The 56,255-nt window shown below is 63.6% G+C and carries 57 protein-coding genes (1 of these 57 running past the window's edge); 46 read left to right on the forward strand and 11 right to left on the reverse strand.

Features of this window, described 5'->3' with window-relative positions; all coding sequences use genetic code 11:
* The 28 genes from RFM68_RS29645 to rplQ form a co-directional block, all read left to right on the forward strand.
* A partial coding sequence (locus tag RFM68_RS29645; RefSeq protein WP_502572769.1) for an EF-Tu C-terminal domain-related protein occupies positions 1 to 127 on the forward strand: 127 nt, incomplete at its 5' end.
* Between the two features lie 69 nt (positions 128 to 196).
* A complete protein-coding gene (gene rpsJ, locus RFM68_RS29650; RefSeq protein WP_006205468.1) occupies positions 197 to 505 on the forward strand; it encodes a 30S ribosomal protein S10 in 309 nt (102 codons plus the stop codon).
* Positions 506 to 566: 61 nt separating this feature from the next.
* Positions 567 to 1,283: a 50S ribosomal protein L3 gene (gene rplC / locus RFM68_RS29655; protein WP_320236536.1), complete on the forward strand. Its 717-nt coding sequence runs from the start codon at positions 567 to 569 to the stop codon at positions 1,281 to 1,283.
* Positions 1,283 to 1,903 (forward strand): 50S ribosomal protein L4, encoded by a 621-nt coding sequence (gene rplD, locus RFM68_RS29660; RefSeq protein ID WP_320236537.1) that lies wholly within the window; start codon positions 1,283 to 1,285, stop codon positions 1,901 to 1,903. Before rplC ends, rplD begins: the two co-directional genes overlap by 1 nt.
* Positions 1,900 to 2,193 (forward strand): 50S ribosomal protein L23, encoded by a 294-nt coding sequence (locus RFM68_RS29665; protein ID WP_126054435.1) that lies wholly within the window; start codon positions 1,900 to 1,902, stop codon positions 2,191 to 2,193. The genes rplD and RFM68_RS29665 overlap by 4 nt, the downstream gene beginning before the upstream one ends.
* 22 nt (positions 2,194 to 2,215) lie before the next feature.
* Positions 2,216 to 3,049 carry a 50S ribosomal protein L2 gene (gene rplB, locus RFM68_RS29670; RefSeq protein ID WP_320236538.1) on the forward strand — a complete coding sequence of 278 codons (834 nt, stop codon included), beginning with the start codon at positions 2,216 to 2,218 and terminating at the stop codon, positions 3,047 to 3,049.
* 16 nt (positions 3,050 to 3,065) lie between these two features.
* On the forward strand, positions 3,066 to 3,344 hold the full coding sequence (gene rpsS, locus RFM68_RS29675) for a 30S ribosomal protein S19 (RefSeq protein WP_006205463.1): 279 nt from the start codon (positions 3,066 to 3,068) through the stop codon (positions 3,342 to 3,344).
* Between the two features lie 2 nt (positions 3,345 to 3,346).
* The gene (gene rplV / locus RFM68_RS29680) at positions 3,347 to 3,736 is read left to right on the forward strand and encodes a 50S ribosomal protein L22 (protein WP_010909277.1); all 390 of its coding nucleotides are present in this window, start codon (positions 3,347 to 3,349) and stop codon (positions 3,734 to 3,736) included.
* Positions 3,736 to 4,461: a 30S ribosomal protein S3 gene (rpsC, locus tag RFM68_RS29685; RefSeq protein WP_320236539.1), complete on the forward strand. Its 726-nt coding sequence runs from the start codon at positions 3,736 to 3,738 to the stop codon at positions 4,459 to 4,461. The genes rplV and rpsC overlap by 1 nt, the downstream gene beginning before the upstream one ends.
* 27 nt (positions 4,462 to 4,488) lie before the next feature.
* On the forward strand, positions 4,489 to 4,902 hold the full coding sequence (gene rplP / locus RFM68_RS29690; protein ID WP_027170364.1) for a 50S ribosomal protein L16: 414 nt from the start codon (positions 4,489 to 4,491) through the stop codon (positions 4,900 to 4,902).
* Positions 4,903 to 4,914: 12 nt separating this feature from the next.
* A complete protein-coding gene (gene rpmC, locus RFM68_RS29695; protein WP_140701052.1) occupies positions 4,915 to 5,115 on the forward strand; it encodes a 50S ribosomal protein L29 in 201 nt (66 codons plus the stop codon).
* Positions 5,116 to 5,119: 4 nt separating this feature from the next.
* Positions 5,120 to 5,359 (forward strand): 30S ribosomal protein S17, encoded by a 240-nt coding sequence (rpsQ, locus tag RFM68_RS29700; RefSeq protein WP_027170362.1) that lies wholly within the window; start codon positions 5,120 to 5,122, stop codon positions 5,357 to 5,359.
* A gap of 72 nt (positions 5,360 to 5,431) precedes the next feature.
* Complete coding sequence (gene rplN, locus RFM68_RS29705) at positions 5,432 to 5,800, forward strand: 50S ribosomal protein L14 (protein ID WP_006205457.1); 369 nt, start codon at positions 5,432 to 5,434, stop codon at positions 5,798 to 5,800.
* A gap of 12 nt (positions 5,801 to 5,812) precedes the next feature.
* Complete coding sequence (gene rplX / locus RFM68_RS29710; RefSeq protein WP_042642195.1) at positions 5,813 to 6,127, forward strand: 50S ribosomal protein L24; 315 nt, start codon at positions 5,813 to 5,815, stop codon at positions 6,125 to 6,127.
* Positions 6,120 to 6,698 (forward strand): 50S ribosomal protein L5, encoded by a 579-nt coding sequence (gene rplE / locus RFM68_RS29715; protein ID WP_036260373.1) that lies wholly within the window; start codon positions 6,120 to 6,122, stop codon positions 6,696 to 6,698. Before rplX ends, rplE begins: the two co-directional genes overlap by 8 nt.
* A gap of 26 nt (positions 6,699 to 6,724) precedes the next feature.
* Positions 6,725 to 7,030, forward strand: a complete 306-nt coding sequence (gene rpsN, locus RFM68_RS29720; protein WP_320236540.1) for a 30S ribosomal protein S14 — start codon at positions 6,725 to 6,727, stop codon at positions 7,028 to 7,030.
* Positions 7,031 to 7,042: 12 nt separating this feature from the next.
* Complete coding sequence (gene rpsH / locus RFM68_RS29725; RefSeq protein WP_320236541.1) at positions 7,043 to 7,441, forward strand: 30S ribosomal protein S8; 399 nt, start codon at positions 7,043 to 7,045, stop codon at positions 7,439 to 7,441.
* 90 nt (positions 7,442 to 7,531) lie between these two features.
* Positions 7,532 to 8,065, forward strand: coding sequence for a 50S ribosomal protein L6 (rplF, locus tag RFM68_RS29730; RefSeq protein WP_320236542.1), 534 nt, complete (start codon positions 7,532 to 7,534; stop codon positions 8,063 to 8,065).
* Between the two features lie 139 nt (positions 8,066 to 8,204).
* Positions 8,205 to 8,567: a 50S ribosomal protein L18 gene (gene rplR, locus RFM68_RS29735; RefSeq protein ID WP_027170356.1), complete on the forward strand. Its 363-nt coding sequence runs from the start codon at positions 8,205 to 8,207 to the stop codon at positions 8,565 to 8,567.
* 76 nt (positions 8,568 to 8,643) lie between these two features.
* Positions 8,644 to 9,207 carry a 30S ribosomal protein S5 gene (rpsE, locus tag RFM68_RS29740; protein WP_006333394.1) on the forward strand — a complete coding sequence of 188 codons (564 nt, stop codon included), beginning with the start codon at positions 8,644 to 8,646 and terminating at the stop codon, positions 9,205 to 9,207.
* Between the two features lie 25 nt (positions 9,208 to 9,232).
* A complete protein-coding gene (gene rpmD, locus RFM68_RS29745) occupies positions 9,233 to 9,430 on the forward strand; it encodes a 50S ribosomal protein L30 (RefSeq protein WP_027170355.1) in 198 nt (65 codons plus the stop codon).
* A gap of 22 nt (positions 9,431 to 9,452) precedes the next feature.
* Positions 9,453 to 9,926 (forward strand): 50S ribosomal protein L15, encoded by a 474-nt coding sequence (rplO, locus tag RFM68_RS29750; protein WP_320236543.1) that lies wholly within the window; start codon positions 9,453 to 9,455, stop codon positions 9,924 to 9,926.
* A 191-nt stretch (positions 9,927 to 10,117) separates the two neighbouring features.
* The gene (gene secY / locus RFM68_RS29755; protein ID WP_320236544.1) at positions 10,118 to 11,458 is read left to right on the forward strand and encodes a preprotein translocase subunit SecY; all 1,341 of its coding nucleotides are present in this window, start codon (positions 10,118 to 10,120) and stop codon (positions 11,456 to 11,458) included.
* On the forward strand, positions 11,455 to 12,045 hold the full coding sequence (locus tag RFM68_RS29760; RefSeq protein ID WP_320236545.1) for an adenylate kinase: 591 nt from the start codon (positions 11,455 to 11,457) through the stop codon (positions 12,043 to 12,045). The genes secY and RFM68_RS29760 overlap by 4 nt, the downstream gene beginning before the upstream one ends.
* 209 nt (positions 12,046 to 12,254) lie before the next feature.
* A complete protein-coding gene (gene rpsM / locus RFM68_RS29765) occupies positions 12,255 to 12,623 on the forward strand; it encodes a 30S ribosomal protein S13 (RefSeq protein WP_027170351.1) in 369 nt (122 codons plus the stop codon).
* Between the two features lie 126 nt (positions 12,624 to 12,749).
* Entirely contained in the window at positions 12,750 to 13,139 is a 390-nt protein-coding gene (gene rpsK, locus RFM68_RS29770; protein WP_006205444.1) for a 30S ribosomal protein S11, read from the forward strand.
* Between the two features lie 98 nt (positions 13,140 to 13,237).
* Complete coding sequence (locus tag RFM68_RS29775) at positions 13,238 to 14,248, forward strand: DNA-directed RNA polymerase subunit alpha (RefSeq protein ID WP_320236546.1); 1,011 nt, start codon at positions 13,238 to 13,240, stop codon at positions 14,246 to 14,248.
* Positions 14,249 to 14,352: 104 nt separating this feature from the next.
* Positions 14,353 to 14,784 carry a 50S ribosomal protein L17 gene (rplQ, locus tag RFM68_RS29780; protein ID WP_320236547.1) on the forward strand — a complete coding sequence of 144 codons (432 nt, stop codon included), beginning with the start codon at positions 14,353 to 14,355 and terminating at the stop codon, positions 14,782 to 14,784.
* Between the two features lie 69 nt (positions 14,785 to 14,853).
* Here rplQ and RFM68_RS29785 read toward each other — a convergent pair whose 3' ends face one another.
* Positions 14,854 to 15,480 carry a hypothetical protein gene (locus tag RFM68_RS29785; RefSeq protein ID WP_320236548.1) on the reverse strand — a complete coding sequence of 209 codons (627 nt, stop codon included), beginning with the start codon at positions 15,478 to 15,480 and terminating at the stop codon, positions 14,854 to 14,856.
* Positions 15,481 to 15,615: 135 nt separating this feature from the next.
* Between RFM68_RS29785 and RFM68_RS29790 the strand changes: the two genes are divergently transcribed.
* From RFM68_RS29790 to RFM68_RS29820, 7 genes are all read left to right on the forward strand, one after another.
* On the forward strand, positions 15,616 to 17,109 hold the full coding sequence (locus RFM68_RS29790; RefSeq protein ID WP_320236549.1) for a DegQ family serine endoprotease: 1,494 nt from the start codon (positions 15,616 to 15,618) through the stop codon (positions 17,107 to 17,109).
* A gap of 150 nt (positions 17,110 to 17,259) precedes the next feature.
* Entirely contained in the window at positions 17,260 to 18,570 is a 1,311-nt protein-coding gene (locus RFM68_RS29795; protein WP_320236550.1) for a replication-associated recombination protein A, read from the forward strand.
* Positions 18,571 to 18,815: 245 nt separating this feature from the next.
* Positions 18,816 to 19,640 (forward strand): aspartyl/asparaginyl beta-hydroxylase domain-containing protein, encoded by an 825-nt coding sequence (locus RFM68_RS29800; protein ID WP_320236551.1) that lies wholly within the window; start codon positions 18,816 to 18,818, stop codon positions 19,638 to 19,640.
* A 253-nt stretch (positions 19,641 to 19,893) separates the two neighbouring features.
* The gene (locus RFM68_RS29805; protein WP_320236552.1) at positions 19,894 to 20,874 is read left to right on the forward strand and encodes an RluA family pseudouridine synthase; all 981 of its coding nucleotides are present in this window, start codon (positions 19,894 to 19,896) and stop codon (positions 20,872 to 20,874) included.
* A gap of 44 nt (positions 20,875 to 20,918) precedes the next feature.
* Positions 20,919 to 21,794: a DMT family transporter gene (locus tag RFM68_RS29810; protein ID WP_430694975.1), complete on the forward strand. Its 876-nt coding sequence runs from the start codon at positions 20,919 to 20,921 to the stop codon at positions 21,792 to 21,794.
* Positions 21,795 to 21,804: 10 nt separating this feature from the next.
* Positions 21,805 to 22,596, forward strand: a complete 792-nt coding sequence (locus RFM68_RS29815; protein WP_320236554.1) for an ATP12 family chaperone protein — start codon at positions 21,805 to 21,807, stop codon at positions 22,594 to 22,596.
* 186 nt (positions 22,597 to 22,782) lie between these two features.
* Positions 22,783 to 24,672, forward strand: a complete 1,890-nt coding sequence (locus tag RFM68_RS29820) for an MFS transporter (protein WP_320236555.1) — start codon at positions 22,783 to 22,785, stop codon at positions 24,670 to 24,672.
* 78 nt (positions 24,673 to 24,750) lie between these two features.
* Here the strand turns inward: RFM68_RS29820 and RFM68_RS29825 are convergent, their stop codons facing one another.
* The gene (locus RFM68_RS29825; RefSeq protein ID WP_320236556.1) at positions 24,751 to 24,945 is read right to left on the reverse strand and encodes a DUF2735 domain-containing protein; all 195 of its coding nucleotides are present in this window, start codon (positions 24,943 to 24,945) and stop codon (positions 24,751 to 24,753) included.
* A 313-nt stretch (positions 24,946 to 25,258) separates the two neighbouring features.
* Between RFM68_RS29825 and RFM68_RS29830 the strand changes: the two genes are divergently transcribed.
* Positions 25,259 to 26,299 carry a glutamine synthetase beta-grasp domain-containing protein gene (locus RFM68_RS29830; RefSeq protein WP_320236557.1) on the forward strand — a complete coding sequence of 347 codons (1,041 nt, stop codon included), beginning with the start codon at positions 25,259 to 25,261 and terminating at the stop codon, positions 26,297 to 26,299.
* Positions 26,300 to 26,482: 183 nt separating this feature from the next.
* Here RFM68_RS29830 and RFM68_RS29835 read toward each other — a convergent pair whose 3' ends face one another.
* Together RFM68_RS29835 and RFM68_RS29840 are read right to left on the reverse strand one after the other, a co-directional pair.
* On the reverse strand, positions 26,483 to 27,673 hold the full coding sequence (locus tag RFM68_RS29835; RefSeq protein WP_320236558.1) for an aq_1923 C-terminal domain: 1,191 nt from the start codon (positions 27,671 to 27,673) through the stop codon (positions 26,483 to 26,485).
* Positions 27,670 to 28,044, reverse strand: coding sequence for a hypothetical protein (locus RFM68_RS29840; protein ID WP_320236559.1), 375 nt, complete (start codon positions 28,042 to 28,044; stop codon positions 27,670 to 27,672). The genes RFM68_RS29835 and RFM68_RS29840 overlap by 4 nt, the downstream gene beginning before the upstream one ends.
* A 42-nt stretch (positions 28,045 to 28,086) precedes the next feature.
* Between RFM68_RS29840 and parC the strand changes: the two genes are divergently transcribed.
* Positions 28,087 to 30,342 carry a DNA topoisomerase IV subunit A gene (gene parC / locus RFM68_RS29845; RefSeq protein WP_320236560.1) on the forward strand — a complete coding sequence of 752 codons (2,256 nt, stop codon included), beginning with the start codon at positions 28,087 to 28,089 and terminating at the stop codon, positions 30,340 to 30,342.
* A 43-nt stretch (positions 30,343 to 30,385) separates the two neighbouring features.
* Here the strand turns inward: parC and hutC are convergent, their stop codons facing one another.
* Both hutC and RFM68_RS29855 read right to left on the reverse strand, forming a co-directional pair.
* Positions 30,386 to 31,132: a histidine utilization transcriptional repressor HutC gene (gene hutC / locus RFM68_RS29850; protein WP_320236561.1), complete on the reverse strand. Its 747-nt coding sequence runs from the start codon at positions 31,130 to 31,132 to the stop codon at positions 30,386 to 30,388.
* 13 nt (positions 31,133 to 31,145) lie between these two features.
* Positions 31,146 to 32,501, reverse strand: a complete 1,356-nt coding sequence (locus tag RFM68_RS29855) for a formimidoylglutamate deiminase (RefSeq protein ID WP_320236562.1) — start codon at positions 32,499 to 32,501, stop codon at positions 31,146 to 31,148.
* Between the two features lie 97 nt (positions 32,502 to 32,598).
* Here RFM68_RS29855 and hutI point away from each other — a divergent pair, with 97 nt between their 5' ends.
* The 8 genes from hutI to RFM68_RS29895 all read left to right on the forward strand — a co-directional run bounded on the left by hutI (position 32,599) and on the right by RFM68_RS29895 (position 50,717).
* Positions 32,599 to 33,828, forward strand: a complete 1,230-nt coding sequence (gene hutI / locus RFM68_RS29860) for an imidazolonepropionase (RefSeq protein WP_320236563.1) — start codon at positions 32,599 to 32,601, stop codon at positions 33,826 to 33,828.
* Entirely contained in the window at positions 33,825 to 35,360 is a 1,536-nt protein-coding gene (hutH, locus tag RFM68_RS29865; protein WP_320236564.1) for a histidine ammonia-lyase, read from the forward strand. Before hutI ends, hutH begins: the two co-directional genes overlap by 4 nt.
* Positions 35,361 to 35,580: 220 nt before the next feature.
* Positions 35,581 to 36,399, forward strand: coding sequence for an N-formylglutamate deformylase (gene hutG, locus RFM68_RS29870; protein ID WP_320236565.1), 819 nt, complete (start codon positions 35,581 to 35,583; stop codon positions 36,397 to 36,399).
* Between the two features lie 28 nt (positions 36,400 to 36,427).
* Positions 36,428 to 38,098 (forward strand): urocanate hydratase, encoded by a 1,671-nt coding sequence (gene hutU, locus RFM68_RS29875; RefSeq protein ID WP_502572770.1) that lies wholly within the window; start codon positions 36,428 to 36,430, stop codon positions 38,096 to 38,098.
* Positions 38,099 to 38,102: 4 nt separating this feature from the next.
* The gene (locus RFM68_RS29880; protein ID WP_320236567.1) at positions 38,103 to 38,690 is read left to right on the forward strand and encodes a HutD/Ves family protein; all 588 of its coding nucleotides are present in this window, start codon (positions 38,103 to 38,105) and stop codon (positions 38,688 to 38,690) included.
* Between the two features lie 270 nt (positions 38,691 to 38,960).
* Positions 38,961 to 47,540: a glycoside hydrolase family 94 protein gene (locus RFM68_RS29885; protein WP_320236568.1), complete on the forward strand. Its 8,580-nt coding sequence runs from the start codon at positions 38,961 to 38,963 to the stop codon at positions 47,538 to 47,540.
* A 376-nt stretch (positions 47,541 to 47,916) separates the two neighbouring features.
* Positions 47,917 to 49,686: a glucan ABC transporter ATP-binding protein/ permease gene (locus RFM68_RS29890; protein WP_320236569.1), complete on the forward strand. Its 1,770-nt coding sequence runs from the start codon at positions 47,917 to 47,919 to the stop codon at positions 49,684 to 49,686.
* 227 nt (positions 49,687 to 49,913) lie between these two features.
* On the forward strand, positions 49,914 to 50,717 hold the full coding sequence (locus RFM68_RS29895; RefSeq protein ID WP_320236570.1) for a heme ABC transporter permease: 804 nt from the start codon (positions 49,914 to 49,916) through the stop codon (positions 50,715 to 50,717).
* Between the two features lie 110 nt (positions 50,718 to 50,827).
* Here RFM68_RS29895 and RFM68_RS29900 read toward each other — a convergent pair whose 3' ends face one another.
* Entirely contained in the window at positions 50,828 to 51,886 is a 1,059-nt protein-coding gene (locus RFM68_RS29900; RefSeq protein ID WP_320236571.1) for a D-TA family PLP-dependent enzyme, read from the reverse strand.
* 194 nt (positions 51,887 to 52,080) lie between these two features.
* Here RFM68_RS29900 and RFM68_RS29905 point away from each other — a divergent pair, with 194 nt between their 5' ends.
* Positions 52,081 to 52,767 carry a D-lyxose/D-mannose family sugar isomerase gene (locus RFM68_RS29905; protein ID WP_320236572.1) on the forward strand — a complete coding sequence of 229 codons (687 nt, stop codon included), beginning with the start codon at positions 52,081 to 52,083 and terminating at the stop codon, positions 52,765 to 52,767.
* An 18-nt stretch (positions 52,768 to 52,785) separates the two neighbouring features.
* On the opposite strand, the gene RFM68_RS29910 is transcribed toward RFM68_RS29905, so the two are convergent.
* The 4 genes in view from RFM68_RS29910 to RFM68_RS29925 are tightly spaced (at most 19 nt apart) and all read right to left on the reverse strand, a layout consistent with a single transcriptional unit that may run on beyond the window.
* Positions 52,786 to 53,061, reverse strand: a complete 276-nt coding sequence (locus RFM68_RS29910) for a hypothetical protein (RefSeq protein WP_320236573.1) — start codon at positions 53,059 to 53,061, stop codon at positions 52,786 to 52,788.
* 19 nt (positions 53,062 to 53,080) lie between these two features.
* Positions 53,081 to 53,959, reverse strand: a complete 879-nt coding sequence (locus tag RFM68_RS29915; protein ID WP_320236574.1) for an RDD family protein — start codon at positions 53,957 to 53,959, stop codon at positions 53,081 to 53,083.
* Positions 53,946 to 54,962, reverse strand: coding sequence for a stage II sporulation protein M (locus tag RFM68_RS29920; RefSeq protein WP_320236575.1), 1,017 nt, complete (start codon positions 54,960 to 54,962; stop codon positions 53,946 to 53,948). The genes RFM68_RS29915 and RFM68_RS29920 overlap by 14 nt, the downstream gene beginning before the upstream one ends.
* A protein-coding gene (locus tag RFM68_RS29925; protein ID WP_320236576.1) for a DUF58 domain-containing protein crosses the window boundary here: on the reverse strand, positions 54,959 to 56,255 show its 3' portion. The gene runs 8 nt beyond the window's last position; only the last 1,297 of its 1,305 coding nucleotides appear in the window; its start codon lies beyond the right edge, outside the window; the stop codon is at positions 54,959 to 54,961. Before RFM68_RS29925 ends, RFM68_RS29920 begins: the two co-directional genes overlap by 4 nt.

A 56,255-nucleotide genomic window follows, 5' to 3' on the forward strand; every position in this document is an offset into this window, starting at 1 on the left:
CGGCGACAACATCACCGTCGACGTCGAGCTGATCGTGCCGATCGCGATGGAAGAGAAGCTGCGCTTCGCCATCCGTGAAGGCGGCCGCACCGTCGGTGCCGGCATCGTCGTCACCATCACGGAATAAATTGGACTGAAACCGATCTGTCGCGGGCGCGGGAGCTGCCCGCGCCGCGCCAGAACAAGGAATTGACGCATGAACGGACAGAATATCCGCATCCGCCTTAAGGCGTTTGACCACCGGGTGCTCGACGCCTCGACCCGCGAGATCGTGTCGACCGCCAAGCGCACCGGCGCCAACGTCCGCGGCCCCATTCCGCTGCCGACGCGGATCGAAAAATTCACGGTCAACCGGTCGCCCCACGTCGACAAGAAGAGCCGCGAGCAGTTCGAGATGCGCACGCATAAGCGCCTGCTCGATATCGTCGATCCGACCCCGCAGACGGTTGATGCTTTGATGAAGCTCGATCTGGCCGCCGGTGTCGACGTCGAGATCAAGCTCTAAGGGAATGAGAGCGCGGTAAGGGGCGGTGCTCCTGGCCCGGAACTCTAAAGGAATTGAACCGATGCGTTCAGGTGTGATTGCAAAGAAGGTGGGAATGACCCGCATCTACAACGATGCCGGGGAACACGTTCCCGTCACCGTTCTCCAGATGGAGAACTGCCAGGTCGTGGCCCAGCGCACGCAGGAGAAGAACGGCTACACCGCCGTCCAGCTCGGCGTTGGCCTTGCCAAGGTGAAGAACACGTCGAAGGCGATGCGCGGCCATTTCGCCGCCGCTTCCGTCGAGCCCAAGGCCAAGGTCGCCGAGTTCCGCGTTTCCGCCGACAACATGATCGACGTCGGCGCTGAGCTGACCGTCGAGCATTTCGTCGCCGGCCAGAAGGTCGACGTCACCGGCACTTCGACCGGTAAGGGTTTTCAAGGCGTGATCAAGCGGCACCATATGGGTGGTGGCCGCGCCACGCACGGTAACTCGGTCTCGCACCGCACGCACGGCTCGACCGGCCAGCGCCAGGACCCGGGCAAGGTGTTCAAGGGCAAGAAGATGGCTGGCCACATGGGCGACGCCCGCGTCACCACGCAGAATGTCGAGGTCGTCTCGACCGACGCAGATCGCGGCCTGATCCTGATCCGCGGCGCGGTTCCCGGGGTCAAGGGCGCCTGGATCCTGGTTCGCGACGCGGCCAAGGTTGCGCTGCCGGCCAACGCGCCGAAGCCTGCCGCGATCCGTGCCGCTGCCGCCAAGAACGAAGCCCCGGCCACTGAGGGAGCCGAATAATGGATCTCAAGATCACAACGCTGGGCGGCAAGGACGCCGGCAAGGTGAAACTCTCCGAGGAGATTTTCGGCCTTGATCCGCGCGAGGACATCCTGCAGCGCGTCGTGCGCTGGCAGCTCGCCAAGAAGCAGCAGGGCACGCACAAGGCTAAGGGCCGCGCCGAAATCGCACGCACCGGCGCTAAGATGTACAAGCAGAAGGGTACCGGCCGCGCCCGTCACCACTCGGCTCGCGCCCCGCAGTTTCGCGGCGGCGGCAAGGCGCACGGCCCTGTCGTGCGCAGCCACGAGCACGAACTGCCGAAGAAGGTGCGTGCGCTCGGCCTGAAGCATGCTCTCTCGGCCAAGGCCAAAAGCGCTTCGATCATCGTCATCGACGAGTTGAAGCTTGCCGAGGCCAAGACCAAGACGCTGGTGGCGAACCTCGAGACGCTCGGGCTGACCAATGCCCTGGTGATCGGCGGCGCCGAGCTCGACCAGAACTTCAAGCTGGCGGCGACCAACATTCCGAACATCGACGTGCTGCCCATCCAGGGCATCAACGTCTACGACATTCTGCGCCGCGGCACGCTGGTCCTTTCCAAGGCCGCCGTCGAGGCTCTCGAGGAGCGCTTCAAATGACCGACCTTCGTCACTACGACGTGATCGTCTCGCCGGCGATCACCGAAAAGTCGACCATGGCTTCCGAGCAGAACCAGGTCGTCTTCAATGTCGCCAAGAAGGCGTCGAAGCCGGAAATCAAGGCCGCTGTCGAAGCCCTCTTCGGGGTCAAGGTCACGGCCGTGAACACGCTTGTCCGCAAGGGCAAGATCAAGCGCTTCCGCGGCACCATCGGCCGCCAGGGCGACGTCAAGAAGGCGGTTGTGACGCTGGCCGACGGCCAGTCGATCGACGTCGCGACGGGTCTCTGAGCAAGGCCGCGAGGACAGGACAATGGCACTCAAGAAATTCAACCCGGTAACGCCGAGCACCCGCCAGTTGGTCATCGTCGACCGCTCGGGTCTCTACAAGGGCAAGCCCGTCAAGGGCCTGACCGAAGGCCTGACCAAGTCGGGCGGCCGCAACAATTACGGCCGCATCACGGCCCGCTTCATCGGCGGCGGCCACAAGCGTTCGTACCGCCTCATCGACTTCAAGCGTAAGAAGTACGACGTCGTCGGCACGGTCGAGCGTATCGAATACGATCCGAACCGCACCGCCTTCATCGCGCTGATCAAGTATGATGACGGCGAGCTGTCCTACATCCTGGCCCCGCAGCGCCTTGCTGCCGGCGACAAGGTCGTGGCCGGCGAAGCGGTCGACGTGAAGCCGGGCAACGCGATGCCGCTGGCCTCGATGCCGGTCGGCACGATCGTTCACAACATCGAGCTGAAGCCGGGCAAGGGCGGCCAGGTCGCCCGTTCGGCCGGCGGTTACGCCCAGCTCGTCGGCCGCGACCAGGGCATGGCGATCCTGCGCCTCAACTCGGGCGAGCAGCGCGTCGTGCACGGTTCCTGCATGGCCACTGTCGGCGCCGTGTCGAACCCCGACCACGGCAACATCAATGACGGCAAGGCCGGTCGCACCGTGTGGCGTGGCAAGCGTCCGCACAATCGCGGCGTGACCATGAACCCGGTCGACCATCCGCATGGCGGCGGCGAAGGCCGCACCTCGGGTGGCCGTCATCCGGTTTCGCCCTGGGGCAAGCCGACCAAGGGCAAGAAGACGCGGTCCAACAAGGCGACCGACAAGTTCATCCTGCGCTCGCGCCATCAGCGCAAGAGCTAAGAAGAGGTAACGCCAAGTGACTCGTTCGATTTGGAAAGGCCCCTTCATCGACGGCTACCTTCTCAAGAAGGTGGATAAGGTTCGTGAAGGTGGTCGCAATGAGGTGATCAAGATGTGGAGCCGTCGCTCCACCATCCTGCCGCAGTTCGTCGGCTTCACCTTCGGTGTCTACAACGGCCAGAAGCACGTCCCTGTCTCGGTGAACGAGGACATGGTCGGCCACAAGTTCGGTGAATTCGCTCCGACCCGGACCTATTACGGTCATGGCGCGGATAAGAAAGCGAAGAGGAAATAATCATGGGCAAGGCCAAAGCTCCGCGCAGGCTTGCTGATAACGAGGCGCGCGCCGTTCTGCGCACCATCCGTATCAGCCCGCAGAAGCTGAACCTGGTTGCCGCGCTTATCCGCGGCAAGAAGGTCGCGACAGCGCTTTCCGATCTCGAATTCTCGGCCAAGCGGATTTCCGGCACGGTCAAGAAGACGCTGGAATCGGCGATCGCCAACGCGGAAAACAATCACGACCTCGACGTCGATGCGCTGGTCGTGGCGGAAGCCTATGTCGGCAAGTCGATCGTCATGAAGCGCTTCCACGCTCGTGGCCGCGGTCGCGCCAGCCGTATTGAAAAGCCGTTCTCGCACCTCACGATCGTCGTTCGTGAAGTCGAGGAAAAAGGGGAGGCCGCATAATGGGCCAGAAAGTCAATCCGATCGGGCTGCGTCTCGGCATCAACCGCACCTGGGATTCGCGCTGGTTCGCGAACACCGGCGAGTACGGCCAGCTGCTGCACGAGGATATCAAGATCCGCAAGTATCTTGAGAAGGAACTCAAGCAGGCCGCGATCTCCAAGGTCGTGATCGAGCGTCCGCACAAGAAGTGCCGCGTCACCATCCACGCCGCGCGCCCGGGCCTGATCATCGGCAAGAAGGGCGCCGACATCGAGAAGCTTCGCAAGAAGCTGACCGAGATGACGAAGTCCGAAACGCACCTCAACATCGTCGAAGTGCGCAAGCCGGAGATCGACGCCACGCTGGTCGCCCAGTCGATTGCCCAGCAGCTCGAACGCCGCATCGCGTTCCGCCGCGCCATGAAGCGCGCCGTTCAGTCGGCCATGCGTCTCGGCGCCGAAGGCATTCGCATCAACTGCTCCGGCCGTCTCGGCGGCGCCGAAATCGCGCGCATGGAGTGGTACCGCGAAGGCCGCGTGCCGCTGCATACGCTGCGCGCCGATGTCGACTACGGCACTGCCGAGGCGAAGACGGCGTACGGCATCTGCGGCGTCAAGGTGTGGGTGTTCAAGGGCGAGATCCTTGAGCACGACCCGATGGCTTCGGAGCGCCGCGCCACCGAAGGTGATGCCGCGCATGGCGGTGGCGGCGAGCGTGAGCGCGGCCGTCGTCGCGAGAACGCCTGAGACATTTGAGAATTTGGAGTTAGAACGATGCTGCAGCCAAAGCGCACAAAGTTCCGCAAGCAGTTCAAGGGCCGTATCCACGGTACCGCCAAGGGCGGCACCAATCTGGATTTCGGCGGTTTCGGGCTGAAGGCGCTTGAGCCGAACCGCGTCACCGCGCGCGAGATCGAGGCGGCCCGCCGCGCGATCACTCGCGAGATGAAGCGCGCCGGCCGCGTCTGGATCCGGGTGTTCCCGGACCTGCCGGTCACCTCGAAGCCGACCGAAGTCCGCATGGGTAAGGGCAAGGGCGCCGTCGACTACTGGGCGGCGCGCGTGAAGCCCGGCCGCATCATGTTCGAGATCGACGGCGTCAGCGAGGAGACCGCGCGTGAAGCGCTGCGTCTCGGCGCCGCCAAGCTCTCGGTCAAGACGCGCTTCGTGCAGCGCATCGCAGAATAAGGACAGGCGATCATGAAAGCCGAAGACATCCGGACCAAGACCCAGGATCAGCTGACCGACGACCTGGCCAGCCTGAAGAAGGAGCAGTTCAACCTGCGCTTCCAGAAGGCCACCGGCCAGCTCGAGAAGACCGCGCGCGTGAAGCAGGTCCGCAAGGACATCGCGCGCATCAAGACCATCGCCGCGGAAAAAGCCGCGGCCAAGAAGGGTTAAGACCATGCCAAAGCGCATTTTGCAGGGCACCGTCGTCAGCGACAAGAACGAGAAGACGGTTGTCGTCAAGGTCGAGCGGCGCTTCACGCATCCCGTGATGAAGAAGACCGTGCGCATGACCAAGAAGTACAAGGCGCACGACGAGAACAACGCCCACAAGGTCGGCGACCAGGTGTTCATCCAGGAATCGAAGCCGATTTCGAAGGACAAGCGCTGGATCGTCGTCACTTCGGACCAGGCGTAAACAAACGAATTTTGGACAGACCGGGGAGGGGCGTCGCGCCTGTCCCGTTAGAAAAGAAGAAGGCGGCCAGTCATGATTCAGATGCAAACAAACCTCGACGTCGCGGACAATTCCGGCGCCCGTCGTGTCATGTGCATCAAGGTGCTGGGCGGCTCGAAGCGGAAATATGCCTCCGTCGGCGACATCATCGTGGTGTCGATCAAGGAAGCCATTCCGCGCGGCCGCGTTAAGAAGGGCGATGTGATGAAGGCGGTCGTGGTTCGCACGGCCAAGGACATCCGCCGCCCGGACGGCAGCGTGATCCGTTTCGACAAGAACGCGGCCGTTCTCGTCGACAATAAGAAAGAGCCGATCGGCACCCGTATCTTCGGACCGGTTCCGCGCGAGCTTCGCGCCAAGAACCACATGAAGATCATCTCGCTCGCGCCTGAAGTGCTGTAAGGAGCCGGACCAATGCAAAAGATCAAAAAAGGCGACAAGGTCGTCGTGCTTGCCGGCAAGGACAAGGGCCGTTCCGGCGAAGTCCTGTCGGTGCAGCCGAAGGAAGACACCGCGGTCGTCCGCGGCGTGAACCTCATTCGCCGTCACCAGAAGCAGACCCAGTCCCAAGAGGGCGGGATCATCACCAAGGAAGCGCCGATCCACCTGTCGAACATCGCGCTGGCCGACCCCAAGGATGGCAAGCCGACCCGCGTCGGTTTCACCATCCAGAAGGATGGCAAGAAGGTGCGCGTCGCCAAGCGTTCGGGAGAAGTCATCAATGGCTAAGGCTGAAACCAAGCAGGCAACTGCCAAGAACGAGCCGCGCCTCAAGAAGGTCTACAACGAGACCATCCGCAAGGCGATGCAGGAGCAGTTCGGTTACGACAACGACATGCAGGTTCCGCGCATCGACAAGATCGTGCTGAACATGGGTGTCGGCGAAGCGACCGCGGATTCCAAGAAGCCCTCGGTCGCGGCCGAGGATCTCGCGATGATCGCCGGCCAGAAAGCCGTCGTCACCCGTGCCCGCAACTCGATTGCCGGCTTCAAGGTGCGCGAGAATATGCCGATCGGCGCCAAGGTCACGCTGCGCAAGGAACGCATGTACGAGTTCCTCGACCGCCTCGTGAACATCGCGCTGCCGCGCGTTCGCGACTTCCGCGGACTGAACCCGAAGAGCTTTGACGGCCGTGGCAACTATGCCATGGGCATCAAGGAACACATCGTGTTCCCGGAGATCAATTACGACAAGGTTGATCAGGTCTGGGGCATGGACGTCATCGTTTGTACGACGGCGAAGACGGACGACGAGGCGAGAGCGCTGCTCAAGGCCTTCAACTTCCCCTTCCGCCAGTAACGGCAGCGAAAAAGGAAACATCTGAAATGGCAAAGACCAGCTCAGTCGAGAAGAACAACCGGCGCCGCAAGCTCGCCGACCAGTACGCCGCCAAGCGCACGGCGCTCAAGGCCATCATCATGGATCAGTCTCAGCCGATGGAAGAGCGTTTCCAGGCCCAGTTGAAGCTTTCGGCGCTGCCGCGCAACTCGGCCAAGATCCGCATCCGCAACCGCTGCGAAGTCACGGGCCGTCCGCGCGCCTACTATCGCAAGCTTAAGCTTTCGCGTATCGCGCTTCGCGATCTGGGCAATACCGGCCAGATCCCGGGCCTGGTCAAGTCGAGCTGGTAAGGAGACACTGAGATGTCATTGAGCGATCCTCTCGGCGATATGCTGACCCGCATCCGCAACGCCTATGGCCGCAAGAAGGCGAGCGTTTCGACCCCGGCCTCGCGTCTGCGCGCCCGTGTTCTCGAAGTGCTGAAGTCGGAAGGCTATATCCGCGACTACAGCCAGACCGATTTCGACAACGGCAAGTCGGAAATCGAGATCGAGCTGAAATATTTCGACGGCGCTCCGGTCGTGCGCGAAATCGCGCGCGTGTCGAAGCCCGGCCGCCGCGTCTATGTCTCGGCCAAGTCGATTCCGCAGGTTGCCAACGGCCTCGGCATCGCCATTCTTTCGACGCCGAAGGGCGTCATGGCCGACCACGAAGCACGCGAGCAGAATGTCGGCGGCGAGATCCTCTGCCAGATCTTCTGATCGGGCACGAGATTGAATGAATGGGCTTCGGTTCTCGGGATCGCGCCCGGGAACTGGAACTGAAACGAAAGAAGTGACGAGGACAACAAAATGTCTCGTATCGGAAAGAAACCCGTTTCGCTGCCGCAGGGCGTGACCGCATCCGTCAACGGCCAGACCGTGACGGCGAAGGGCCCCAAGGGCGAGCTGAAGTTCGTGGTCAACGACGAAGTGCTGGTCAAGATGGAAGGCAGCGAGATCGCTGTCCAGCCGCGCGACCAGACCAAGGCGGCCCGCTCCAAGTGGGGCATGTCGCGCACGCAGATCGTCAACATCCTGCAGGGCGTGAAGGAAGGCTTCGAGAAGAAGCTCGAGATCACCGGCGTCGGCTATCGCGCGGCGCTGCAGGGCAAGAACCTGCAGCTGGCGCTCGGCTTCAGCCACGATGTGGTCTATGAGACGCCGCAGGGCATCACGATCACGGTGCCGAAGCCGACCGAAATCACGGTCTCCGGCATCGACAAGCAGCAGGTCGGCCAGGTCGCCGCCGAGATCCGCGAATATCGCGGTCCGGAGCCGTACAAGGGCAAGGGCGTGCGCTATGCCGGCGAGCGCATCGTGCGCAAGGAAGGCAAGAAGAAGTAATAGGCTTGGCCCCCGAAAAGTTGCAGACTTTTCGGAAAGGGCCAAGCCGGAGAAATGTAACGCCGCGGGGCGCGACCGCGGGAGGCTTGGCCTACCGCACAGGGTTGCCCCCGTTTTCTGAAGGCAAGGAACCGACATCATGGCAAGCCCCAAAGAAACCATCCAGCGCCGCGCGCAGCGCGTGCGCCGCCAGCTGAAGAAGGTCGCTGGCGAGCGTCCGCGGCTTTCGGTGCACCGCACCTCGAAGAACATCTACGTCCAGGTCATCGACGATGCCAACGGCCACACGCTGGCCGCCGCCTCGACGCTCGAGAAGGACCTCAAGGGCTCGCTCAAGACCGGCGCCGACACCGCAGCCGCCGCCGCGGTCGGCAAGTTGATCGCCGAGCGCGCCACCAAGGCCGGCGTCAAGGAAGTCGTCTTCGACCGCGGCCCGTATATCTATCATGGCCGCGTCAAGGCGCTGGCCGAGGCCGCCCGCGAAGGTGGACTCAGCTTCTAATTTTCGCCGCTGACGACCCAAAAGCGGCGTCGGCAATCAGCAACCCGTGCTTCCGGAAAAGAACAAGGAACAGGATATGGCACAGGAACGTAGGGATGGCGGCCGCGGCCGCGATCGTGAAGAGCGCGACGACGGCATGGTGGACAAGCTCGTCCACATCAACCGCGTCGCCAAGGTGGTGAAGGGTGGCCGTCGCTTCGGCTTCGCCGCTCTCGTCGTCGTCGGCGACCAGAAGGGCCGCGTCGGCTTCGGCCATGGCAAGGCACGCGAAGTGCCGGAAGCGATCCGCAAGGCGACCGAGTCGGCCAAGCGCGACATGATCTTCGTGCCGCTTCGCTCGGGCCGCACGCTGCATCATGACGTCGAGGGCCGCTGGGGCGCCGGACGCGTTCTGCTGCGCGCCGCCAAGCAGGGTACCGGCATCATCGCCGGCGGCCCGATGCGCGCCGTCTTCGAGACGCTCGGCATGCATGACGTGGTCGCCAAGTCGATGGGTTCGTCGAACCCCTACAACATGGTTCGCGCCACCTTCGACGCGTTGAAGAGCCAGATGCATCCCAAGGATGTGGCTGCCGCGCGCGGCATCAAGTACTCGACCCTTCAGGCCCGCCGCGGCACCGCCGTCGCGGCTGAAGAATAGTCGACGCTGACCAGGGATTTCGATCATGGCCAAGAAAGCTACCAAGACCATCACCGTCGAGCAGATCGGTTCGCCGATCCGCCGGCCGAAGGAGCAGCGCGCGACGCTGGTCGGCCTCGGCCTGAACAAGATGCACAAGCGGCGCACGCTGGAAGATACCCCTTCCGTGCGCGGCATGATCGCCGCCGTCCAGCACCTCGTCCGCGTCGTGGACGAGGCCTGAACGGAAGCGCAGGAGAAGCAACATGAAACTCAACGATCTGCGTGACAAGGACGGCGCGACGCATTCGAAGAAGCGTCTCGGCCGCGGCATCGGTTCCGGCTCGGGCAAGACCGCCGGTCGCGGCGTCAAGGGCCAGAAGGCGCGCTCGGGCGTTGCCATCAACGGCTTCGAGGGCGGCCAGATGCCGCTCTATCGGCGCCTGCCGAAGCGCGGCTTCAACAACATCTTCGCCAAGAGCTTCACGGTCGTGTCGCTGGCCCGCATTCAGGCTGCGATCGACGCAAAGAAGCTCGACGCCAAGGAGACCGTGACGGCCGAGGCCCTGGTTGCCGCAGGCGTCATCCGTCGCGTCAAGGACGGCGTGCGTGTCCTCTCCGACGGCGAGCTCAAGGCCAAGCTCTCCTTCGACGTCGCCGGCGCCTCCAAGGCCGCGATCGAGAAGATCGAAAAGGCTGGCGGTTCGGTGAAGCTGCCGGAAGTGGCTGCCGCCGAGTAACGGCGATTTGAAGCGCGGCCGGCGGGAATGACTTCGAATCCTCCGCCGAACCGCGCTTCGATCTGGTGAATTGGGCGGCCGCGTCAACGCGGCCGCTTGCATGTTTACGGTCCGGAGCTTATCTCGTGAGCTTCGGTGACACGCGCCGCCTGAGCTGCGGGCATCGAGCGTGACCTAGCGGAGAATCAGGCATGGCTTCGGCTGCTGAACAACTAGCCTCCAATCTGAATTTCGCGGCCTTCGCCAAGGCCGAGGATCTCAAGAAGCGCATCTGGTTCACGATCGGCGCGCTGCTCGTCTACCGCCTCGGCACCTATATTCCGCTGCCCGGCATCAACCCCGACGCCTTCGCCCAGGCCTTCTCCTCGCAGAGCAAGGGCGTGCTCGGCATGTTCAACATGTTTGCCGGCGGCGCCGTGCAGCGCATGGCGATCTTTGCGCTGGGCATCATGCCTTACATTTCCGCCTCCATCATCATGCAGCTGATGACCTCGGTCATCCCGTCGCTGGAAGCGCTGAAGAAGGAAGGCGAGCAGGGCCGCAAGATCATCAACCAGTACACGCGCTACGGCACCGTGCTTCTGGCGCTGATCCAGGCCTACGGCATTTCGATCGGCCTCGAAGGCGGCAACGGCATCGTCAACGATCCCGGCATGTTCTTCCGTATCTCGACCGTGGTCACGCTGGTCGGCGGCACCATGTTCCTGATGTGGCTCGGCGAGCAGATTACCGCGCGCGGCATCGGCAACGGCATTTCGCTGATCATCTTCTCCGGCATCGTCGCCGGCCTGCCCAGGGCGATCTCCGGCACGCTGGAACTCGGCCGCACCGGCGCTCTGTCGACCGGGCTGATCCTGGCGATCATCGTGCTCGCCATCATCGTCATCGCGCTCATCGTCTTCTTCGAGCGCGCGCAGCGCCGCCTGCTCATCCAGTATCCGAAGCGCCAGGTCGGCAACCGCATGTTCCAGGGCGACACCTCGCACCTGCCGCTGAAGCTCAACACCTCGGGCGTCATCCCGCCGATCTTCGCCTCCTCGCTGCTGCTTTTGCCGGCGACGGTCGCGGGCTTCTCGCAGGCGACCAACCTGCCGGCCTGGGCAAGCACGATCCTGGCCTCGCTCGGCCATGGCCAGCCGCTCTACATGCTCTTCTATGCGAGCATGATCGTCTTCTTCGCCTTCTTCTACACGGCGATCGTCTTCAACCCGAAGGACACGGCCGACCAGCTCAAGAAGCACTCCGGCTTCATCCCGGGTTATCGTCCGGGCGAGCGCACCGCCGACTATATCGACTATGTTCTGACGCGCATCACCGTCGTCGGCGCCATCTACCTGGTGCTGGTCTGCCTGCTGCCGGAGTTCCTGATTTCGGCGACTGGCGTACCTTTCTACCTCGGTGGCACATCGCTTCTGATCGTGGTCAGTGTCACGCTCGACACGGTGGCGCAGATTCAGGGTCACCTGATCGCGCACCAGTATGAGGGCCTGATCAAGAAGTCGAAGTTGCGCGGGGGGAAGAGGAGCAGATGAGGTTGATATTGCTTGGGCCGCCAGGAGCGGGCAAGGGGACGCAAGCACAAAGACTGGTAGAAAAACACGGCATACCCCAGCTCTCGACGGGTGACATGCTGCGTGCCGCCGTCCAGGCAGGAACCGAGGTCGGCAAGCGCGCCAAAGCGGTGATGGATGCCGGTGAGTTGGTTTCGGATGCGATCGTCAACGCCATCGTTGCCGAACGCATCGATCAGCCGGATTGCGCCAGGGGTTTCATCCTCGATGGCTATCCGCGCACGCTGGTCCAGGCCGACGCGGTCGAGGCCATGCTTGCCGAACGCGGCATTGCGCTCGACACCGTCGTCGAGCTGGTCGTCGACGACAAGGCGCTGGTTGGCCGCATAGTCAAACGTGCCGAGGATGCCAAGGCCGCGGGCCAACCGGTGCGTAAGGACGACAACCCGGCGGTATTCGAAGAACGCCTGCGCGAATACTACAAGAAGACGGCGCCGCTGATCGGTTACTACTACGCCAAAGGCAGGCTCAAGACGGTCGACGGCATGGCCAGTATCGATGCGGTGACCGCCGAGATCGGCAAGGTGCTCGCGGCAGCGGCGAAGTGAGCCGGGCCGACAATTAAAGATTGCGCTTGACTGGAGTGCGCCGTTGGGTTATGGCGGCCCGTCTTCCTATCAGGCATGGACTTTGCTTGCCCTTGCGGGCAAGGCGGTCGCTTTGAACCAGGAAACTCCCGCAAGGGCCGGCCTCCACCGGACGCGGGGCAACTTCGACAGCGCCGGCTCGTCCGGCCCATATGGAGAAAGAGAAGAAAATGGCTCGTATAGCCGGCGTCAACATTCCGACCAACAAGCGCGTCGTCATCGCGCTTCAGTACATTCACGGCATCGGCAAGAAGTTTGCCCAGGAGATCGTCGACAAGGTCGGCATCCCGGCGGACCGCCGCGTCAACCAGCTGACCGACGCGGAAGTGCTGCAGATCCGCGAGACGATCGACCGCGACTACCAGGTCGAAGGCGACCTGCGCCGCGAAGTCTCGATGAACATCAAGCGGCTCATGGACCTCGGCTGCTACCGCGGCCTGCGTCACCGCCGCTCGCTGCCGGTCCGCGGCCAGCGCACGCATACCAATGCGCGCACCCGCAAGGGCCCGGCCAAGGCGATCGCCGGTAAGAAGAAGTAAGAGAGCGAATAGCGAGTAGTCATTAGCGAGTAGGGGACCCTATTCGCTATTCCGTACTCGCTACTCGCTTTGAAAGGTGGAGCCGCTGGCATTACGGCGGTGTAGAGATCAACTGAAAGGACTACCATGGCCAAGGAAGCCGCTCGTGTTCGCCGTCGCGAACGCAAGAACATCTCGTCGGGCGTTGCCCACGTCAATTCGACCTTCAACAACACCATGATCACCATCACCGACGCGCAGGGCAATTCGATTGCCTGGTCGTCGGCAGGTGCCCAGGGCTTCAAGGGTTCGCGCAAGTCGACCCCGTTCGCCGCCCAGATGGCTGCCGAGGACGTCGCCAAGAAGGCGCAGGAACACGGCATGCGCATGCTCGAGGTCGAGGTTTGCGGACCCGGCTCCGGTCGTGAATCGGCCCTTCGCGCGCTGCAGGCGGCAGGCTTCACCATCACCTCGATCCGTGACGTGACGCCGATCCCGCACAATGGCTGCCGCCCGCGCAAGAAGCGCCGCGTCTGATTTTTTAAACGCCGCGCGAACGCCAGGGCGTTCCTCCGCGGTTTTCCGTGTCGCCTGCCACGATTGGATAGTGGCGGGACAAAGGAAGGAAGATATTTATGATCCAGAAAAACTGGCAGGAACTGATCAAGCCGAACAAGATCGAGTTCTCGTCGAAGAAGAAGACGCTGACCACGCTGGTAGCCGAGCCGCTCGAACGCGGCTTTGGCCTGACGCTGGGCAACGCGCTGCGGCGCGTGCTTCTGTCTTCGCTGCGTGGCGCGGCTGTCACCGCCGTGCAGATCGACGGCGTGCTGCATGAATTCTCGTCCATCGCCGGTGTGCGCGAGGACGTGACCGATATCGTGCTCAACATCAAGGAAATCGCCATCCGCATGGAAGGCGATGGTCCCAAGCGCATGGTCGTGCGCAAGCAGGGCCCGGGCGCCGTGCTGGCCGGCGACATCCAGACCGTCGGCGACGTCGAGATCCTCAACCCCGACCACGTCATCTGCACCCTCGACGAGGGTGCGGAGATCCGCATGGAGTTCACCGTCGACACCGGCAAGGGCTACGTGCCGGCCGAGCGCAACCGCGCCGAGGATGCGCCGATCGGCCTGATTCCGGTCGACAGCCTCTACTCGCCGGTCAAGAAGGTCTCCTACAAGGTCGAGAACACCCGCGAGGGCCAGGTTCTCGATTACGACAAGCTGACCATGACCATCGAGACCAACGGTTCGGTATCGGGCGAGGACGCGGTGGCTTTCGCCGCTCGTATCCTGCAGGACCAGCTCGGCCTGTTCGTCAACTTCGACGAGCCGCAGAAGGAAGTCGCCACCGAGGCCGTCACCGAGCTCGCCTTCAACCCGGCGCTGCTCAAGAAGGTCGACGAGCTCGAGCTTTCGGTGCGTTCGGCCAACTGCCTGAAGAACGACAACATCGTCTATATCGGCGACCTGATCCAGAAGACCGAAGCCGAGATGCTGCGCACCCCGAACTTCGGCCGCAAGTCGCTGAACGAGATCAAGGAAGTGCTGGCGGCGATGGGCCTCCATCTCGGCATGGAAGTGCCGGACTGGCCGCCGGAAAACATCGAAGACCTCGCCAAGCGTTACGAAGACCAATATTGAGCATGAATTCCAAGAATCGGCGGCGAGAGCCGCTCGATCCGACGGTCATGCGGAAAACCATCAGAGGCCGTGGCCTCTTGAAGAACTGAAGAAGGAAAAGAGCCATGCGCCACGGTTTCAAAGGCCGTCGTTTCGCCCGCAGCATCAGCCATCGCAAGTCTATGTTCGCCAATCTTGCCGTCTCGCTGATCGAGCACGAGCAGATCGTCACCACCCTGCCGAAGGCCAAGGACCTGCGTCCGATCGTCGAGAAGCTGGTGACGCTCGGCAAGCGCGGCGACCTGCACGCCCGCCGCCAGGTGATCGCGCAGATCGGCAATGAAGGCGTTGTCAAGCGCCTGTTCGAGACCATCGCGCCGCGCTACGCCACCCGCAACGGCGGCTACCTGCGCATCATGAAGGCGGGCTTCCGCCAGGGCGACAACGCCGCGATGGCCGTGATCGAGTTCGTCGACCGCGACACCTCGGCGAAGGGCGCCGCCGACCGCGCCCGGCTTGAGGCGGAAGGCGCCAACGAGGAAGTCGCGGCCGCCTAAGGTCCGCGTTTCCATCGATGACTTCAAGGGGCCTTCGGGCCCCTTTTTGCATTCACGGGTGATGGCTGGTTATCGAAGCAAATCCAGATAATCCTGTCCGGACAGCGACCGCCAATTGAACGCGCCAGGTATCTCTTCCGTGGCAGGCCGTGAGTATGAATAGATGCTGTCGACCTTGGTTCGAGAGTCGACATCTCGAACAAGCAGGGACACCGTCGATGCGTTCAAATAGTCAACCGCTTCACGATCGCCGATGAACCTCGTGTCGACTTGAAAGTGAACCTGCACGCAGCCGGCGCAAATGTTCAACAGAATATCGTCGCTTAGGGCCGCATAGTAGACGGTCGCCTGCTCTAGGTCCCATAGGCCCGCCGCTAGCAATTCCGAGGGTTTCGTCTCACCGTCAAACCGGTCCAAAGATAATTTCAGCGCCTTGGTCAGTGTTTCGAATTTACCCTTGAGCTGCGCTGCTCCTTCGATCTGGAACCAGTTGATCTGGTAAGGAGCGATATTGTCGAAAGAAATCTCCAGGTTGCCGAAAAACCAGTAGAGCGGAACGGGAGCATCCTCACCGACATTCCAGCCGTCAGGTGAGCCGAGCGCCTCAGCAATTTCAACCAGTTTCATGTCAGGTCTTACCGGTCCTAAAGTGCCGGTGACCAAAAAATCGCGCAACGAAACGAGCTGTTTTTTCATAAGATCGACAACGGTTCCCGATTGCAGGCGTAGCTATAGCCGGTTAATGGCTGAAAATAATTCGATTTCATCGCCTTAGCCTTTCATTCTGCACAATCGTCGGGACAATGGCGCCCGATCTGGAAGGATTCGAAAATGCAGCTCAAACGACTGTTTCTTGTTGCGGTTTGCGCGCTGGCCGTCTTCGCCGCGGCACCGGCCGCAAGACAGGCTTTTGCCGAGGACGCCGCCAAGCCGGCCGATCCGGGCCTCTCCGACGTGCTCACCGATCTTTTGCATGGCGTCGAAGGCGAGAACCGCACGTCCGGCCCCGACAAGCGCGTGCCGTTCGGCCGCGAGGAGGTGCAGCTCTCTTTCGCTCCGCTGGTCAAGCAAACGGCGCCGGCAGTCGTCAACGTCTATGCCTCCCAGACCGCAAAGGTGACATCACCCTTCGAAGGCGATCCCTTCTTCGAGGAGTTCTTTGGCCGCGCCCAGCCGCGCGCACAGTCTTCGCTGGGTTCCGGCGTGCTGGTCGATCCGACCGGCGTGATCGTCACCAATTACCACGTCATCAAGGATGCCGATGAAGTGAAGGTCGCGACCGCGGACGGGCGCGAGTTCACCTCCAAGGTCATGCTCAAGGACGAGACGCTCGATCTCGCGGTGCTCAAGATCTCGGCCGACAAGCCGTTCCCGGTGATCGCCATCGGCGATTCCGATGCGCTTGAAGTCGGTGACCTTGTGCTGGCGATCGGCAATCCGTTCGGCGTTGGCCAGACCACCACCAGCGGCATTGTCTCGGCACTGGCCCGCAGCCATATCGGCGTTTCGGATTCGGGCTATTTCATCCAGACCGATGCCGCCATCAACCCCGGCAATTCCGGCGGCGCGCTGATCAACATGGGCGGCCAGCTGGTCGGCATCAATACGGCCATTTACAGCCGCAGCGGCGGCTCGATCGGCATCGGATTCGCCATTCCCGCGAACATGGTTCGCGCCTTTGCCGATGCCGCCAAGGCCGGGCTCGACTTCTTCGAGCGACCCTATATCGGCGCGGAGTTCGAATTGGTGACGCCGCAGATCGCGGAATCGCTCGGCATGGAAAAGCCGACCGGTGCATTGGTGTCGACCGTGGATGCCACTGGGCCCGCCGGCAAGGCGGGGCTCAAGGCGGGCGATGTCATACTGTCGCTCAACAACACACCGGTCGAAAGCATCGAGGCGCTCGACTATCGCATGGCGACGCTGTCGATCGGCACCAAGGCGACGTTCGCCGTGCTGAGTAAGGGTCAACAGGCGACGCTGGAAATCCCGCTGGAGCGCGCGCCGGAAGGCGCCAAGCCCAGCGAAGTTATCCTGCGTGGCCGCAGTCCCTTTTCCGGCGCCAAGGTCGCCGAACTGTCGCCCAGGCTCGCCCAGCGGCTTAGCCTTCGCACCGATCTCAAGGGTGTCACCGTCGTCGACATCAACCGCGATTCGCCGGCCGCCGATTTCGGCTTCCAGCCCGGCGATATCGTGCGTGAGGTGAACGGAACCAGCATCGACACCGCGGCGACGCTGGCACAGGTTGCCCAGCAGGACACGCGCTGGTGGCGCTTTACCGTCGAGCGCGGCGGGCAGATACTGCGGCAGGTATTGCGTTATTGAGGCGACCCAGAGCATGATGCCGAAAAGTGTGAAGCGGTTTTCGGACGACATCATGCTCTATCTCTTTGATTTAGAGCCGGATGATTTCAGGTCGGTTCGACCTGAAATCATCCGGCTCTAAGGGATCGTCCTCCAGCTTCGAAGACATGCATGGCGGATCTCTTCAGCGCAGATGAACCGGAAAAGGCGCCGCCTGGCCGGCCGCTTGCCGATCGGCTGCGCCCGAAGAACCTCGGCGAGGTCGTGGGCCAGGAGCATCTGACCGGCCCCGACGGCGCGCTGACGAGGCTGATCGATTCCGGCTCGCTCGGCTCGATGATCTTCTGGGGGCCGCCCGGCACCGGCAAGACGACGGTGGCGCGGCTGCTTGCCGGCGAGACCAATCTCGCCTTCGAGCAGATATCTGCCGTGTTCTCCGGCGTCGCCGACCTCAAGAAAGTCTTCGAGGCGGCCAGGCTGAGGCGCGCCAACGGCCGCCAGACGCTGCTCTTCGTCGACGAGATCCATCGCTTCAACCGCGCCCAGCAGGACGGCTTTCTTCCCGTCATGGAGGACGGCACGGTGGTGCTGGTCGGCGCCACCACGGAGAACCCGTCCTTCGAGCTGAACGCCGCGCTTTTGTCACGCGCGCGTGTGCTGGTGTTCCGTTCGTTGGGCGAAGAAAGCATCGCCAAGCTTCTGGCCCGGGCGGAAGAAACCGAGGGCAAGGCGCTGCCGCTCGATGAAGAAGCGCGCGCGATGCTCGTCCGCATGGCGGACGGCGACGGCCGCGCCGCGCTCACTCTGGCCGAGGAAGTCTGGCGCGCCGCCAAAAAAAGCGAAGTGTTCGGCCCGGAAGGCCTGCAGCGCGTCATCCAGCGCCGCGCGCCGATCTACGACAAGGGCCAGGACGGCCACTACAATCTGATCTCGGCGCTGCATAAATCGGTGCGCGGTTCCGATCCGGATGCCGCCCTCTATTACCTCGCACGCATGTTCGATGCCGGCGAGGATCCGCTCTATCTCGGCCGCAGGCTGGTGCGAATGGCGGTGGAGGATATCGGGCTCGCCGATCCTCAGGCGCTGGTGATCGCCAATGCCGCCAAGGACGCCTATGACTATCTCGGCTCTCCCGAGGGCGAGCTCGCCTTTGCCCAGGCCGCCGTCTACCTCGCCACGGCGCCGAAATCGAATGCTGTCTACAATGCCTTCAAGGCCGCGACCGCGGCTGCCAAGGAATTCGGCTCGCTGCTGCCGCCCAAGCACATCCTCAATGCACCGACCAAGCTGATGAAGCAGGAGGATTACGGCGCCGGCTATCGCTATGACCATGACGAGCCGGACGCGTTTTCAGGCCAGGACTATTTTCCGGACAAGATGGGCCGGCGCACTTTCTATGATCCGCCGGAACGTGGCTTCGAGCGCGAGGTCCGCAAGCGGCTGGAATATTGGGCAAAACTGCGCGGCGAACGGAACGGCTGAGTTGCGCGGCCGAGTGGTCGGTACGCTTCCTCGCGAAGCCACGCCGGTGCGACGAACTTGGCTTACCGGCCGTGTATTAAGCTGAAGTGGAGTGTCATACTCCAAATATTAGTGCTGACCGGCCACTCGATCCTCGTGGTGGCATTGTGCAGGGAAACAAAAAATCCTATCAAGGCGCACGCCTGGCGGGGGTAGCGCCGTTAATTGGCTCACGTGAACAGGACCGCGCTCCGGTGCGGAAAACAATGACAAAGCAAACCGTCAAGACGCTCCGGAAGGCTGCCATCGCGGTCGTGGTTCTCGCGCTCGGCTTCTACTTCATCCCGATCATAACCGCGATCTTCGTCGTCTGTGGCCTGATCGATGTCATGCGCAACGACCGGAAGGACCGCAATCTGTTCGAGCGCTACTTCCTCGGCAATGGCCTGTTCACCTGGCTGCTGTCGCCGTTCAACCTGATCGTCGACCTACTCTGCTACCGCAACCCCGGCGTCTGGAAGCCCGAGCAGTTTCCTGAGGACTATCAGCGTGAGATCAACGAGGTCCTGGGCGTCTTCAACGCGCGCAAGGATGAGATCATCGCCGATATCGATGCCAATTTCGGCGCCGGCCGGCGCGGTATGTATGTCTACCAGTGGTACGGCAAGCACAAGATCGACAACGTTCCGGAATTCAACAAGGACTACAAATACATCAAGACGATCGCGGTATCGGTTTTCAGCAAGGGCGAATCCACGTCCTGGCATTTCGGTCCGCTGCGGCTCAGCCTGCGCCTTCTGTACAATCTGATTCCGGTGAAGGCGGAGATCTTCGTCCAGTGCGGCAGCAAGAAGAACTACTGGTACGACAATCCCCTCTTCATCTTCGACGACACGCTGTTCCACCGCTCGGTCAACGAGTATGACGGCCGCCGCTATTGCGTCTTCGTCGACATCATTCGCCCGTCTCCTTTCCCGGGCCTGATCGCCGGCCTTCTCGCCATTGTCTCGGTCAGCGTCGAGCGCATCAATTCCATCTTCTACAAGAACTGGAAGATGATTGGATCGTCCAAGCCGAAGGCCGCCAACTGATTTGGCATCGGGCTGTCGTCCTGGTTCGGCTGGTGTCCTTGATCAAACACCGCGACGTTTTGGGGTAAGCGTCGCGCTTTGTTGGGTCTTTGGCTCGCAACCTGTTCGCCTTAATGCATGTCGCCCAAAAGTGCGCAGCGGTTTTGGGACAACGACATGCATCAAAACAAAGACTTAAAGCGCGTCGCCTGAATCCGTTTCATCGCGACCCGCTTTAGTGCTATGGCGCCGCTTTCAAACGGAAAGCATAATCATGGCAGGTGTTGAACAGATCACGGTGGAGGCCAGCGAGGCGGGCATGCGGCTCGATCGCTGGTTCAAGGTCCATTTCCCGGGCCTCGGCTTCGGCCATCTCCAAAAGCTGTTGCGCTCGGGCCAGGTCCGGCTCGATGGCGGCCGGGTAAAGGCTGACACGCGCGTCGAGCCCGGCCAGACCGTGCGCATCCCGCCGCTCGACGTCGACAAGAAGGGCGACGCACCGCTCACCGGCCATTCGATCCGCAACCAGGACGATGCCGATGTGCTGGCCAAGATGCTCTTGCATGAGGACCCGAAGGTCTTCGTCTTCAACAAGCCGGCCGGCTTGGCGGTGCAGGGCGGCTCAGGCGTCACCCGCAATGTCGACGACATGCTGGAGGCCTGGCGTAACAAGAAGGGCGAGAAGCCGCGCCTGGTGCATCGCCTCGACCGCGATACGTCCGGGGTGCTGGTCGTTGCCCGCACCCGCCTTGCCGCCATGAAATTGTCCGAAGCGTTCAGGGCGCGCGAGACAAAGAAGACCTATTGGGCACTGGTCAAAGGCGTGCCGCCGAAGCGCGAGGACAAGATCTCGACCTGGCTGATCAAGGAACCGACTGAGGATGGCGACCGCGTGCGCGTGGCCGCGCATGGCGAGAAGGGCGCCGACCATGCCGTGTCCTACTACCGCATCATCGAGCAGGCGGCGCAGACGATGACCTGGTTGGAGATGGAGCCCTATACCGGCCGAACCCACCAGCTTCGCGTTCATGCCGCCTATATCGGCTGCCCGATCATCGGCGACCCGAAATATTTCGAGGCCGACACCAACTGGGATTTTCCGGGCGGCATTCAAAACCGCCTGCATCTGCACGCACGCCGCATCGTCATCCCACATCCGGACCAGGGCGTCATCGATGTCACCGCGCCGATGCCGCCGCATATGCGCCAGAGCTGGAACCTGATCGGCTTCGACGATCAGAGCGCGGAGGACTGACGTTGGTTGTTGCGCCCGCATTGGATCGCCGCGATGCGGTCGACATGGCGGCGGCGATCATCATGGTCGGGTTGACCTTCTCCTGGGGGCTGAACTACGTCGCCGCCAAGATCTCCTATGCCGGTTACGACCCTGTCTTCGTCTCGATCGCGCGTTCGGTTCTCGGCGGGCTCTGCGTGCTCGGCTGGTGCCGACTGCGCGGCATCAAACTGTTCGAAGCGGACGCGACGCTTGGCGCCGGCATCGTCGTCGGCGTGCTGTTCGGTGTCGAGTTCCTGTGCCTCTATATCGGGCTGGAATACACGACCGTTGCCCGCAACACGCTCCTGGTCAACATCATGCCGTTCTGGGTCCTGATCGGCGGCCATTTCCTGCTTGGCGAACGCATCAACGCCCGCAAGCTGGCCGGGCTCATGCTCGCCTTCTGCGGTCTGGTAGCGGTCTTTTCCGACGGCATCGTCGGTGGAAACGATGCAACGCTGACAGGCGATCTGCTCAGCCTCGGTTCAGGCATCCTGTGGGCGACGACCAGCATCGTCATCAAGCGGTCGAAGCTGGTGGAGACCAGCGCCGAGAAACTGTTGCTCTATCAGTTGGCCGGCGCCGCCATTGTCGGTGTCCTGGTGATGCCGTTCGCGGGTCCGCCGATCCGCGCGGTTGCCGCCTTGCCGACGGCGGCGCTGCTGTTCCAGTCTTTCTATATCGTCGCCTTCACCTATGTGTTGTGGTTCTGGCTGCTGACGCGCTATCCGGCGGCCGGCTTGTCGAGCTTCGCCTTCCTGTCGCCGGTGTTCGGCGTTCTGTGCGGCGCGGTGATTTTGGGCGAGCCACCGACGATCCGGATTTTTGTGGCGCTGGGACTGATCGCCGCCGGTCTTATCATCGTCAACCGGCCGGCGCGCAGACCGCCTACAGCGTAAGGAGTTCGACATGCGCGACATCCTCGAAGACCTCGAAGCCGGAAAACTGCTTTCCGATCCCGATCCCGTCCGCCGCGCCCAGATCCAGATGAAGACGCCGCTGCCGAAGCGCTTCTACAAAGCCGTCTCGGTTGTCCCTATGGAAAATGGCTTTGCGGTGCATCTCGACGGCAGATCGGTGCGCACGCCGGGCAAGGCCGTGATGGTGCTGCCGACCGAAAAAGCTGCAACGCTGGTGGCCGATGAATTCAGCGCGCAAAGCGAGGTCATCGATCCCGTGACCATGCCTGTCATGCGCCTCGTCAACACCGCCATCGACGGCGTCGCCTCCGACCCGCAGGCGGTTCTGGAAGATGTCCTGCGCTTCGCCTCGTCCGATCTGCTCTGCTACCGCGCCGACGGCCCGCAGGGCCTGGTCGATCGCCAGAACGAGCTTTGGGATCCTGTGCTGGACTGGGCACGCAGTCGCCTCGGCGCGCGCTTCAATCTTGCCGAAGGCGTCATCCATGTCGAGCAACCGCGCGAGGCGATCGCCGTTCTCGGCGCGCATCTTGGCCAGCGTTCCGAGCCGATGCGGCTTGCTGCGATCCATGTCATGACCGCGCTGACCGGTTCGGCGCTGCTGGCACTTGCCGTCGATTTCGGCGAACTCGACGGCGAGGAAGCGTGGGCCGCCGGCCATGTCGACGAAGACTGGCAGATCGAGCATTGGGGCCAGGATGCCGAGGCCGAGGCTCGCCGCTCGGCCCGCAGGCGCGACATGATGGCCGCGGTCAGCCTGCTCGAGGCGCTGCAGGGCTGAGCATCGCGCCGCTTTCGCAGTGCACCTAATACCAAAGTCATAATCCCATCGTCGCGGTGCCTTTCGCCCGCCCTTTCTGTCATTTTTTCCTTCGTTGGCTGCGTTTTTGAGTCCGGGTTCGGAGGAGCGCGAACAGTGACACGCAGCCTTCGAGGACAGACGGGATCTCACGAGAGGATAATTCAAATGGCAATGGCTTCGACCGCCGGCGGGACCAGCCGCGGCATGACGCGGGAGGAGAAGAAAGTCATCTTCGCCTCTTCGCTCGGCACCGTTTTCGAATGGTACGATTTCTATCTCTACGGCTCGCTTGCCGCCTTCATCGGCACGACGTTTTTCAGCCCGACGATCCCGGAGGCGACGCGTAACATTTTCGCGCTGCTCGCCTTTGCCGCCGGCTTCCTCGTCCGCCCGTTCGGCGCGCTGCTTTTCGGCCGCATCGGCGATCTCGTCGGCCGCAAATACACCTTCCTCGTCACCATGACGATCATGGGCCTGTCGACCTTCCTGGTCGGCTTGCTGCCTGGCTACGCAACATTGGGCATTCTGGCTCCGATAATCCTGATCGGGCTGCGCATGCTGCAGGGCCTGGCACTCGGCGGCGAATATGGCGGTGCCGCGACCTATGTCGCCGAGCACGCGCCCGATGACCGTCGCGGCTTCTACACATCCTGGATCCAGACGACGGCGACGCTCGGCCTGTTCCTGTCGCTGATCGTCATCCTGATCGTCCAGGGATCGCTCAGCAAGGAGACCTATGCTGCCTGGGGCTGGCGCATTCCCTTCATCGTCTCCTTCCTGCTGCTTGCCGTTTCGATCTGGATCCGGTTGTCGCTCGCGGAATCGCCGACCTTCCAACGCATGAAGGACGAGGGCAAGGGTTCCAAGGCGCCTCTGACGGAAGCCTTCGGTCAGTGGAAGAACGCCAAGATCGCGCTGCTGGCGCTGCTCGGCCTCACCGCAGGCCAGGCTGTGATCTGGTACAACGGCCAGTTCTACGCGCTGTTCTTCCTTACGAACGTGCTCAAGGTCGACGCACAGTCGGTCAACATCATGATCGCCATTGCGTTGGCGGTCGGCTCTATCTTCTTCGTCGTGTTCGGCTGGCTGTCCGACAAGATCGGCCGCAAGCCGATCATCATGGCGGGCCTCGCGCTCGGCATCGTCTGCACCTTCCCGCTGTTCAAGGCGCTGACCTGGGCCGCCAATCCGGCTTTGGCCACCGCCCAGCAGAACACCCGCGCGACGGTGACGGCCGCACCCGGCGACTGCAAGTTCCAGTTCAATCCGGTCGGCACGGCGAAGTTCACGACATCCTGCGACATAGCAACTTCGTTCCTGACCAAGAACTCGGTGCCTTACGATGTCGTCACGACGGCGGCACCTGGCACTGCGGCCACGGTTAAGATCGGCAATGAGACGGTCGACTCCTATGACGCCGTCGCCGCCGGCGACCAGGCCAAGGCCAAGGATGCGGTCTTCGTCAAGGCCGTGAACATGTCGCTGCGGGACGGCGGGTATCCGCTCAAGCGCGCGGCGATCAAGGTTCCGGACCAGAAACTCGACGCCTTCATCGCGGCCAATCCGGAACTGAAGCTCGATGCCGCAACCATCCGCGGCGGCGAGAAGACAACGGTTCCGGCCGACAAGGCGGTCACCGACAAGTTGCTGACCAAGGATGAGGCTGCCGGCGCGCCGGAAGTCACCGTCTACAACATCCCGGGCGGTGGCCCCTTCGCCATGGTAGCCGACCCGGCAGCCGTCAACTGGCCGTTGACGATCGGCATCCTCTTCATCCTGGTGCTGTTCGTGACCATGGTCTACGGGCCGATCGCGGCGATCCTGGTCGAGATGTTCCCGACCCGCATCCGCTACACCGGCATGTCGCTGCCCTACCACATCGGCAACGGCTGGTTCGGCGGCCTGCTGCCGGCGACGGTGTTCGCGCTCAGCGCCTATAAAGGCGATATCTATTATGGCCTCTGGTACCCGGTGATCATTGCGGCAATGTCGCTCGTCATCGGCATGATCTTCGTCAAAGATACGCTCGGTACCGACTTGCACGCTAAGCAGTAGCCGATCGATCTTCTGCAAACGAAAAGCCCGGCGTGAGCGATCACGCCGGGCTTTTTCGTGCTGAACTGGAAGAAGCGGTCAGCTCTTGCGCTGCCGGTTCTCTTCCTCGATCGCCGCCTCGTGGTACCAGCCGTCGAAATCCGCGTGCTCACCGCGAAGCGCTGCAAGTTCTGCCGCGAATTTGGCCTTGGCGCCTAAATTTGAGGCAGACTTGCGTGCTGCAAGCGGGAACATCAGGATTTTTGCCGACGGACGCGATGGCGTGACTTGCATTGCCGGTCCCCTTGTCTTTTCAGGAGCGTACCGATTCACCTTTTCATCAAGATAGGTCCTGCGATTCCTTTAGGCAATATGCCTACGGAAAGATCATTTTATGCTTATTATTTGAGCAACATCGGCGCCTGAGCGATCCGGACGCACTGCTGAGGCGGCTCAGCAAAATCAACGCCTTGCCCTGACCATTTTGCCGCACCCCGCAAGAGCCGAGTGGCATACGACTTGCTTTTTAACCATCGGCAGGCCGGCTCGGTCCGGCCATGCGTTGATGCCGCCCACTTGCGGTGTCCTAGCAACGAGAGGCACTGGAATGACCAAGTACAAGCTCGAGTATATCTGGCTCGACGGCTACACCCCGACCCCCAATCTGCGCGGCAAGACCCAGATCAAGGAGTTTGCCGAGTTCCCGACGCTCGAGCAGTTGCCGCTGTGGGGCTTCGATGGTTCCTCCACCAACCAGGCCGAGGGCCGCAGCTCCGACTGCGTGCTGAAGCCGGTTGCGCTTTACCCGGACCCGGCCCGCACCGACGGCGCTCTGGTCATGTGCGAAGTCATGATGCCCGACGGCGTCACCCCGCATGCAACGAACAGCCGCGCCACCATCCTCGACGACGAAGGTGCCTGGTTCGGCTTCGAGCAGGAATATTTCTTCTACAAGGACGGCCGTCCGCTCGGCTTCCCCGAGAGCGGCTACCCGGCGCCGCAGGGCCCGTACTACACCGGCGTCGGCTACAAGAATGTCGGCGACGTCGCGCGCCAGATCGTCGAGGAGCACCTCGACCTCTGCCTCGCCGCCGGCATCAACCACGAAGGCATCAATGCCGAAGTTGCGAAGGGCCAGTGGGAATTCCAGATTTTCGGCAAGGGCTCCAAGAAGGCCGCCGACCAGATGTGGATGGCGCGTTACCTGTTGCTGCGCCTGACCGAAAAATATGGCATCGACATCGAGTTCCATTGCAAGCCGCTCGGCGACACCGACTGGAATGGCTCGGGCATGCATTGCAACTTCTCGACGAGCTACATGCGCGACGTCGGCGGCAAGGCCTATTTCGAAGCGCTGATGGCTCAATTCGACAAGAACCTGATGGACCACATCGCCGTCTACGGCCCGGATAACGACAAGCGCCTGACCGGCAAGCACGAGACCGCGCCGTGGAACAAGTTCTCCTACGGCGTCGCCGACCGCGGCGCTTCGATCCGCGTGCCACACTCCTTCGTCAAGAACGACTACAAGGGCTACCTGGAAGACCGCCGCCCGAACTCGCAGGGCGACCCCTACCAGATCGCCTCGCAGGTGCTGAAGACGATCTCTGAGGTCGCGACCGGCGCGAAGGTTTCGGCTGCCGCCTGATTCCTCGACGTTCAGGCCTCGCCAGCGCCTGAATGAGCTTCGATCGCGGAAAACTCAGGCGTCTCTGAACTGATCCCGTAAAGTTGGGCGGTTCATCGAGCTGGTGGATTTAAGGGCTGGGCCCTGCATTGCGCAGGGGCCAGCCCTTTCAGTTTCAGTTTGATGCGGCGATGTTTCGCTCGATCAGTCCTGGTTCGCCTTGACCTTGACGCCGAGCGTCTTGGGCAGGTCGAGCGGGTTGGACATGGCGCCGGCCATGATCAGCGCGAACGGCACCGACGACGGCGGCTCTGCCGAGATTTCCAGGCTCTTCGGATCGTCGAGGAAGGTGTTGACGGCCGACGAGACTTCCGCCGTCAATTCGGGATTGTTGAGCTGAGCCATGCCGAACGGCACGATCGCCTTGGCCTGATTGGCGACGTCCTTACCCGACATGCCCTGCTGCTTGCCGACATAGTCCAGCACCTTGCCGGTGAGCGAATCGTCCTCGAAGCGCACCGAGGCGCCGTTGAACGAAAGCTGCTGCATCAGGCCGAGCATGGCCATGCCCTGCGCCGATTTGTCGGCGCCTTCCGGCTGCGAGGCGAGTTGCTTCTGCATGGCCTGCATCGACTTGATGAAGTCGACCGTGTAGCCGCCGAGGTCAAAGGTCATGCCGAGCGTGCCGGCATTCTCGACCGAGATATCATATTTCGACAACTCCATCTTGCCGTCGCTCGGCTGCCAGGTGCCTGCCATGTCGATGTTGCCAGAAATGTTCTGGTAGCCGAGCGCCTCGATCGCTTCCTTCGACTTGGGGTCGTCGACCAGCGACAGGTCGGCGGTGAACTTTTCGGTGTTGGCGGTGAAGTCCATCGCCTTGCCGTCGGCCGGCGGGGTGATCTGGACGGCAAGCCCGTCCATCGCGAAGGCCGTCTTGTCGCCGACCTTGACCGTCATGTTGGAGAGCTCTGCCGACTTGTACATCATCAGCGAACCGAGCGGGTCGGTGCTGGCTTCGGCCGGAACCTTCATGTCATGGATGACCACCGGGCTGAGGTTGAGCGTCACGCCGTCCTTGCTGTGTTCGAAAGGCGAGGTCGAGACGGTGGCGATCTCGTAGCCGCCATTGGCTTCGGTGACCCCTTCCAGCTTCACGTCGCCGATCGGCAGCGCTTCCTTGTCGGCCGCCGGCTTGATGGAGACACCCTGCAGCACGGCATTCGAATCGTCGCCGGAGACGCCGGTCCAGGAAATGTCGACGCCCTGGGCGGCAAGGGCTGCCTTGATACGCTCGGCCACCGCCGGATCGGCGGCGAAGGCCGCGTTGAGCGGCAGCGTCAGCAGAAAGGTCGAAAAGGCCAGCTTCTTGAGCGTTGAGCGTTGGATTGTCATGGCGAGTTCCCTGTCCTGATTTGCTCTGATGAAAATTGTTTTGAAACCTGCTGCTCCATCACCATTCCGTGACGAACGGGACGGGAAAAAGGCATATCCCGGCACATTTGTCGAAAATGGCGATGAAAAGCAAACGCCGGTCGGCAGCCATTGCCCGATGCGGTGAATTTGTCATGAAGACCGCGGCTTCCCTCCGCCAGCGCGTTGCAAGCCAGATAGAGGCCGCGCGTAACGGATTGATGTTGGCCGGCGTCATGATGCCGCCCCAAGCCTGTTGCAGATCGGGCGGCAAATTGCAGCCGCGATCCCGCCGCTTCCGTGAAATCCTTCACACGGCCGGTTGCGGCCGCGACGAATGCGCCGGTGTTCACGCAGCGCTTGCCGCGAATCACCCGCTCGGCTAGTCCAAATCCATGGGAAAAAGGCTTTTGCCGCCCGATGACAATGGCGGCGGCGACAAAATCGAACCGGTCGATCTGAAAGAAGCGCTCGAAAGGCGTTATCTCGCTTACGCGCTGTCGACCATCATGCACCGGGCACTGCCGGATGTGCGCGACGGACTGAAGCCGGTCCATCGCCGCATCATGCATGCCATGCGGCTGTTGCGGCTGAACCCCGACCAGGGCTTTGCCAAATGCGCCCGCATCGTCGGCGACGTGATGGGCAAGTTCCACCCGCATGGCGACCAGTCGATCTACGACGCCTTGGTGCGCCTCGCGCAGGACTTCTCGATGCGCTACCCGCTGGTCGACGGACAGGGCAATTTCGGCAACATCGACGGCGATAACGCTGCCGCCATGCGCTACACCGAAGCGCGCATGACCGAGGTGGCGAGCGAACTGCTTGCCGGCATCACCGAGGACGCGGTCGACTTCCGGCCGACCTACAATGAAGAGGACGAGGAGCCGTCCGTTCTCCCCGGCGCCTTCCCGAACCTGCTCGCCAACGGCTCCTCCGGCATCGCGGTCGGCATGGCCACGTCCATCCCGCCGCACAACGCCGCCGAGCTTTGCGACGCAGCGCTTCATCTGATCGAGCATCCGGAAGCGCCGGTGGCGAAGCTGATGGATTTCGTCCAGGGGCCGGATTTCCCGACCGGCGGCATCATCGTCGACAGCCGCGCCTCGATCCTCGAAGCCTATGAGACGGGCCGCGGCGGTTTCCGCGTACGCTCGAAATGGGGACAGGAAGACCAGGGCAGGGGCACCTGGAGCATCGTCATCACCGAGATCCCTTACGGCGTGCAGAAGGCCAGGCTGATCGAGAAGATTGCCGAGCTTTTGATGGCGCGCAAGCTGCCGCTGCTCGAAGACGTCCGCGACGAGAGCGCCGAGGACATCCGCGTCGTGCTGGTGCCGAAAAGCCGTACCGTCGATCCCGGACTGCTGATGGAATCGCTGTTCAAGCTCACCGAGCTCGAAAGCCGCTTCCCGCTCAACATGAACGTTCTGTCGCGCGGCAAGGTGCCGAACGTCCTGTCGCTGAAAGGCGTGCTGAAGGAATGGCTCGACCACCGCCGCGACGTGCTGATCCGCCGCTCGAAATACCGTCTCGGCGAGATCGAGAAGCGGCTCGAAATCCTCGCCGGCTACCTGATCGCCTATCTCAACATCGACGAGGTGATCAGGATCATCCGCGAGGAGGATGAGCCCAAGCAGATGATGATGGCCCGCTGGTCGCTCACCGACAACCAGGCCGAAGCCATTCTCAACATGCGCCTGCGCGCTTTGCGCAAGCTTGAAGAGATCGAGATCCGCAAGGAATATGACGGTCTTACCGAGGAGAAGAAGCAGATCGAAGCCCTGCTGGCGTCCGACGCCAAGCAATGGTCGACGATCCGCTGGGAAGTCACCAAGGTTCGCGACCAGTTCGGTCCTGAGACCGAGCTCGGCAAGCGCCGCACCCAGTTCGCCGATGCGCCCGAGCATGACCTGACCGACATCGCGCATGCGATGATCGAGCGTGAACCGGTCACCGTGGTGGTGTCGGAAAAGGGCTGGCTGCGCGCCATGAAGGGCCACCTGACCGACCATTCGCAGCTCACCTTCAAGGAGGGCGACAGCCTGAAGCTTGCCTTCCATGCCCAGACCACGGACAAGATACTGGTCTTCACCACCGGCGGCAAGTTCTACACGATCGGCGCCGACCGGCTGCCGGGCGGGCGCGGCCACGGCGAGCCGATCCGCATCATCGTCGACATGGAAAACGACCAGGACATCGTCACCGCCTTCGTCCACGACCCGAAGCGCAAGCTGCTGCTCGTGTCCTACGACGCCAACGGCTTTGTCGTCTCCGAGGAGGAGGTCGTCGCCAACACCCGCAAGGGCAAGCAGGTGATGAACGTCAAGGCGCCGGACGAGGCCAAGCGCTGCATTCCGGTCTCGGGCGACCATCTCGCCATCGTCGGCGAGAACCGCAAGATGCTTGTCTTCCCGCTTGCCGAAATCCCGGAAATGGCGCGCGGCAAGGGCGTGCGCCTGCAGAAATACAAGGACGGCGGCGTGCTGGACCTGAAGGCTTTCACGCTCGCGACCGGGCTCTCCTGGCAGGATTCGGCCGACCGCACCTTCGTCAAATCGCGTGAGGAACTGGCCGAGTGGATCGGGGCGCGGGCGGCCACCGGCCGCATGGTGCCGAAGGGTTTCCCACGGACCGGCAAGTTCGGGTAGGCAGAAGCTGCTGATCTCTCCACAGGGGGACGGTCAAGAGGCGCTATCCCTGCGAAGGCGTAAACCGCGCCACCAGCGTGTGGCTCTCCGCCGGGTAGATGATGCGCACATGCGTCACCGGGTGCTCGGCGCTCCAGGTGCGGCGCTCGACCACCAGGCAGGGCGCGCCGGGATCGATATCGAGCGTATCGGCGATGGTATCGTCGGCGGCCATGGCACGGATGCGGTGCTCGGCTTCGCTCCAAGGTACGCGGCCGATCAGCCACGGGCCGGGGGCGATTTCCAGGAATTCCTCCTCGGCAGCCTCGGGCACCGCTGAAAGGTTGATCAGCCGTTGCTCGAGCGCGAACGGCCGTTCGCCGGCAAAATGCAGGCCTTCCAGCGCAAGCACTGGACCCGGTGCGGAGAGACCGAGCAGCGCCCGATCGTCGGCAACGCTGCGCCGCTTCAGGCGCTCCAGCCGCTCATAACGATAGGGCAGGCCGAGCGCCTCGACCTCGATCCTGATATCATGGAGTTCCAGCACGGCTGCCTGCGACTGCGGCTGGCGCACGAAGCTGCCCGAACGGCGACGGCGCTCGATCAACCCCGCCTTGGCCAGTTGCGACAGTGCCTTGTTTACCGTCATGCGCGAGCAACCATAGTGAGCTGTCAGCTCGTGCTCGAAGGGAATGCGATGTCCCGGCGCCCAGGCTCCTGACAGGATCTTTTCGCGGATGTCGGACAGGATACGCTGATGCAGCGAGATGCTCTCGCTGCCCTCGATATCATCTGCCTCGACAAGGCTCATCGGATGATCCTGTTCAGTCTTGCGACAAGGCGGTCATGACTTTGCGGAACTTCTCGGCGATCGCCTCGCGCTTGGCATGTCTGCCGCCGCTGACCTGCTTCTTGCCATGCACCCAGACGCAATCGACCTTGCTGCCATTGGCGAAAATCCAGGCATCGAGGATCGCGTCGCCCGCCTTGCCGGCCAGCGATGGATGGTTTTGGTCGAGCGAAACGAAATCGGCTGGACCGCCGGCGGCAATTTGCGACGGTCCGGAGCCGAGCGCCTGGCTGCCGCCGTCGAGCGAAGCGTCAAACAGCGCGCATCCAGTAGAGCCGCCGGCGCGGGCCAGCACGTTGCGGGCGCGGTGGGCTAGGCGCTGCGAATATTCGAGCTGCCGAAGCTCGTCCGGCAGGCCGATCAGCACATTCGAATCGGAGCCGACCCCGAAGCGGCCGCCATGCTCGACGAACAGCGGGGCCGCGAAGGTGCCGTCGCCGAGATTGGCCTCGGTGATCGGGCAGAGCCCGGCGATCGCGCCGCTCTTTGCCATGCCGATGGTTTCGGCCTCGGTCATATGCGTGGCGTGGATTAGGCACCAGCTTTTGTCCACCGCGGCGTTCGAGAGCAGGAACTCGACCGGACGTTTGCCCGACCAGGCGATACAGTCTTCGACTTCCTTCATTTGTTCGGCGACATGGATATGGATCGGCCCGTTCGGCGCCATCGCCGCGACGGCATTAAGCTCGTCCGGCGTCGCGGCGCGCAGGCTATGCGGCGCGACGCCGACGACAGGCTGCCCCAGCGAACGAACGCCTTCGCGACACTTTTCAAGTAGGCGCCCGAAGCGGTCGACATCATTGACGAATCGCCGCTGGCCTTCACTCGGCGCGGCGCCGCCGAAGGACGAATGGGCATAGAAAACCGGCAGCAGCGTCAGGCCGATGCCGGTGTCGGCGGCGGCCGCGGCGATCCGCTCCGCCATCTCGGCGATATTGGCATAGGGCTGCCCGTCGCGGTCGTGATGCAGATAGTGGAACTCGCCGACGCGCGAGAAGCCGGCTTCCAGCATTTCGACATAAAGCTGCGCCGCGACCGCCTCGACCTGGTCTGGCGTCATCGACAGCGCGAAGCGGTACATCACCTCGCGCCAGCTCCAAAAACTGTCGGACGAAGGACCGCGCAGTTCGGCCAGCCCCGCCATACCGCGCTGGAAGGCGTGGCTGTGCAGATTGGGCATGCCGGGCAGGACAATGCCATGGCGTTCGTCGCCGGCCTGCGCGGACGCGCCGGCCTTCACCGCGGAGATGCGGTCGCCGTCGAAAGCGATCCTCACATTGCCTTGCCAGCCCCCGGGCAGCAGCGCCTGTTCCGCAAAGATCGCCGTCACTTGGCCCTCCAAATCCCGATGCGTGAGCGACGATATCACTTGCGTCGCGTCTCAATATGTATATACATAATCGCCATCCTTTCAAATGGAAAAAATGATGGGTGGAGCAAACGGGAAGAGCGGCCTTCGGGTCTGGCGCAATGCACGCCTGGCGACCATGGCCGATGGCGCGACCGGTCTCGGCATCGTCGACAAAGGCGCGGTCGCATCGCGTGACGGGCTCATCGTCTATGCCGGTCCTGAGGCCGATATGCCGGCTTTGGCGGGGCAAGGCGCCGAGACGGTCGATTGCGTGGGACGCTGGGTCACGCCTGGCCTGATCGATTGCCACACTCATCTTGTCTATGCCGGCAACAGGGCCAACGAGTTCGAGATGCGGCTGGCCGGCGCCACCTATGAAGAAGTGGCGCGCGCAGGGGGTGGCATCGTCTCCTCGGTCAAGTCGCTGCGCGCCGCGAGCGAAGACGAGCTCGTCGCCCAGACCCTGCCGCGTCTCGATGCGCTGATGGCCGAAGGTGTCACCACCGTCGAGGTCAAGTCAGGCTACGGCCTCGATGCCGACAATGAGAAGAAGTCGCTGCGCGCCGCCCGCCGTCTTGGCGATGAGCGCCCCGTCACCGTCCGCACTACCTGTCTGGCCGCCCATGCGCTGCCGCCAGAAGCCAAGGGCGACAAGGATGCCTTCATCGATCTCGTCGCCGGCACCATCCTGCCGGAAGTCGCCGCCGAAAAGCTCGCCGATGCCGTCGACGGTTTCTGCGAGGGCATCGCCTTCTCGCCGGAACAGATGGCGCGCGTCTTCGACAAAGCGAAGGCGCTTGGATTGCCGGTGAAGTTGCATGCCGACCAGCTTTCCAACCTGCATGGCGCCGCACTTGCGGCTCGCTATGGCGCATTGTCGGCCGACCATCTCGAATATACGGACGAGGAGGGCGCCGCGGCGATGGCCAAGGCCGGCACCGTGGCGACGATTCTGCCTGGCGCCTACTACTTCATCCGCGAGACGAAGAAGCCGCCGGTCGACCTGTTTCGCCGCCACGGCGTGAAGATGGCGGTCGCCACCGACAGCAATCCCGGCACCTCGCCGCTCACCTCGCTGCTGCTCACCATGAATATGGCCGCGACGCTGTTCGGCATGACCGTCGACGAATGCCTTGCCGGCGTCACCCGCGAGGCCGCGCGTGCGCTGGGCCTGCTCGACAAGACCGGAACGCTGGAGGCCGGTAAATCGGCCGATCTCGCCATCTGGGACATCGAGCGCCCGGCTGAACTCGTTTATCGCATGGGCTTCAACCCGCTCCATGCCCGCATCTGGAGAGGACAATGACGGAACTTACCCTGACGCCCGGCAACGCGACGCTTGCCGACTGGCGCGCCATCTATCGCGGAGCCGCGCTGAAGCTCGACGATGCCTGCCGGCCGAAGATCAAGGCCAGCGCCGAAGCGGTTGCCCGCATCGTCGCCAAGGGCGAGCCGGTCTATGGCATCAACACCGGCTTCGGTAAGCTCGCCAGCGTCCGCATTCCGGCTGACGATCTCGAAACGCTCCAGCGCAATATCGTGCTCTCGCATGCCGCCGGCGTCGGCGAGCCGATGCCCGTCGCCGTGGTGCGGCTGATGATGGCGCTGAAGCTCGCCAGCCTTGCCCAGGGCGCCTCCGGCGTGCGCGCCGGGACCATCGAATTGCTGGAGGGGATGCTCGCCAACGACGTTATTCCAGTCGTGCCGGCGCAAGGCTCGGTCGGCGCTTCGGGCGACCTTGCGCCGCTTTCGCACATGACGGCGGTCATGATCGGCGTCGGCGAATGTTTTACCCCGCATGGCCGCTTCCCGGCTAAGGTGGCTTTCGTTTCGCACGGGCTGGAGCCGGTGACGCTCGGCGCCAAGGAAGGCCTGGCGATGCTCAACGGCACGCAGTTCTCGACCGCTTTCGCGCTCGCCGGCCTGTTCGAGGCCGAGACGCTTTACCAGTCGGCGCTGGTCGCCGGCGCGCTGTCGACCGACGCCGCCAAGGGCTCGGATGCGCCCTTCGATCCGCGTATTCATCTGCTGCGCAAGCATCGCGGCCAGATCGAAACGGCGGACGCGCTGCGCAATCTGATGGCCGGCAGCGCCATCCGTGAATCGCACCGCGTCGGCGACGAGCGCGTGCAGGACCCATATTGCCTGCGTTGCCAGCCGCAAGTGATGGGCGCGGCACTCGACGTGCTGCGCAAGGCCGCCGACACGCTTCAGAGCGAGGCCAATGGCGTCACCGACAATCCGCTGATTTTCGCCGAGGACGATACCGCGCTATCGGGCGGCAATTTCCACGCCGAGCCGGTGGCCTTCGCCGCCGACATGATCGCGCTTGCCGTGTGCGAGATCGGCTCGCTGTCGGAGCGGCGCATCGCTATGCTGGTCGATCCGGCGCTGTCCGGCATGCCGGCCTTTCTGACGCCGAAGCCGGGTCTGAACTCCGGCTTCATGATCCCGCAGGTGACGGCGGCCGCCCTTGTTTCGGAAAACAAGCAGAAGGCCTATCCGGCGAGCGTCGATTCGATCCCTACCTCGGCCAATCAGGAAGACCATGTCTCGATGGCCGCACACGGCGCGCGCCGGTTGCTCGGCATGATCGAGAACGCGACAGCGGTCATTGGCATCGAGTTGCTGGCGGCCGCCCAGGGTTGCGATTTCCACGCGCCGCTCGCTTCGAGCGAAGCGCTGGAAGCGGTGCGTAAGCTGGTCCGGGCCGAGGTGCCGCATCTCGACAACGACCGGCATTTCCATCCCGACATGGAAAAGGCGATCGCCCTGGTCCGCAGCGGCGCCACCGTGAAGGCGGCGGGTGCGGTGAAGCTCCCGGGGATCGCGTGGTGAGAACGCCAATCGCCACAGGTCGAGTTCTGTCGCGTCCCCCTCTGTCCTGCCGGACATCTCCCCCTCAAGGGGGGAGATCAGCAGCTTCTCTGGCACCGTTCTTCCTGCAACGCTGGCGATTGGCGAAAGCCGCCGCGACGGCCAATCTCCCCCCAAGAGGGGGAGATGCCCGGCAGGGCAGAGGGGGGCGCCTTAGAGCTCCAGCGCAGGCAGGTCTCTCATGACCTCGCCGAACTGGCTCACCATCACCCAAGGCACCGCGCCGCTGCTGGTCTCGATCCCGCACACCGGCATCGACCTTGCCGGCCTCGACAGCCGGCTGGTCTCGACTTGGCTCGGGCGCCGCGACTGCGACTGGTGGATCGACAAGCTTTATGATTTCGCCACCGAGCTTGGCGCGACTATCGTGCACACCGCCATTTCGCGCACCGTCATCGACGTCAATCGCGACCCGTCGGGCGTCTCGCTCTATCCCGGCCAAGCGACGACCACCCTTTGCCCGACCGACACGTTCGACGGCGATCCGCTCTATCGCATGGGCGACGAGCCGACGCCGGCCGAAATTGACCAGCGCCGCGAGACCTATTTCGTGCCTTACCATGCTGCCTTGCGGGCCGAGATCGACCGGCTGCGCGGCATGCACGAGAACATTGTTCTCTACGATTGCCATTCGATCCGTTCGGTGCTGCCGCGGCTGTTCGAAGGCACGCTGCCGGTCTTCAATCTAGGCACCAATGAAGGCAAGAGCACCGATCCGGTGCTGCAGCAAAAGGTGGCCGCCATTCTTGGCGCGACCGGCGAGACCTGGGTGGTCAACGGCCGTTTCAAGGGCGGTTGGATCACCCGCAGCTTCGGCCAGCCCCAGAACGGCGTCCACGCGCTGCAGATGGAGATCTCCAACCGCGGCTACATGCGCGAGCCGGCCGAGAAGGGTTCGCCCGGGAACTGGCCGGTGCCTTATGACGCGACCTATGCCGCGCCGATCCGCGCCACGCTGAAAACCATCCTCGAAACCGCCATTGAATGGGCCGGGCGCTGACGCGCCGCCTTACTCGAAAGGGACAATGATGAACGATCCCCGCCACAACATTCGTGAAGTGCGCGCCCCCCGTGGCGACAAGCTCAACGCCCGCTATTGGACGACCGAGGCGCCGCTGCGCATGCTGATGAATAACCTCGATCCGGAGGTCGCCGAGAACCCGAACGAGCTCGTTGTCTATGGCGGCATCGGCCGGGCGGCGCGCACCTGGAATGATTTCGACCGCATCGTCGCTTCGCTGAAGACGCTCGGCGAGGACGAAACGCTGCTGGTACAGTCCGGCAAGCCGGTCGGCGTTTTCAAAACCCACGCCAATGCCCCGCGCGTGCTCATCGCCAACTCCAACATCGTGCCGCACTGGGCGACCTGGGAGAAATTCAACGAGCTCGATAGGAAGGGCCTGATGATGTACGGCCAGATGACGGCCGGCTCCTGGATCTATATCGGCACGCAAGGCATCGTGCAGGGCACCTACGAGACGTTCGTGGAGGCCGGCCGCCAGCACTACAACGGCAACCTCAAGGGCAAGTGGATCCTGACCGGCGGCCTCGGCGGCATGGGCGGCGCCCAGCCTCTGGCCGCCGTCATGGCCGGCGCTTCCTGCCTTGCCGTCGAATGCAACCCGGACTCGATCGATTTTCGCCTGCGCACCCGCTATCTCGACGAGAAGGCCGGGACGCTCGACGAGGCGATGGAAATGATTGAGCGCTGGACCAAGGCCGGCGAGGCGAAGTCGGTCGGCCTGCTCGGCAACGCGGCCGAGATCGTGCCGGAAATGTTCAGGCGCGGCATCCGTCCCGACATGGTCACCGACCAGACCTCGGCGCATGACCCGATCAACGGCTATCTGCCCAAGGGCTGGACGATGGCCGAATGGCGCGAGAAGCGCACATCGGATCCGAAGGCCGTCGAGAAGGCCGCCCGCGCTTCGATGCGCGAGCATGTCGAGGCGATGGTGGCGTTCTGGAACGCCGGCGTGCCGACGCTCGACTACGGCAACAACATCCGCCAGGTCGCCAAGGACGAGGGCTTCGAGAACGCCTTCGCCTTCCCGGGTTTCGTGCCGGCCTATATCCGGCCATTGTTCTGCCGCGGCATCGGGCCGTTCCGCTGGGCGGCGCTCTCGGGCGATCCGGAAGATATCTACAAGACCGACGCCAAGGTGCGCGAACTCACTCCTGGCAACACGCATCTGCACAACTGGCTCGACATGGCGCGCGAGCGCATCTCGTTCCAGGGCCTGCCGGCGCGCATCTGCTGGGTCGGCCTCGGCGACCGCCACCGGCTCGGCCTCGCCTTCAACGAGATGGTGGCCAAGGGCGAGCTCAAGGCGCCCGTCGTCATCGGTCGCGACCATCTCGATTCCGGCTCGGTCGCCTCGCCGAACCGCGAGACCGAAGCGATGAAGGATGGCTCCGACGCCATTTCCGACTGGCCGCTGCTCAACGCGCTGCTCAATACGGCGTCGGGCGCCACCTGGGTGTCGCTGCACCATGGCGGCGGCGTCGGCATGGGCTTCTCACAACATGCAGGCATGGTGATCGTCGCCGACGGTACGGTTGATGCTGCCAGGCGCCTGGAGCGCGTGTTGTGGAACGACCCGGCAACCGGCGTCATGCGCCATGCCGATGCCGGTTACGACATCGCAATCGACTGCGCGAAAGAGCACCAGCTCAACCTGCCGGGCATCCTGGGTTAAAAAGATGCAGATCCTCCGTGCCGCCGGCTACCGGGTCATGCCGTGGAAGAATGGCGGCGGCACGACCACTGAAATCGCTGTCTCGCCGGACGGCGCCGGGCTCGACGATTTCGACTGGCGCATCTCGATGGCCCGCGTCGAGACCAGCGGGCCATTCTCCAGTTTCGCCGGCATCGACCGCACGTTGTCGGTGCTGGAAGGCGAGGGGATCATGCTCGACATCGCCGGCCAGCCGGCGGCGCGGCTGACCGCGGCTTCGGCGCCGCTCGCCTTTCCGGGCGACGTACCGACCAGTGCCGCGCTTATCAATGGTCCGATCACCGATCTCAACGTAATGACCCGCCGCGGCCGCATGATGCATAAGGTCGAGCGCCGGCCGCTCTCCGGCGAGATTCGCCTTAAGCCGAACGCCGACACGACGCTCGTTCTTGCCGTCGACGACGGCGTCACACTCTTCACGCACGATTCGTCGAACCTCGGACCGCTCGACACGCTGATCCTCGACCGTGACAGCCCGGAATTGCGGCTTCAGCCCAAGGGGCAGGGCCTGCTTTTCGTGATCGACCTCCTCCGGGTCGTCGGCAACCATTAACGGCTGTTGCCAAACATGATCGCGGTGCAGGCGAATTATCGCCCGGCCCCTTGCATGTATCACGAAAAAGCCTGAATCCTTGCCCTGATCCAACCGGGGGCGGAGAGCGAGGGGCGTTCGCCCACGAGCTGTCGAAAGGGCACGCCCCTGTCGTGGTGCGCAGAACAAACTTTCGGCAAACCAGTCATGCAACCAATTGCAATTGGACCGGTTTTAGGGGCATTGCCGTGGCGGTGACGCCGCATTGCGCCCCGCCTTACGGAATTTTCAATGAACATTCAGACGAACCCCAACAAGATCGAACAGACAAGCGCCGGCTTCCCGGCCGCGACTGAAGCGCCGATACGCTCCAATTTCCTGCCTGAGGACCGCCTGCGCGCCTTGGGCGTTGCGCTCGCCAGGGGCGAGGTCAAGGAACTGTTCGGCTTGGCGCCGTTCGAATTCCAGGCCCGCATCCGCGACAGCGCCAAGAAGATCCTCGAAGTTTACCGCTCGACCAATGCCGCCCAGGCAAAGGGCGAAACCATCACGCCGGCCGCGCAGTGGCTGCTCGACAACAATTACCTGGTCGAGGAGACCATCTTCCAGGTCAAGCGCGACCTGCCGCGCCGCTTCTACCGGCAACTGCCGACGCTCACGCTTGGCGACGGCACGGCGCTGCCGCGCGCGTTCGTTGTCGCCTGGAGCTATGTCGAGCATTCCGACAGCTCCGTCTCGGCCAACATGTTCAAGGCGATCGTCGAGGGCTTCCAGTCGGTCGAGCCGATGAAGATCGGCGAGCTCTGGGCGCTGCCGTCGCTGCTGCGCTTCGTGCTGATCGAGAACCTGCGCCGCATTGCCGTGCGCGTCGAGCGCACCAGGCAGATGCGCCACGTCGCCAACGAGGTCGCCGACCGGGTGCTGGCGACCGACGACAATGCCGACCGCACAAGAATCCTGTCGACCTATAGCGCGCACGCGCAGGACACCACGTTCGCCACCCAACTGCTCTATCGCCTGCGCGACGGGTCGCAGAATGCCGGTAGGGCACTGGAATGGCTGGAAAGCGAACTCGAAAAGACCGGTTCCGATGCCGAGGAGATCATCATCTCCGAGCATCAGACGCTCTCCAGCGGCAACGTCACCACCGGCAACATCATCCGCGGCCTGCGCCTCATCAACGACGTCGACTGGACGGTTTGGTTCGAGGGCGTCAGCCGCATCGATACGCTGCTGCGCCAGAAGACCGATTTCGCCGCGCTCGACTTCTTCTCGCGCGACCAGTACCGCACCGCGATCGAGCAGCTGGCGCGCCGCTCCGACCTCTCCGAATACCGAGTGGCCGAAAAAGCGATCGAACTCGCCGGACACACGCCCGGCGTCACCGATGCGTCCGGTGTGCCCGAAACCGCGGATCCCGCCGTGCATACCGATGTCGGCTTCTTCCTGGTCGGGCCACGTCGGCAGGAACTGGAAAAGGCGATCGGCTACCGGCCACCTTTCTATGTCACCTTCAAGCGCGGCTTTGCCAGCGCCGGCTGGCTGGGCATTGTCGTGCCGGTTTTCCTTTTGACGGCGCTGCTGCTGGTGCTGTCGGGGGGGGCGCTCGCCAATCTCGGCCTGTCGGTGGAATCGATCACGCTGATGCTGGCGCTGTTCGCGGTGCCGGCCAGCGAAGGCGCGTTGGCCTTCTTCAACACCGTGGTCGCGCTGTTCCTGAAGCCGACCCGGCTTGTCGGCTACGACTACAACAAGCACGGCATCCCGGCCGAGGCGCGCACGCTGGTCGTGGTACCCTCGCTGATCGGCTCGCGCGACGACGTCGAGGAAAACATCCGCAACATCGAGGTCCATCACCTCGCCAACACGGCGGACGAGATCCATTTCGCTCTCTTGTCCGACTGGCCGGATTCCAAGTCCGAGATCGACGCCGCCGACATTGAGATCCTGCAATATGCCCGCGACGAGATCGCCAGGCTCAATGCCCGCTATCCGTCGGAAGGCTCGCCGCGCTTTTATCTCCTGCACCGGCGCCGGCTCTACAACCAAGCGCAGGGCTGCTGGATGGGCTGGGAGCGCAAGCGCGGCAAGCTGCATGAGTTGAACCTGCTGCTGCGCGGGGACAGCGACACCACCTTCCTGCCGCTCGACGTGCCGCTGCCGGAGCAAGTCGTCTATGTGATGACGCTCGACGCCGACACGCGCACCACGCGCGACGCGGTATCGAGCCTGGTCGGCAAGCTCGCCCATCCGCTGAACCGCCCACATTTCGATCCGGTCAAGCGCGTCGTCAGCGCCGGCTACACCATCCTGCAACCGCGCATCACCGCTTCGCTGACCAGCGGCGACGATGCCTCCTTCTTCCAGCGCGTCTTCTCGGCCAATCGCGGCCTCGACCCGTACGTGTTCGCTGTCTCCGACGTCTATCAGGACGTCTTCGGCGACGGTTCCTTCACCGGCAAGGGCCTCTACCATGTCGATGCCTTCGAGGCGGCGCTGAAGGACCGCATCGATGAAAACACCATCCTCAGCCACGATCTGCTCGAAGGCGCGCTGGCACGCGCGGCACTGGTCACCGACGTCGAGCTGGTCGAGGATTATCCGACCCGCTATTCGGTCGACGCCTCACGCCACCACCGCTGGGCGCGCGGCGACTGGCAGCTGCTCGGCTTCATCTTCGACCCGCGCTCCGGCGTGCCTGCGCTGTCGCGCTGGAAGATGGTTGACAACCTGCGCCGCTCGGTCACGCCGATCTTCTGGGTCATGGCCTGCGTCGCCGGCTGGACGCTGCTGCCTTTCACCCAGGCGGCGCAGTGGCAGGCGCTGATGATCCTCAGCCTGTTCATGGCGCCGACTTTCGACATCGTGAACGGCATCCTGCCCAAGAGCGGCGACCAGACGCCGCGCGGCCATTTCTCGGCACTTGCGCGCGATACCGTGTTCGGCACCGCGCTTGTGGCGCTCAAGGTGCTCTTGATGGCGCATCTCGCGTGGATGATGGGCGATGCAATCATCCGCACCATCTACCGGCTCTTCGTCAGCCGCCAGAACCTGCTCGAGTGGCGCACCGCCTCGCAGGCGGCCAAGGGCGGCAACGATCTCGGCGCCTATTACGGCATGATGTACGGCGCGGTGATCATCGGCGTCGTCGGTCTCGCGATTCCGGTACTGGCCGATTCCACCGGCGCCTTCGTCGCCTTCTTCTTCGCCATCTTCTGGATCGCTTCGCCCGCCGTCGCCTGCTGGATCAGCCGCTCGGCCGAAACGGAGGACAGGCTGCGCATCTCGACCGCCGACATCCACGCGTTGCGCACCTTCGCGCGCCGCACCTGGCATTATTTCGAGACCTTCGTGACGGCCGAGCAGCATCACCTGCCGCCGGACAATTTCCAGGAAAGCCCGGCGCCGGTTGTAGCGCCGCGCACCTCGCCGACCAATATCGGCGTCTATCTGCTCTCGGTGGTGTCGGCGCGCGACTTCGGCTGGATCAGCCTGTCGGATGCCATCACCCGCATTGACGCCACGATGACGACCATCGAGAACATGCCGCGTGATCGCGGCCATCTCTACAACTGGTATGACACGACGACGCTGAAGCCGCTTTATCCGCTCTACATCTCGGCGGTCGACAGCGGCAATCTCGCCGGCCATCTGGTCGCGGTGGCGGCCTCCTGCGCCGAATGGGCCGAAGCGCCGTCCGTGCATCTGCAGGGCGATTTCGAAGGCATCATCGATACCGTCACCATTCTCGACGAAAGCATGGACGAGCTTCCGAACGACCGCCGGCAGTTACGGCCGCTGCGTCAGCGTCTTGCCGACCGTCTGGACGGCATGCGCCGCGCCGTGGCAACCATCAAGGCGCAGCCCGAGATGGCCTCGATCCGCACCATTAATCTTGCTGTGCTGGCGGGTGAAATCCGCAAGCTCGCCACCGCGATCCACACCGAGGCGGCGTCGCCGAAGAGCGATGTCATCGTCGACTGGGCGGAACGGCTGGAAGCGACCTGCGAGGCGCATGTGTATGATTCGCACAATGACGAGAGCGCGGTCGCTGCATTGCGCGCCAAGCTGCTCGCTTTGCGCGAGCGCTGCCGCCGTTATGCCTTCGAGATGGATTTCTCGTTCCTGATGCGGCAGGAGCGCAAGCTGCTCTCCATCGGCTACCGCGTCGAGGACCGCCAGCTCGACGAAAGCTGCTACGATCTGCTCGCCTCCGAGGCGCGGCTCACCAGCCTGTTCGCCATCGCCAAGGGCGACCTGCCGACCGAGCATTGGTTCCGCCTGGGACGGCCGATCGTCGAGATCGGCTTCCAGGGCGCGCTGATGTCCTGGTCGGGCTCGATGTTCGAGTATCTGATGCCGCCGCTGGTTATGAAGGAGCCGCAGGGCTCGATCCTCAACCAGACAAGCAAGCTCATCATCAAGCGCCAGATCCAATACGCGCGTTCGAAGAATGTGCCCTGGGGCATTTCGGAAGCGGCCTACAACGCCCGCGACCGCGAGCTCACCTATCAGTACACCAATTTCGGCGTGCCCGGCCTCGGCCTGAAGCGTGGCCTTGGCCAAAACACCGTGATCGCGCCCTACGCGACGATCCTGGCGGCACAGTTCAGCCCGCGCGAGGCGGTGCAGAACCTGCAGCGGTTGCGCTCGATCGGCGCCCTTGGTCGCCACGGCTTCTACGATGCGGTCGATTTCACGCCGCAGCGCGTGCCCGAAGGCACCGACCACGCCGTGGTGCAAAACTACATGGCGCATCATTCCGGCATGGCGATCGCCGCCGTCGCCGATGCCATTTTCGAGGGCCGGCTGCGCGAGCGCTTCCACAGCGACCCGGTTATCGAATCGGCCGAACTTCTCTTGCAGGAGAAGGCGCCGCGCGACATTCCGACCGCCACCGTCAGGACGGAAGCCGACGAGCGCTCCAAGGACGAGACCGAGGCCGAGAGCCCGGACAGCCGCGTCGTCCTCGATCCGATCAAGGCGCTGCGCGCGACCAATGTGATGTCCAATGGCCGCTATTCGGTCATGGTCACCGCAACCGGCTCCGGCTACAGCCGCTTCGGCGAGCTTGCCGTCACCCGCTGGCAGCCGGATCCGAGCGAGGATCGCCTCGGTTCCTACATCTTCCTGCGCGATACCGCGACGGGCGACTGGTGGTCCGCCACCGCCGAGCCGAAGCGCGCCGAGGGCGAACGGGTCCAGACGCTGTTTGGCGATGACAAGGCGAGCTTCACCAAGTCGGTCGGCTCGCTGCGTTCGGAAGTCGAATGCATCGTCATTTCCGAAGGCAATGGCGAAGGCCGCCGCATCACGCTCTACAATGACGGGCCGAACGACCGGTATATCGAGGTGACCTCCTTCGCGGAGCTGGTGCTCGGCAACGAGGCCTCGGACAACGCGCATCCGGCGTTCTCCAAGATGTTCATCGAGACCGAGATCGCGCCGAACAACGGCGCGATCTTCGCCATAAGGCGCAAGCGCGACAACAACGATCCCGACCTCACCATGGTGCATTTCGTCACCGATCCGTCGGGCCCGTCGCGCGATGCCGAGGCCGAAACGGACCGGCGTGCCTTCATCGGCCGTGGCCGCACCATCGCCGATGCCGTCGCTTTCGACCCCGGCGTCAGGCTTTCCGGCAGCCATGGCTTCACGCTCGATCCGGTGGCAGCACTTCGCCGCCAGGTGCGCGTGCCGGCCAACAAGAAGATCTCGCTGACCTTCTGGACGGCCGTTGGCACCAATCGCGGCGAGCTCGATGAGGCGATCGCGCGGCTCGACCACCAGGAGAGCTTCGCCCGCCAGGCCATGCTTGCCTGGACGCGCAGCCAGGTGCAGACGCGTCATCTGGGCCTGAGCCTCACCGACGCCGCCAATGTGCAGAAGCTGGCGCGTTATCTGATATATCCCGATCCGTTCCTGCGCCTGCCGGCCGAATCCATCGCCTCCGGTCTCGGCCGCCAGTCGAGTCTGTGGCCTACCAGCATCTCCGGCGATTTCCCGATCTTCCTCGTGCGCATCGGCGACGTCGCTGATCTCGAGATCGTCGCCCAGGCGCTGCGCTTCCAGGAATATATGCGCGCCCGCGGCATGATGATCGACTTCGTCGTCGTCAACGAGCAGGCCTCGTCCTATGTGCAGGACCTGCAGCGCGCCGTGGAGACGCTGTGCGAGAACAGCCGCCTGCGCGGCCGCGAGCTAGGGCCCCGCCAGCACATCTTCGCGGTGCGCCGCGACCTGATGGACGAGCCGACCTACAAGACCTTGCTGTCGGTGGCGCGCGTCGTGCTTCATACCCGCAATGGCACCATCTTCGATCAGCTCGAACGCGCCGAGACGGCGGCCCTCCAGGCCCGCGATGCCTTGCTGCAGGCGGAAGGCGGCAGCCCGCGCGAGCCAGTTCCGCCGCTGCCTTTGCCGGTGCCGGCAAGCCAGGGAGGAGCCGATATTGCCGCCGATGGCAGCGGCCTCAACCTGTGGAACGGCTTTGGCGGCTTCGACGGCGACGGCCGCCACTACGTGACGCGGCTGACCGGGCGGCGTTCGACGCCGCAGCCGTGGATCAACGTGATCTCCAACGCCTCCTTCGGCTTCCACGTCTCGTCCGAAGGCGCCGGCTTCACCTGGAGCCGCAACAGCCGCGACTACCAGCTGACGCCGTGGTCGAACGACCCGGTGTCGAACCGGCCGGGCGAGGGCTTCTATGTTTTCGACCACACCAGCGGCAAGGCGTTCTCGCCGATGGCCGCGACGGTTCGCGATCCGTCGATGACCTATGAGACTTGGCACGGCCAGGGCTTCTCGACTTTCCGCTCCAGGCGGGGTTCGCTGTCGATGGACCTGACGCAGGTGGTCGACCCGACCGATCCGGTGAAGATCACCCGGTTGCGCATCCAGAATTCCGGCTCGGCGCCGGCGCGGCTGCGCGTCTATGCCTATGCCGAATGGGTGCTGGGCGGCCATCGCTCGCGCACCGCTGCGACCATCGTGCCCGCGCGGGACACGGCAACAGGGGCCATGCTGGCGCAGAACCCTTACGGTCTCGACTTCGGTGAGCGGGTCGCTTTCCTGGCGGCCGCCCATACCGTCCATTCGGTGACCGCCGACCGTAGCGAGTTCATCGGCAGGCATGGCACGAGCGAGTATCCGCAAGCCGTGCTTGGCGGGCTTGCGCTCTCAGGTCGTATCGAGGCGGGCGACGATCCCTGCGCGGTTGTCGCCAGCGATATCGATATTCCGGCCGGCGGCGACGTCACGCTGTTCTGGCTGCTTGGCGACGCGGCCACGCCCGCCGAGGCAAGCGCGCTGGTGCAGATCCATCGCGGCAAGGATTTCGATCGGCGCCTGGCCGATAACGAGCGCACCTGGCGCGGCTTCCTCGACACCATCCAGGTCGAGACGCCGGACGAGGCGATGAACGCCATGGTCAACCACTGGCTGCCCTACCAGAGCCTGGCCTGCCGCATCCGCGCGCGCTCGGCCTTCTATCAGGCGAGCGGCGCCTTCGGTTTCCGCGACCAGTTGCAGGACACGCTCTCCCTTCTGGCGCATGACCCGAAGCTGGCGCGTGACCAGATCCTCAATGCCGCGCGCCGGCAGTTCCCGGAAGGCGACGTGCAGCACTGGTGGCTGCCGCGCACCGATGCCGGGGTGCGCACCATGATCTCGGACGACGTTGTCTGGCTGGCACATGCGACGGCCCGCTACATCGAGGTGACCGGCGATGCCGCTATCCTCAAGGAGCAGTTGCCCTTCATCGACGGCCAGCAGCTCGGCGAGGATGAGCATGACGCCTTCTTCACGCCGGAGATCACCAAGAACACCGCTTCGCTCTATGACCATTGCGCGCGGGCGCTCGATCTCGCGATCAAGCGCAGCAGCCCTGCCGGCTTGCCGCTCATCCTGGGCGGCGACTGGAATGACGGCATGAACCGTGTCGGCGAGGGCGGCAAGGGCGAGAGTGTGTGGCTGGGCTGGTTCCTATTGAAGACGCTCATCGACTTCGCGCCGGTCGCCAAGGCGCAAGGCGACACCAAGCGGGCACAGGCCTGGACCAAGCACGCGGACGCGCTGAAGCGGGCGCTGGAAAGCACCGCCTGGGACGGCCAGTGGTACCGGCGCGGCAGCTTCGACGACGGCACGCCGCTCGGCTCGCACAATTCCGACGAGTGCAAGATCGACTCCATCGCCCAGTCCTGGAGCGTGCTGTCGGGCGAGGGCGATCCCGCGCGTTCGACCACGGCCATGGAGCAGGCGACCAATATGCTGGTCGACGACGAACTCAACATCGTCAAGCTGTTCATGCCGCCGTTCTCCAAAAGCGAGAAGGATCCCGGTTACATCAGGAGCTATCCGCCGGGCGTGCGCGAGAATGGCGGCCAGTATACCCACGCCGCGACCTGGTTCGTGATCGCGCTGGCCGAAATGGGCCGCACCGACGAAGCCTATCGCTGCTTCTCGATGCTGAACCCGGTCAATCACGCTTCGGACGAAGCCGCGGCTGAACACTATCGCGTCGAACCCTATGTGGTCGCCGCCGACATATATGCCGGCGAAGGCAAGGGCGGCCGTGGCGGCTGGACCTGGTATACGGGCTCGGCGGGCTGGCTTTACCGAGCCGCGGTGGAAGGTATCCTCGGCATCGAGCGGCGCGGCAAGGAGATCACGTTTAGGCCGAAGCTGCCCCGGCACTGGGACGGCTACGCCGCGACGCTCAAGATGTTCGGCGGCGAGATCAAGGTTCGCGTCGTCCGCGACAAAAAGACCAAGTCGATCTCGCTTGAAGTCGATGGTTCGAAGAAAAAATCGGCCTCTTTTGAACCGAAAGCCGGCGACAAGACCGAGGTTGTCGTCAGGATACCTGCGTAGAATCAAAGGGTTTGGCTTATTGGCCGCGCGCCCGTTGAGGTGCGCGGCCGATCCCTGTTTTTTACTTGGCGCAGGTGCCGAGTCCGATCGCGTCCCTTCCTTTCGGGCAGGCTAAGCAAGCAGCTGGTGATTAAAAATGTGGCAGCGCGACGCGGCTGCCATTATTTTGCCGCAAGGCTGACATTTCACCTTTTATCTCAAACCGTTAGGTGATCACGTCAGATTTCGTACCGTCGTCATCTTTTGTTCGCTAAATGGGAACGCAAGGGATAGACGGCGCATTGTTTCGCGACACATTAATCGATACGTGTCAAAAAATGGTGCGGTGCACAATACCGGCATTGAGCACAGACAAGAGTTTGGCGGAGTAGCTGACGTGTCACTTCTGCAGATCTACTTTAGAGCGCTGGGTTATCTGGCGTCCGACAAGAAGCGCGTTGCGCTGATCTGCGGCGCAAATGTCGCGCTCGCAGCGATCGCAATCCTCGAGCCGATCCTTTTAGGCCGGGTGATCGGCGCCATTTCCGAAAAAGGTCCGGTGTTTTCGACGCTCGCCGTCTGGGCAGCTCTCGGCGTCTTCAATGTCATAGCCTTCGTGCTGGTGGCGCGCGGCGCCGACCGCTTCGCCCATGCCCGTCGTTCGGAAGTACTGTGCCAGTCCTTCGAGCGCGTCATCACCATGCCGCTCGCCTGGCATCACCAGCGCGGCACTTCCAATTCACTGCACACGCTGCTGCGCGCCGTCGAGACCTTGTTCAGCCTGTGGCTCGAATTCATGCGCGTGCATCTCTCGACGGCCATCGCGCTGGTGCTGCTGGTGCCCACCGCGCTTGCCATGGACATCCGCATGTCCATTGTGTTGCTTGGCCTGGGCGTGCTTTACGTTGGCATTGGCCGTATCGTCATGCGCCGCACCAAGTCGGGGCAGACCGCCGTCGAACGCCACTACCACACCGTGTTTGCCCATGTGACCGATAGCGTCAGCAATGTCGCCGTGCTGCAGAGCTACAACCGTATTGGCCATGAGACCGCGACGTTGAAGCGCTACGTCAAAAACCTGCTCGACGCGCAGAATCCCGTGCTCGACTGGTGGGCGATCGCCAATGCGCTGAACCGCCTGTCCTCGACCATCTCGATGATGATCGTGCTGTCGATCGGCGCTTATCTCGTCACCCGTGGCCAGCTCCGCGTCGGCGATGTCGTCGCCTTCACCGGCTTTGCCGGAATGCTGATTGCCCGTCTCGACCAGATGTCGGCCTTCACCACCCAAATTTCCGAGGCGCGCGCGAAGCTCGAGGACTTCTATCGTCTTGAAGATTCGGCTGCCGACACCGCTGAGCCGGACGGCCTGCGTGAGTTGACCAATGTGACCGGCCATGTGCGCTTCGAGGGCGTCAGCTTCGAGTTCGCCAACTCCGGTCATGGCATCGACGACGTCTCGTTCGAGGTCCAGGCAGGCCAGACGGTTGCCATCGTCGGGCCGACCGGCGCCGGCAAGACGACGCTCATCAATCTGTTGCAGCGCGTCTTCACGCCGTCCAGCGGCCGTATCCTGATCGACGGCATCGACACCCGCACGGTGACCCGCAAGTCGCTGCGCCACTCGATCGCCACTGTCTTCCAGGACGCCGGCCTGCTCAACCGCTCGATCGAGGACAACATCCGCGTCGGCCGCGCCGATGCCAGCTATGACGAGATCCACGCCGCTGCTAGTGCTGCCGCAGCGCAGGACTTCATCCTGGCCAAGAGCGGCGGCTACGACACCGTCGTCGGCGAGCGCGGCGGCCAGCTCTCGGGCGGCGAGCGCCAGCGCATCGCCATTGCCCGCGCCGTGCTGAAGGATGCGCCGATCCTGGTGCTCGACGAGGCGACCAGCGCGCTCGACGTCGAGACCGAGGACCGCGTCAAGGAAGCGATCGACGAGCTGCGCCGCAACCGCACGACCTTCATCATCGCCCACCGCCTGACCACGGTCCGCGACGCCGACCTCGTCGTCTTCATGGACAACGGCAAGGTGGTCGAGTTCGGCGGCTTCACCGAGCTGTCGCTGCGCAACGGCCGCTTCGCCAGCCTGCTGCGCGCCGGCGGCCTGCTCAACGACGAAGAGGTCCGCCGCCTCAGCCGTCCGGTCAACGAAGCGGCGTAAATTTCCCCCTTCTCCCCTTGTGGGAGAAGGTGGCCTCGCGAAGCGAGGTCGGATGAGGGGTGCTCCAGCTTGGCGGCGCCTTCTCAAGCCAGTCAGATCGCCAGCCCCTCATTCCTTCCAACACCCCTCATCCGTCTCGGCGCTGCGCGCCGATCCACCTTCTCCCACAAGGGGGAGAAGGCAAAGGCCGATTGCCCCTGACGCATCGCCGGTCTATTTAGGTCGGCATGAGCGACACAACCTCACGCCTCTCCAGCTGGGCCGATCTCGCCAACCCGACGCGCTTTGTCGGGCTGGCCGACAAGGTCATTCCGTGGCTTGCGGCGGTTGCGGCGATCCTGCTCCTTGTGGGCTTGTATATGAGCTTCACGGCGCCGGAGGATTTCCAGCAAGGCATCACCGTGCGCATCATGTACATTCACGTGCCTTTCGCCTGGCTCGCCATGATGTGCTACACGATCATGGCGATCTCCGCGCTCGGCACGCTGGTCTGGCGCCATCCGCTGGCCGATGTGGCGCTGAAATCGGCAGCACCCATTGGCGCCACCTTCACCGCGCTGGCGCTGATCACCGGCTCCATCTGGGGCAAGCCGATGTGGGGCACGTGGTGGGTGTGGGATGCACGGCTGACCTCGGTCTTCGTGCTTTTCCTGATGTACCTCGGCATCATTGCGCTGACCCGCGCGCTGGATGACGCCGGCCGCGCCGCCTGGGCCGCCGCCATCATCACGCTCGTCGGCTTCATCAACATCCCGATCATCAAATTCTCGGTCGACTGGTGGAACACGCTGCACCAGCCGGCCTCCGTTTTCCGCCTCGGAGGCCCGACCATCGACCCCTCGATGCTGTGGCCGCTCGCCGTGATGGCGCTGGGCTTCACGGTGCTGTTCTTCGCGCTGTACCTGATGGCGATGCGCACGGAGATTTTCCGCCGACGGGTGACCGCGATGCGCAGGGTCGCGGCACGGCAGGCGGAGCGAGCTCCCCCTTCTCCCCTTGTGGGAGAAGGTGTCGCCGAAGGCGACGGATGAGGGGTGCTCCAGGGAACGCCGACGTCTCACCCCGCTGGAACACCCCTCATCCGTCTCGGCGCTGCGCGCCGATCCACCTTCTACCACAAGGGGAGAAGGGGTAGCGCTGGTCACCCCATCCGTCCCCTTGCTGCCACCGGCAGCGTTTCCAGGACCTTGTCGCCGTCGATCAGATGCACTTGGTCGAACAGGTTCGTCACCACGCAGCAATGGTCGGGAACCACGCGTACGCGCTCCCCGATGCGCAGCTTGGCGCTGTCGGCAAGCGTGACGGTGCCGTGCTCTTCGCTCAATCCTGTTACGCGGGCACCGGGAGCACCCAGCAACTCGCCGAAATCGGGCAGCCCGAGCGTATCGGAGGACAGCGCCTTGCTGCCGCTGTCGAGGATGGCACGGGTCGCCGTCGGATGGCTCACCACCGTGGCGAGCACCGTCAACGCGCAGTCGTCCAGCGTGCCGACGCCTTTGGCGACCTGGTAGCGGTCGAGATAGATGTAGGTGCCGGGTCGGTATTCGGTGACGACGCTGTTCTCACCCGAGCGCCACATGTCCGGTGTGCCGCCGCTGGAAATGCGCTCGCATTCGAGCCCATCGATGGCGAGTGCGCTGCGCGCCTTGCTCAGCCACGCCTCCGCCTCGGCGGCGCGGCCGGCCGCCGGATAGGTCATCAGTCCGCCGAAGCTTATGCCCTTGACCCTGTCGATCGCTTTCGCCAGCACCACCGCGTCAGCCGGACTCTGCACGCCGCAGCGGCCCATGCCGGTGTCGCATTCGACCAGCACCTGCAGCGGATGGCCGGCATCGCTGAAAGTGGCGGCAAGCCCTTCCAGCGTCTCATGGCTGTCCGCTGTCACTGACAGCGTGACGCGGCCATGCAGCGCCTTCAGCCGCTCCAGCTTGGCGCGCCCGAGGATGTTGTAGGGGAGAAAAATATCCGCAAGCCCGGCGTCGGCCATCACCTCGGCTTCGCCGATCTTCTGGCAGGTGATGCCGACCGCGCCGGCTGCGACCTGCTTCTTCGCCCAGTAAGGCAGCTTGTGCGTCTTGATATGCGGCCTGAGCTCCAACCCGTGGGCGTCGGCATGCGCCTGCGCCTTTTTGATGTTGGCTTCGGCACGGGCCGCATCGATGAGGATCGCCGGCGTGTCGAGGTCGTCTATGCTTGCCATGAAAATCACCGTCCAAAGCATGCCTCCCGAAAGTGGGAACCAAAGACATGCGCAAAAAAAGCTGCGTGGGTTTATGGTACCGATCCAGCTGGATGTCACGGGGCCAGAGCCGGGAGTTTGCGTCGACAGCGGATCGGCATTGGGCTATTCGGATGGGCGGATTTCAGCAGCAACGGCCGGAAGGAAGAGAACCCATGAAGCGCTCCAAGATCAACGACATCATCGGCGAAGCCGACGCCTTCATCCGCTCCTTCGGCTATATCATGCCGCCCTTCGCCTATTGGTCGCCGGAAGAAATGAAGGCGCATAAAGGCGACTCCCCAGCCATCTTCACCTCGCGCCTCGGCTGGGACATCACCGACTACGGCCAGGAGAAGTTCGACGAGCTCGGCCTGTTCCTGTTCACCGTGCGCAACGGCCGCTGCGAGGACATGAAGCTCGGCATGGGCATGCTCTATGCCGAAAAAATCATGATCTCGCGCAAGGACCAGCTGTCGCCGATGCATCGCCACAACATCAAGGCCGAGGACATCATCAACCGCGGCGGCGGCAAGCTGGTGCTGCAACTGTTCATGCACGACCGCGACGGCGGCATCGATCCGAAGGCCGAAGTCTCGGTTCCGGTCGACGGCACCATCCACAGGTTGCCGGCGGGCGGACTGTTGAAGCTCGATCCGGGCCAGAGCGTCACGCTGCTGCCTGGTGTGTGGCACGCCTTCTGGGCCGAAGGCAAGGACGTGCTGATCGGCGAGGTTTCGACCGTCAATGACGACCTCACCGACAACGTCTTCCGCGAGCAGATCGGCCGCTTCTCCAACATCGACGAGGACGTCGCGCCGGTTCACCTGCTGGTGTCGGATTACGAGAAATGGGTGGGGTAGGCGAGGGCGCCGAGGCTTCTACTTGGTCTGGTTGAGAACTGCGCGCAGCCGACGCACTTCCGCTATCAGGCGAGGGACGTCCTGTCGCGCGGCCGCGATGAAATCCTGGTCCGCAACGATCGCGCCGGACAGGTCAATGTCCTCGCCACGCTCAACGCCGTCGCCGGTCTGGATGATGTTCGAGCCGCTTAGAAAATCCCGACCCTCGACCCATGATTTCCATGGACCGGGCTGCGCGGCCTCTACCCGAGCTTCCATTTCTTGAAGTTCAAGTTCAGATATCGACGTCTTCATAGTGCCTCCCGAAAGTCCGCTACCGCGCGTATTTATCCGCCTTGCGGTTCCCAAGCAGCAGCTTGCGTTCCAGATGCGCGCGAAGCTCGCCGTAATAAGCGGTGAGAAAAGCCTTTGAATCGATCGGCTCGACCTTGGCGCCGATCTTGCGGCTGATCGTTTCCGCCACCGCCTTCAGCGCGGAATAATCGTCGCGGCGCAGCACTTCCTCGAGCTTCTGCAGTTCGGCGATGCCATAGGCGTCGAGCTGCGCGGCGCTGAACTGGAAGCGGACCGCGACCGGGTCCTTGCGCAGCGAAAGATCCTCGACCAGCGCCACTTTCGGCGCTTCGACCACCCAGGTGCCGGCGAGCAGGTCGCCGATCCTCAGCCGGTCGCGGTTGAATAGCGGAAACAGCGAGAAGAGCAGCGCCCACACCAGGCCGAAGATGGTCGTCAGCGTGTCGGCGACATCGGCGCTGGCGCGCGAGGCGAGGATCGACAGCGGCAGGAAGACCTCGATCTCGCGCATCAGATTGCGCGCGATGACCTGGTCGATGGTGAGGCCGGCGCCGCTGCGCGAGGCCACCCTGACGCCGACCATGCGCTTGCCCGGTGTAGCTGCCCGTCGGCCGGCTTCGAAGGCGATGAAATAGGCGTTGCGCAGGAAGAAAATGAAGATGACCCAGACGATGAACAGCGGCTGCGCATCCTGGAAGCCGAGGCCGGCAAGGCCGAACAGCGCGACGAGGCTTACCACGACCGCCGCCACAATGATGATCACCACGTCGAGCAGGAAGCCCGAAGCCCGGGTGCCGGCATCGGCCAGCTTGACCCTGAGGTCGACACCTTCCGGCGTCACAAGCGGACGGATCAGTGCTGCCGGCGTCTTGACCTTCGCTGTCCTAGCGGTCGCCATGCCGCACCATACGGAAGAGATAAAAATAGCAGATCCACAAAGCCAGCATGCCGCCGCCGATCGAATAGCGGGCGATGTCGCTGGTGATCGTCTGCCGGCCGATGCCTTCGAGCAGGCCGGCAAAAAGCAGCATCACCGTGACGCCGATCATGGCCGTTGCCGCCACGCGTCCAGCCTGGGCCGCGGCCGCCATGCGGGTCAGTTCGCCGGGAAAGGCGATGCTGGTGCCGATGCGCATGCCGGCGGCACCCGCGATGGCGATAGCGAACAGCTCCGTCGTGCCGTGAATCGAAAGCCAGCCGCCGAGCTCGAAGCCCAGTCCCTTGGCGGCATAGATCTGGAAAATGGCGCCGAGCATGCAGCCATTCATCAGGATGATCAGCACGCTCGGCACGGCGAAAGCGAAACCCAGCGCGAAGGCCAGGATCGAGACCTGCGTGTTGTGGGTGAAGAGATAGGCGGCAAAGCCTGATAGAAAATGATCAGCGCCGCCGTAAAGCACGCTGCGCAGCGTCTCGGCCGACGAATCCGGATTGCGCCCGCCGGCCAGGCTCGGCGCGATGATGGCGTCGTACCAGCGCTTGTTGGAAGCGACCAGCCAATAGCCGGCAATCGCGCCGACGACCGTAAGGCCGACAGATGTCCACACTTCGCGCCACAGGTCGCGGATCGCCGCCGGCCAGTCGTGCAGGAAGAAATCGCCGATGCGTGTTCTCAAGCTCCGCCGCGCGCCGTAGAGATAGAAATAGCCGCGCAGGCAGAGCGCCTCGAGATAGGCGATCAGCGCGCTGTCGAGCGAGGTCGCGCGCGCCACCGAAAGCGACGACAGCGCCGAGCGGTAAAGGAGCGGCAGCGACAGCAATTCGTCTTCCGACAGCGCGCGCGGCGCGCGCTTCTCGACGCGCGCGAGCAGCGCCTCGAAGGCTTTCCAGTCGGCCTCGCGCTCCTGGCGGAAGCTTGCCAGCGACTGGCGCACCGCAGCGGTGCCGGTGGACAGCGTCATAAGAGGTTCTCCTCCTTGAGCTGGATATAGCGCTCGACCAGGGCAGGGCCGAGCCGCTGATGGTCGGCCTCGATGACATGCGCGCCGAGCAGCCTGAGGCGCCCGATCACCACCTGCCGCTGCTTCAAAAGATCGCCGGCGGTGACGGAGCGGGCGACATCCTCCGGTGCCGCCGGCGCCATGTCGGACAGCGTTTCAAGTTCCACATCCTTCATCAGCATGAACAGCACGAGATGCCGCTCGGTCAGTCGGCCGACGGTGCGCAGCATCAATTCGGCGCTGATCGGATCGACGAAATCGGTGAAGATGATGACCAGCGAGCGCCGGTCGAGCTTGGCCGAAAGCGTTGTGAGCGCCAAGGTAAAATTCGTCTCCTCGGTCGAATAGTCGATTTCGGCGGCGCGCTTCTGGATCATGGTGAAGCTGGGCGAGCCGCGCACCGCGCCGCTCGAGACGCGCGGCCTGGCATCGAAGGAAAACAGGCTGACGAGATCACCGCCCTTGAGCGCGATGAACGCCGACAGAAGCGCCGCCGTCACCGCGCGGTCGACTTTCGGCACGCCATCGACCGGCTCGCACATCAGGCGGCCGCTATCGATGGCCAAAACGATGTTGTTGTTCTCCTCGATCCGGAATTCGCGCGCCAAAAGCTTGCCGTGGCGGGCGCTGCGCTTCCAGTCGATCATGCGCCGGCCCATGCCGGGCTGATAGTCCTTCAGCGCCTCGAATTCACGGCCCTGGCCGGCGCGCTTCTGCGCGTGGCCGTCGGCAAGCGCGGAGCGCTGTAAGAGCGTGATCGCCTCGTCACGCGCGCTGTTGACATTGGGCAGCACCGCAACCTTGCGGTCGACGGGCAGCACGGCCTGATTCCAGATCAGGCCGAACGGGCCCTGCCAGCGCAGCCACAGGCGATCGAAACTGGCGATGCCGCGGCGGATGGCCTCGAATTCGAGGTCGAGCGTGCCGCCATCGGCCGGCAGCACGCCGCCGGTGCCCGCGACGGGCTGGACCCGCTGGTCGTGCCCGACGCGCGCCTGCAGGCGACGTAGCCTCGCGCCGAGACCGGCCGCGATGTGCAGCGTGAAGCGTCCGCCGACGCCCACCTGCGGCGGCGCCGTCAGCGTCGCGTTGAGCGAGGCGCGGCCTCGCCCGGCGGCTGCGTCCACCGCCAGGAACGCAAGGAGCGCGCAGATCCACAACAGGCCGAGATACCAGACATGCGGCAGCGCGAGCGCAATCAGGAAGGCGGGGATCGCTCCCGCCGCCGCTGCCCAGACTGCTCGCCCGCTCGGA

This window comes from Mesorhizobium montanum (assembly GCF_033977145.1).
Lineage (GTDB): Bacteria > Pseudomonadota > Alphaproteobacteria > Rhizobiales > Rhizobiaceae > Mesorhizobium > Mesorhizobium montanum.

Coding starts and splice junctions, on each gene's coding strand:
- rplE (WP_036260373.1), top strand. CDS start 6,120: ATGGCTAAGGCTGAAACCAAGCAGGCAACTGCCAAGAACGAGCCGCGC.
- RFM68_RS29785 (WP_320236548.1), bottom strand. CDS start 15,480: ATGAAAAAACAGCTCGTTTCGTTGCGCGATTTTTTGGTCACCGGCACT.
- hutC (WP_320236561.1), bottom strand. CDS start 31,132: ATGAGCCTTGTCGAGGCAGATGATATCGAGGGCAGCGAGAGCATCTCG.
- RFM68_RS29895 (WP_320236570.1), top strand. CDS start 49,914: ATGAGCGACACAACCTCACGCCTCTCCAGCTGGGCCGATCTCGCCAAC.
- RFM68_RS29800 (WP_320236551.1), top strand. CDS start 18,816: ATGACAAAGCAAACCGTCAAGACGCTCCGGAAGGCTGCCATCGCGGTC.
- RFM68_RS29915 (WP_320236574.1), bottom strand. CDS start 53,959: ATGGCGACCGCTAGGACAGCGAAGGTCAAGACGCCGGCAGCACTGATC.
- RFM68_RS29905 (WP_320236572.1), top strand. CDS start 52,081: ATGAAGCGCTCCAAGATCAACGACATCATCGGCGAAGCCGACGCCTTC.
- RFM68_RS29805 (WP_320236552.1), top strand. CDS start 19,894: ATGGCAGGTGTTGAACAGATCACGGTGGAGGCCAGCGAGGCGGGCATG.
- rpsM (WP_027170351.1), top strand. CDS start 12,255: ATGGCTCGTATAGCCGGCGTCAACATTCCGACCAACAAGCGCGTCGTC.
- hutU (WP_502572770.1), top strand. CDS start 36,428: ATGAACGATCCCCGCCACAACATTCGTGAAGTGCGCGCCCCCCGTGGC.
- rpsQ (WP_027170362.1), top strand. CDS start 5,120: ATGCCAAAGCGCATTTTGCAGGGCACCGTCGTCAGCGACAAGAACGAG.
- hutG (WP_320236565.1), top strand. CDS start 35,581: ATGACCTCGCCGAACTGGCTCACCATCACCCAAGGCACCGCGCCGCTG.
- RFM68_RS29910 (WP_320236573.1), bottom strand. CDS start 53,061: ATGAAGACGTCGATATCTGAACTTGAACTTCAAGAAATGGAAGCTCGG.
- RFM68_RS29900 (WP_320236571.1), bottom strand. CDS start 51,886: ATGGCAAGCATAGACGACCTCGACACGCCGGCGATCCTCATCGATGCG.
- rpsJ (WP_006205468.1), top strand. CDS start 197: ATGAACGGACAGAATATCCGCATCCGCCTTAAGGCGTTTGACCACCGG.
- rplX (WP_042642195.1), top strand. CDS start 5,813: ATGCAAAAGATCAAAAAAGGCGACAAGGTCGTCGTGCTTGCCGGCAAG.
- rplC (WP_320236536.1), top strand. CDS start 567: ATGCGTTCAGGTGTGATTGCAAAGAAGGTGGGAATGACCCGCATCTAC.
- RFM68_RS29810 (WP_430694975.1), top strand. CDS start 20,919: ATGGCGGCGGCGATCATCATGGTCGGGTTGACCTTCTCCTGGGGGCTG.
- rplV (WP_010909277.1), top strand. CDS start 3,347: ATGGGCAAGGCCAAAGCTCCGCGCAGGCTTGCTGATAACGAGGCGCGC.
- rplF (WP_320236542.1), top strand. CDS start 7,532: ATGTCTCGTATCGGAAAGAAACCCGTTTCGCTGCCGCAGGGCGTGACC.
- secY (WP_320236544.1), top strand. CDS start 10,118: ATGGCTTCGGCTGCTGAACAACTAGCCTCCAATCTGAATTTCGCGGCC.
- RFM68_RS29795 (WP_320236550.1), top strand. CDS start 17,260: ATGGCGGATCTCTTCAGCGCAGATGAACCGGAAAAGGCGCCGCCTGGC.
- RFM68_RS29885 (WP_320236568.1), top strand. CDS start 38,961: ATGAACATTCAGACGAACCCCAACAAGATCGAACAGACAAGCGCCGGC.
- rplQ (WP_320236547.1), top strand. CDS start 14,353: ATGCGCCACGGTTTCAAAGGCCGTCGTTTCGCCCGCAGCATCAGCCAT.
- rpsH (WP_320236541.1), top strand. CDS start 7,043: ATGTCATTGAGCGATCCTCTCGGCGATATGCTGACCCGCATCCGCAAC.
- RFM68_RS29815 (WP_320236554.1), top strand. CDS start 21,805: ATGCGCGACATCCTCGAAGACCTCGAAGCCGGAAAACTGCTTTCCGAT.
- RFM68_RS29775 (WP_320236546.1), top strand. CDS start 13,238: ATGATCCAGAAAAACTGGCAGGAACTGATCAAGCCGAACAAGATCGAG.
- rplB (WP_320236538.1), top strand. CDS start 2,216: ATGGCACTCAAGAAATTCAACCCGGTAACGCCGAGCACCCGCCAGTTG.
- RFM68_RS29835 (WP_320236558.1), bottom strand. CDS start 27,673: ATGACAATCCAACGCTCAACGCTCAAGAAGCTGGCCTTTTCGACCTTT.
- RFM68_RS29790 (WP_320236549.1), top strand. CDS start 15,616: ATGCAGCTCAAACGACTGTTTCTTGTTGCGGTTTGCGCGCTGGCCGTC.
- rplO (WP_320236543.1), top strand. CDS start 9,453: ATGAAACTCAACGATCTGCGTGACAAGGACGGCGCGACGCATTCGAAG.
- rplN (WP_006205457.1), top strand. CDS start 5,432: ATGATTCAGATGCAAACAAACCTCGACGTCGCGGACAATTCCGGCGCC.
- RFM68_RS29880 (WP_320236567.1), top strand. CDS start 38,103: ATGCAGATCCTCCGTGCCGCCGGCTACCGGGTCATGCCGTGGAAGAAT.
- rpsN (WP_320236540.1), top strand. CDS start 6,725: ATGGCAAAGACCAGCTCAGTCGAGAAGAACAACCGGCGCCGCAAGCTC.
- parC (WP_320236560.1), top strand. CDS start 28,087: ATGGGAAAAAGGCTTTTGCCGCCCGATGACAATGGCGGCGGCGACAAA.
- RFM68_RS29830 (WP_320236557.1), top strand. CDS start 25,259: ATGACCAAGTACAAGCTCGAGTATATCTGGCTCGACGGCTACACCCCG.
- rpsC (WP_320236539.1), top strand. CDS start 3,736: ATGGGCCAGAAAGTCAATCCGATCGGGCTGCGTCTCGGCATCAACCGC.
- RFM68_RS29920 (WP_320236575.1), bottom strand. CDS start 54,962: ATGACGCTGTCCACCGGCACCGCTGCGGTGCGCCAGTCGCTGGCAAGC.
- rplP (WP_027170364.1), top strand. CDS start 4,489: ATGCTGCAGCCAAAGCGCACAAAGTTCCGCAAGCAGTTCAAGGGCCGT.
- RFM68_RS29825 (WP_320236556.1), bottom strand. CDS start 24,945: ATGCAAGTCACGCCATCGCGTCCGTCGGCAAAAATCCTGATGTTCCCG.
- rplR (WP_027170356.1), top strand. CDS start 8,205: ATGGCAAGCCCCAAAGAAACCATCCAGCGCCGCGCGCAGCGCGTGCGC.
- RFM68_RS29760 (WP_320236545.1), top strand. CDS start 11,455: ATGAGGTTGATATTGCTTGGGCCGCCAGGAGCGGGCAAGGGGACGCAA.
- rpmC (WP_140701052.1), top strand. CDS start 4,915: ATGAAAGCCGAAGACATCCGGACCAAGACCCAGGATCAGCTGACCGAC.
- rpsE (WP_006333394.1), top strand. CDS start 8,644: ATGGCACAGGAACGTAGGGATGGCGGCCGCGGCCGCGATCGTGAAGAG.
- hutI (WP_320236563.1), top strand. CDS start 32,599: ATGGGTGGAGCAAACGGGAAGAGCGGCCTTCGGGTCTGGCGCAATGCA.
- rplD (WP_320236537.1), top strand. CDS start 1,283: ATGGATCTCAAGATCACAACGCTGGGCGGCAAGGACGCCGGCAAGGTG.
- hutH (WP_320236564.1), top strand. CDS start 33,825: ATGACGGAACTTACCCTGACGCCCGGCAACGCGACGCTTGCCGACTGG.
- rpmD (WP_027170355.1), top strand. CDS start 9,233: ATGGCCAAGAAAGCTACCAAGACCATCACCGTCGAGCAGATCGGTTCG.
- RFM68_RS29820 (WP_320236555.1), top strand. CDS start 22,783: ATGGCAATGGCTTCGACCGCCGGCGGGACCAGCCGCGGCATGACGCGG.
- rpsK (WP_006205444.1), top strand. CDS start 12,750: ATGGCCAAGGAAGCCGCTCGTGTTCGCCGTCGCGAACGCAAGAACATC.
- RFM68_RS29665 (WP_126054435.1), top strand. CDS start 1,900: ATGACCGACCTTCGTCACTACGACGTGATCGTCTCGCCGGCGATCACC.